Genomic DNA, 54,260 nt, shown 5'->3' on the forward strand with positions numbered 1-54,260 from the left:
AAATGGCAAGAGTTAAGAGAGCGGTAAATGCTCGTAAAAATCATAAAAAAGTTTTAAAACTTGCAAAAGGATACTATGGTGGAAAAAGCAAGTTATTCAAAACTGCTAACGAATCAGTAATAAGAGCGTTAAGAAATGCTTATGTTGGAAGAAGATTAAAGAAAAGAGATTACAGAAGATTATGGATAGCTAGAATAAACGCAGCTACAAGAATGAATGGTCTTTCATATTCAAGATTCATGAACGGAATGAAATTAGCTGGTGTTGATATAAACAGAAAAATGCTTTCAGAGATAGCTATCAATGATCCAAAAGCATTTGCTGATTTAGTTGAATTAGCTAAAAAGCAAATAAACGCTTAATATATCAGATGCGAGTTTATCTCGCATTTTTTTTATACAAAATTATAAGTTTAATTTTGATTAGAGGTTTTTAAAATCTGGTTAAAATTAAGCTTATTTGTGATTTGAAATAAAATTTAATTTTTGACTTATAAAAATTAAATTATTTACATATGTAGATTTAAAATAAGATATAATAATAAATAGCAAACCAAAATATAATATTTAGTTTAAGTTGGGGGTTTAATTATGTATATTAAACTGACAAATAAAATAAAATTTAGCGCTGTACAAATATTAGCTTTAGGATTTTTCATGGTTATATTTGTAGGTGCATCCATATTAAGTCTTCCAATATCATCTAGAAGTGGAGAATATACAGCCTTTTTAGATAGTTTATTTACATCTACATCTGCTGTTTGTGTTACAGGACTTATAACATTAAATACTGCAGAACATTGGAATTATTTTGGAAAGACAGTTATAATAATTTTAATACAAATAGGTGGATTAGGATTTATGTCTTTTACTACCTTATTTGCCTTAATGCTTAAAAGAAAAATTACATTAAGACAGAGGCTTATTTTACAAGAAGCTATGAATACTTTTGGTATTCAGGGACTTGTTAGAATGATGAAGTATATTTTAGCTTTCACATTCTCAGTTGAAATGTTAGGTGCACTTTTACTTTCGACACAATTTATACCTAAATTAGGGTTTGCAAAAGGTGTATATTACAGTATTTGGCACTCAATTTCAGCTTTCTGTAATGCTGGATTTGATTTATTTGGAGATAGTTTAGTTAGCTTTGCTAATAATAAGACAGTAATATTAACAATTGCATTCTTAATAATAATTGGTGGATTAGGATTTACTGTTTGGTCAGAGTTATATAATTTCAAAGGATATAAGAAATTATCTTTACATTCAAAAGTTGTAATAATGGTAACTGCTATTCTTTTAATAGGGGGAACAATTCTTATGTTCATATTTGAATATAATAACCCTAATACTCTTCAAAATATGAGTTTGGGAGATAAGATAACCAATGCATTCTTTGCTTCAGCTACAACTAGAACAGCAGGATTTAACTCGGTTTCAACAACTGATATGACATTAGCAGGTAAGTTTTTAACAATATTACTAATGTTTGTAGGTGGATCACCAGGATCAACAGCAGGTGGTATCAAAACTGCTACATTTGGTATAGTTGTTCTTACTTTAATTTCTATAATTAGAGGAAGAGAAGATACTGAAGTATTTAAGAAGAGAATATCTAAAGAATTAGTTTATAAGGCCTTTGCAGTATTATTTATAGGATTTGGTATTGTTGTTTTAGGAACCTTAATACTAGCTGTAACAGAGCCAGGGTTTTCTTTAGAATATATTTTATATGAAGTTACATCAGCCTTCGCAACTGTTGGTTTAACATTAGGATTAACACCATATCTTTCAGTTGTAGGAAAAATTGTAATAATAATTACTATGTATTTGGGAAGAGTTGGCCCAATGACTGTGGTTTTAGCACTAGCTAATAGAAAGAAACCTAGTGCATATAAGTTCCCAGAGGATAAAATATTAATAGGATAAGTTAGGAGTGTATGGCTTATGTCAAGTAAACAATTCGTTATTATAGGATTAGGAAGATTTGGAGCATCAGTAGCTAAGACTTTATATGCTTTAGGTCATGATGTCCTAGCAATAGATTCAAATGAAGATTTAGTTCAGGAAATATCAGATAGCGTAACACATGCTGTTCAAATGGATGCAACAGATGAAAATGCATTAAGAACTTTAGGAATAAGAAATTTTGATGTGGCAGTTGTCACAATAGGTGCCAATATACAAGCAAGTGTTATGGCAACATTACTTGTTAAAGATATGGGAATAAAATATATAATAGCTAAAGGTAATAGTGACTTGCATGCCAAAGTTTTATATAAAATAGGAGCAGACAGAGTAATTTTACCAGAGAAAGATATGGGAGTTAGGGTTGCTCATAACTTAGTTTCATCAAGTATCTTAGATTATATAGAACTATCACCAGATTATTCAATTATAGAAATTGAAAGTCCAAAAGAGTGGCATGGTAAGAATATGAAAGAGTTAAGTTTAAGAAGTAAGTATGGAATAAACGTAATGGCTATAAAAAGACATAATGAAGTTAACATATCACCAGATGCTAGCGATATAATAGAAAAAGACGACATAGTTGTAGCTATAGGTTCTGCTGAAGATTTAACAAAATTAGAAGGAAAGATATTCAAACATTAGTATCTTTCTAGAAAGGATTATTTGCTTTGTTAGAAATAGAAAGTAAAAATAATAATTTATTTAAAGAGATAAAAAAGTTAAAAGAGAAGAAACATAGAGTAAAGAATAATAAATATATTATTGAAGGATTAAGATTTTTAGATGAAGCTTTAAAAAGTGGAGTTTCTATAGACTCAATAATATTTACTGAGAATTTTAAAGAGAAGAATGAAGAGTTTTTTTCTAATATTCCAGAAAATATAAGACTTATTCAAATGAATGAAGTCTTATTAAAACAGCTTTGTTCAACGGAAAATCCACAGGGAGTTTTAGGTGTTGTAAATATGCAAAACAAAGAACTAAAAGGTGGAGAATTGGTTATTTTAGTTGACAAGGTTCAAGACCCAGGAAATATGGGGACAATAATAAGAACTGCTCACGCAGCAGGTGCCTCAGGTATTATTATGACTAAGGGAACTGTTGATATATATAATGATAAAACATTAAGATCAACTATGGGATCAATATTTTATATACCTGTTGTTGAAGATGACTCTTTAGAATATGTAAAATCATTAAAAGAAGAAGGATACAAGTTAGTTGTAAGTTCTCTTCAAGGGAAAAATAATTTCTTTGAGGAAAATCTACAAGGAAAAGTAATCATTGCCGTAGGTAATGAAGGAAATGGTGTTAGTGATGAGGTTTATGGAATTTCTGATATTAAGGTTAAGATTCCTATGCCAGGAAATGCAGAATCTTTAAATGTAGCTGTAGCAACTTCTGTAATGATATACGAAAAAATAAGACAGTCATTTAAATAAGAGATTTATATATTGTCTTATTAATAAGGGAATTTAGTAAGTAAAAAAAATTTAAAATCTCGTGTTTAAGGATTAAGTTAAAATAATTAATATAAGAAATTAATAAGCATAAAAGGTCTTTGTAAAATTTGGGTTTTACAAAGGCCTTTTTATTAGGTTATTTTTAATAATGTGTTGATTTTAGTTATCATTTCAGAAATACTTAATTGCGCAGAGAATCCCTATTAAATATTTGAGAATAATGTCTAGAGCTAAGAAATTTCCTTTGGTAAAACAACCACGCTTCTTAAGGTTACTATTATTCCATATTCAATTAAATTTTAAACTTTTTATTAAGAAGGTTATAAAGCTCCTTCTAAAATTAATACTAGTTTAAAACAAAACTTTTTATTTAAGAGAATTCTTGGGTTTTTATATTATAAAGTTTTAAGTTTGAAAAGCTTTGTTTTATTTAGTAATAGTTAGTTTAAAAGGACAAAAAAGAATAATACTCTTGATTATGCCTATTATTATATGTATAATATATTTTGAATTAAATAGATAAAAACATTGAAAGAGAGAGTAGGTATAGAAGTTTCTTTTCAGGGAAAAGATGTCATAGACTGAGAGCATTTTAAGAAAAGCTATATTGAAGTTCACTCTGGAGTTCTAACTATGAAAAATAAAAGTAGTAGTTAGCGGCAAGGTCGTTAATTTAAAGTAAGTGAATGCTAAATTTTGTTTTAGTGTTAATTAGGGTGGTACCACGGATATAAATACCCCGTCCCTTATGTTTATAGGGATGGGGTTTATTTTATTTTCTGAAAATATGGAAATAATTAAAAAGATTAATTAAATATTTAGTTATATAATGAGCTAGATTAAAATTATAAAGTTTTATTAAATAGGTCTTATAAGATAAATTTTATGATTTAATGAATTCTTAAATAAATAGTGAGTTTTATAACATAAATTTTATACTTGTATCTTTATTAACTTACTTTTTATTACTACTTTTTATGATTTAAGTAAGATTTTTATATTAAGATAAAATCTAGTATATTAAGTTATACTACCTACAAAGAAAGGAGAATGGAAATGCAAGATAAGTTAAATCAAATTAAAGAATTAGCTTTAGTTGAAATTAAAGATGCTAAAGATAGTACTACTATTGATACAATCAGAGTTAAATATCTTGGTAAAAAAGGAGAGCTTACAACTATATTAAGAGGAATGGGAGCTCTATCAAAGGAAGAGAGACCAGTAGTTGGTAAATTAGCTAACGAGGTAAGAGAGGTTTTAGAAGCTGAATTAGAAGCTATAACAAAGTCTATTAAAGAAGCTGAAAAACAAGAAAAATTAAAAAATGAAGTTATAGATATTTCAATGCCTGGAAAGAAACAAACAATAGGTAAGAAACATCCACTAGAACAAACTTTAGATGAAATGAAAAAAATATTTATTTCAATGGGATTTGCCATAGAGGATGGTCCAGAGGTTGAGAAAGATTACTACAACTTCGAGGCTTTAAATATTCCTAAAAACCATCCAGCTAGAAGTGAGCAAGATACTTTCTACATAAATGATAATGTAGTTTTAAGAACTCAGACTTCTCCAGTTCAAGCTAGAGTAATGGAAAAACAACAACCACCAATAAAAATGATATCACCAGGTAAGGTATTTAGATCAGATGCAGTGGATGCCACTCACTCACCAATATTTTACCAAATGGAAGGTCTTGTTATAGATAAAAATGTAACATTTGCAGATCTTAAAGGAACTTTAGAATTATTTGCTAAGAAAATGTTTGGTGATAAGGTTAAAACTAAGTTCAGACCTCACCATTTCCCATTTACTGAGCCATCAGCTGAAATGGATGCTACATGCTTTGTATGTAACGGAAAAGGATGTAAAGTATGTAAGGGAGAAGGATTCATAGAAATACTAGGTTGTGGTATGGTTCACCCTCAAGTTTTAAGAAATTGTGGAATAGATCCAGAAGTTTATAGTGGATTTGCTTTCGGTTTCGGAGTAGATAGAATGGTTATGCTTAAGTATGGAATAGATGATATAAGATTATTATACGAAAGTGATATGAGATTCTTAAATCAATTCTAAGTTTTAAAATAGGAGGTAAAAAAGATGAAAGTACCATTTAATTGGCTTAAAGATTACGTTGATATAGATATGACAGCAGTAGAATTAGGAGATGCCTTAACTTTATCAGGTTCAAAGTTAGAAGAGGTTATAACTGCTGGGGCAGAGATAGAAAATATAGTTACTTGTCAAATAGACAAGATAGAACAGCATCCAGATGCTGAAAAACTTAAAATATGTCAAGTGAATATAGGTTCAGAAGTTATTCAAATAGTAACAGCTGCTGATAATATGAAAGAGCAGGATAAAGTTCCTGTAGCTTTACATGGGGCAGTATTAGCAGATGGAAGTAAGATTAAAAAAGGTAAATTAAGAGGAGTAGTTTCTAATGGAATGTTCTGCTCAGAGGAAGAAATAGGCATAGCTGATGGAAAAGAAATAATAGGCCTTATGATTTTACCTGAAGATGCTCCAATTGGTGTTTGTATAAAAGAATATTTAGGACTTAATAAAGAAGTTTTAGATTTTGAAATAACTTCAAACAGACCAGATTGTTTAAGTATTCTTGGAATGGCTAGAGAAACAGCTGCTACAACAGGAAAAACTTACAAAATGCCAAATACTAAATTTGAAGTTAAATGTGATAAAAACATAAATGATGAAATAAAAGTTTCTGTTAATGACAAACTTTGCAATAGATATATGGCTAGAGGAGTTAAAAATGTAAAAGTTTCTCATTCACCAGCTTGGATGCAAGAAAGATTATTAGATGCAGGAGTAAGGCCTATAAACAATATAGTTGATATTACTAACTTTGTTATGTTAGAGCTTGGTCAACCAATGCATGCTTTTGATAGAAGCGAATTAAAATCTTCTAATATAGTAGTAGAAAGAGCTAAAGAGGGTGAAAAGTTCACTACTTTAGATGAAGTTGAAAGAGAATTAAATTCAGATGTTCTTTGTATAAAAGATGGAGAAGAAATTGTTGCTTTAGCTGGAATCATGGGTGGATTAAACTCAGGTGTTACAGAAAAAACTACTGAAATAGTATTTGAATCAGCTAATTTTGATGGAACTAATATAAGAGTTAATTCTAAAAATTTAGGATTAAGAACTGAAAGTTCATCAAGATTTGAAAAAGACATAGATCCAAACTTAGCTGCCTTAGCAATAGACAGAGCTTGTGCTTTAGTTGAAGAATTAGGATGCGGGGAAGTTATGGAAGGAACAATAGATGTTTATAACAAGGTTAAAGAAGAAAAAAATCTTGAAGTAAGCCTTAGTTGGGTAAATAAATTTTTAGGAATTTCATTAGAAGCTGAAGAAATGAAAAAATGCTTAGATAGTTTAGATTTAAAAACAACTATAAATGGAGATACTTTAGAAATATTAGTTCCTACATTTAGAATAGATGTTGATATAAGAGAAGATGTTGCAGAAGAGATTGCAAGAATATACGGATATAATAATATCCCTGCTACATTAATTTCAACTAGCACAGAAAAAGAAGCTAAAGATAAGAAGCAATTATTAGATGAAAAAGTTATAGATGCAATGTTAGCTTCAGGATTAAACCAATCAATAAGTTATTCATTTGTAAGTCCAAAGGTATTTGATAAAATATGTTTAAAAGATGATAGTGAACTTAGAAATGTAGTTAAAATAAAGAACCCATTAGGAGAAGATTATAGTGTGATGAGAACTTCAACACTTCCTTCAATGATGGAATCTTTAGCAAGAAACTATTCAAGAAGTAACGATGTTGTAAGATTATTTGAATTAGGAAAGACTTATACTAAAAATTCAGATGAAAATGAATTACCAACAGAAACAAACATCTTAACAATAGGTATTTATGGACAATGTGATTATTTTGACTTAAAGGGAATAGTTGAAAACTTATTAAATACATTAGGACTTAAGAGTGCTTCATTTAAGAGAATGAGTGAAAATCCAAGCTATCATCCAGGAAAAACAGCTGAGTTAGTTTTAGGAAAAACTTCATTAGGAGTTTTAGGAGAAATTCACCCAGATGTTAATGAAAACTACGATATAGATGTTCCTTGTTATGTAGCTGAGCTAAACTTAGATGCAATGTATAAATTCTCAAAAACTGAGAAAGCGTATAAGGCATTACCTAAGTATCCAGCAATAACTAGAGATATAGCTTTACTTGTTGACGACGCTATATTAGTACAAGAAATTGAAGAGTCAATAAGAAAATCAGGTGGTCAAATAGTAGAGAAGGTTGAATTATTTGACGTTTATAAGGGAGCTCAAATACCAGAAGGTAAGAAGAGTATTGCCTATGCTATAGCTTATAGAGATCCAAGCAAGACTTTAAAAGATAAAGATATAAACAAAGTTCATGATAAAATCTTAAGAGGTTTAGAATATAAGTTAGGAGCTCAATTAAGAGAACAATAATAGCTTAAATTATTTAAAATATGTTATGTATATGTTAGAATATACATAACATATTTTTATTATGGAGCTTTTTATTAGATATTAATTTCTATATATAAAATTTGGGTTAAATAAGTTTCATTTTTTGAGATTTATTTTTTCTTTTATTTATAGAGATTACTTAAAATTTAAAGCATAATCTACAATTTATATAAGTAAGAGGTGTTTAAGAGAGTATGGCGACTGTTACGGTAACAATAAACGGCGTTGAATATAATTTAAAAGGTCAAGAAGATGGAGAATATCTAAAAAAAGTAGCTGCTTATGTGGAAGAAAGAATTCAAGAAATGGTGAATAAGAATAATAAGCTAAGCGCTTTAGGTGTTTTATCTTTAACATCTTTAAATATAGCAGATGAACTTTTAAAAGGAAATGAAGAATACAATCAACTAATAGATTATTATGAAAAAGTTAAAAATGAGCTAGAAAAATCTAAAAAAGAGGTAGAAGACCTTAAAGCTTTAGAAGGTGAGAGTCTTACTTTAAAAGAAGAGCTTGAAAAAATAACATCAGAAAAAACTGAATTAGAAGATAAGATAAAAGATTTAGAGTTAGAAAAGGAAAATCTTGAAAAAACTATTAAAGAGTTAAAAGATAAATGTGATAATTTAAATTCTAATCTTACAAAATCTAGAGAAGATTTGAAATTAGCACAAGCTGATTTTAATAGTTCAAAAAATGAAATTTCTAAATTAAATCATGAAATAGAAAAATTAAAACTTGAAAATTCTAATTTAAAGTCTTCTGATGAAAGATTAAGAAGCGAAAATAATAAGATAAATAAAGAAATTAAAGAATTGAAAAATAAAAATAATGAATTAAACAAGGCATTAAATGATTCTAAGAATAAAGAAAAGAATTTAAATAATGAGCTTAATTCTGTGAAAAGTAAGAACTTAAACTTAGAAAAAGAATTAAGAGATTCAAAAGAAAAGAATAATGGATTAAGTGCCATAGTCAATGAATCAAAGAAAAAAGTAGAGGATTTAAATAAGGAAATTAATATACTAAAAGAAAAAAATAAATCTCAAAAAGAAGAAAATGAAAAATTAGCATTAGAAGGTAAAACTTTAAAAACTGATTTAAATAAATCTAAAAATGAGATTTCTAATTTAGAAGAGAAAAATAAAAATATATGCAAAGATGCTGAGGCTTTAAAGATTGAGTTTGCTGAATCTAGAATTGATAATAAAAAATTAAGAGAAGAAAATTTAAAGGCTTTAAATGAAATGCGTTCTTTGAGTAAATCTTGCAAAGAATTTAAAAATGAAATTCAAGAATTAAAGGATTTAAATAAAAAGTTATCAGTTAATAATGAAGTTTTAAAGGCTAATAATAAAGAATTTGAAGTTAAAATTAAAGCTTTAAATGAGGAAAATGAATTTATATCTTCATCAAGTGAAAAGTTAAAAATAAATTTCAAAGAAATAGAAGAAAAAGCTACTTCTTTAGATAAAGAAATTGAAATGCTTAAAGAAAAGAATGTAGATTTAGAAGATAAAAATACTAAGATTCAGAATGAGAATGAAAAACTTGAAGAGGATGTAAAGTTTTTAAGTGAAGAAAAAGAACTTATTAAGGATCAGTGTAATAATTTTAAAGAACAAATAACTAGTTTAGAAAAGGATATTGAACTTGCTTTAGAAGAAAAGGAAGCTTTAGGTAAGAAAGTTTCTGAAGAGATGGAAGTTGAAATTAAATCTTTAAAAGAAGAATTAGAGAGCAAAAAAGCTGAATTTGAAATTCTTATAGAAGATGCTAAGAAACTAAAAAAAGATAAAGGTCTTCTTTTAGATAAAAATAAAGAATTAGCAGCTGAATTCCGTACAGCTAGATATAAAGTTTTAGACTTAGAGAAAAAATATAATGATGTTCAATTTGAATTAGCAACTTCTAAGAAAAAAGAGAATGTATTATTAAGAAAAAAATAAAGAAAAAGGTATGAATATTTAATATTCATACCTTTTAAAATAATATTATTTATGGGTCTTGAAGTGTAGTTGGAATAGTTTTAGAATTTCCTATATTTATATTAGAAGTAACTGTTATCATTAAAATGCTATAAAAATCTAAAGTATCGCTAGGAATTGTATAAACTAATTTAATATATATACTTGTATTTTTAGAAATATTACTTAATTGGGGTGGAGAAATTGATAATGAAGTATATGCTGGAACGTTTGTTATGAAATCTGATCCAATATACAAATCATATGTGTAATCTATTGGCATTATATTTAAAGAATATTCATCAATTCCTTGACCAGTATTAGTTAATATATATTCTATAGAAGTTTCTTCGCCAGGTTTAGATAAATTTATTGCAGAATCACTTCCTGTAAGCGAATAAAAAGATAAAGGTGTAAAGGTGAATAGGCTATTTACAAATACCTCATTAGTATAAATATTTGGAGAATTATAAATTTTAGTTTCAGATAAAGAGTTATAATAATGAGAAATTTTTGAAGTTATCAATAGCACAGTTTCTGCTAGAACTATATCATTAATTTGTGATTCAATTATAATAAATTTTTCACTAAGCTTATCTAAAGTATCAATTCTAAAAGTTAACTCTTTTGTTAAGTCATCAAAAGAATAAGTCATATCGAAATCATTAAAATCTATTGTTTTGAAAATTAAGTTATCTGGAAGAGTAGTTACTAATTCAATATTTTTAGATAATACATTACCAAGATTGTTTAAAGAAATTTTTGTATAAACAAAATTATAAATATCAGTTGAGTATGGCTCAATGAATCCATTTTTTATGCCGTAAGATCCTATATCCAAAGAAATATAAGGATGATTTATTTTTAATGTTGAACTTAAACCCATATTTTTATTTTCATTGGTTAAGGTCAAATAGTTTAGATTCCCATAATAAGTTTCTAAAGTATAGATTGGATTTGAAGTTGAAACTATGGAGTTATTTATTTTACATTTAATTTCATAACTAAAAAATAGAGAACTACTAGTTGTATCAATATCGTTAATTATAGGAAATACTATTGTGTTATTTTCAAAATTAGCAGTTATAATTTCTCCATTTAAAGTAGCTTCATTCAAGTACTCTTGATTATTTGGAAGTAATATTAATGCATAAAAATTAGATAAACGTTGTCCAATAGGAATATTAATATTAAAAGTATAAGATACTATATCACCTATGATTTTATTAACTTCATCAGTATTTAGACTTAAATTAATATTTTGAGATTTAAGTTTTATAGTCTTATTTATATTATTGTTATCATATTGAAAATTTTCCAAGTTAGGATCATAATTTTGAGAATATGGATTAGTTGTTTCAGTTTTAAGATTGAATTTTTGATTAGGACCTAATGTTTGAGGAATTTTTACAACATAAGAAAATATGAGTTGTTCAGAAATTCCTAGTTTATCAATTGTTAATGTTATTATATTATTAGATAAATTAGTTATTAAAGAATTTTCATTAATTGATGCATTTATGGATTCTGGAATGATTATTAAGTTTTCATCAATGGTTTCTGTTAGATTTATATTAAATGCATCTGTAATACCAATATTATTTTCTTTGTTTTCAATTACTATATTTACAGTATAAGTTTCATCAATTTTTATACGATTAGGGTTATTACCAAAAACAGATTTGTTTATCACGATATTTGGGCTTCCTATTTTGAAATTAACTTGACTTCTATTTGAAAAAGCAACCCCATTTGAGTTTAGGAGTTGTATTTTAAATAAGTTTGATGTGAAAACATTATTAAAACTTTGATAATCTAACTGAGTTTTATAGTTTAACGTTATTATATTTTCATCATTTAATTCTGGATAAAACCAAAAAACACCATAAGGATCTAGAGCTGTTCCTGAAGTAGTAAGATAATTAATAGAAGATGAATTGTAGTTTATATTTAAGATATCTTTAGTTACATAAGGATAAAAGTCATAAAATTTTATTCTTCCAATAGTTGCCTCAATATTTGAACTATCATATATAGTCTGATATTCAATGAAATCACCAGGGGCTAATATAGAATGGGATTTAGGAGTATTATCTCTATAGTAATAGTTAATTATTGTTTTATTAACTTCTGGTATTCTTGAATTTAAGGTTAAAGAATCATATGCAGAAATAGTTTTATTTGTTGCAAGACTAACTGCATTACATTCAGCAATGGTTGTAAAGGTATCACCAGCTAGTATATCTAAATTTGTGCCTATATATTGATTTGATATATTAGAATCGATTGTAATAGTAGTACTAGAAGAAACATCGATATTTCCAATATTCCAAGTTGCTTTAGTTATTCCTGCAGCAGAAATATCTTTTGAGGTAAACATTATAGGAGAACTTTCATCAGCTAAAATTTGGCCATCACTTGTTGTTAAAAAACCGGTTAAATTTAATAGTCCATGATATAAATTGCAATAAAACATTATTTTATAAGTTATTAGTGAATAAACATCTACCAAATAGCTAGATGACTCTATTTTTATTAAAATTTCTAATGCAGTAATTATATATTGTAATAGAAAGGATTCATTATTTATGCTCCAACTAAGCTCATTTAAAATAGAAGTGTTATTTTCAATATATAAACCATCTATCAAACCATTTTTATAAAATTTTTCATTAGCTTTAAATTTGAATGATATCTCTACAATACTATTTTCAGGTATTTCAACATTGTTCCAAGTTAGTATATAACTATTTGTATCATTAGTTGGATTCGTAATAATAACATTAATTAAAGCATTAGAATTAAATCCTTCTATTATCATATTACCAAGGTACTGTATTCCATTACCTAGAAAATCATAAAGTGTATCAAAAGTTATTCCAGAATTAAAGGCAGTTTTAATTATGATTTTACTAGTATAAGTTTCTCCAAGTAAAATTACAGGAGGGATTTCTTTAGTTATTATATATTTACTAACCTTTATAGAAAAATTTGTTGTATTTTCTATAATTTCATTACCAATATCATAATTTCCACGTGGCATTGTATCTGCAAAAGCTTTAAATGAACATGAGATTAATGAATCAAAATCGAGTTCTTCGCCAGAAGTATTAGTAGGGTTAAGTTTTATCTCTATAGAAAATGAAAAATTAAGCTCATTTGGGGCTAAGTCTTTAATATTAGTAAAAGTAAAAGTATTATTATTTAGCGAACTAGAATAGTCTATACTTGAATTAAGTAACTCTATACCATCACCCAAAGTAATTTCAAAGGATAGGTTAAATAATTGGTTATCTAGATCTTTATTTTCTATTTTAAATATTAAATCAGTTGTATCATTAGTGATTAAATTTATTAATGAATTTTGATTGAGATTTACAACAAAATTAGATAGATTATACATAATATACCTCCTAATTAAATTACATTATATTATATTAAAAAAATTTGTTTTTGATATATCAAAAAGTAATAAATATGCATATAATATATAGAATTAAATAAAAAGAAGAGGTAAGGTTTTATGGCTATTATTAAACAAGATATTTATATTTTGGGACAATCGGATAAAAAAACTATTCAATCTGTTGGCGAAGAGATAAGATTAGACTTACAATTGCAACCTCAACCATTAAATAATACTGGAAAAGTTACAGGAACAGTAATAGACGAATCTGGAAATCCTATTACTGGTTCATTAATAAAATTGATGGATGCTAATTATGAACCTTTATTACATGCTATAACAGGAAGTGATGGAACTTATACTTTAGACAATGTTCCAGCTGGAACTGGATATAATATTTTTGCTACGGCAACAGGTAAAGCCTTAAATCAAGGAACATCATTTAGTATAGTGGTTGGACAAGTAGTTAATAAAAACTTTACCTTATTAGATGAACCATCAGCTCAATTAGGATTAATAGCAGGTGACTTATATGATAACACAACAGGTTTACCTATAAATGGTGCAGTAATTTCTTTATATCAAGTTAATCCAGATGACACTGAAGTATTAAAAGCTATAACTTATACAAATGAGTATGGACAGTTTGTATTTAGAGAACTTGATCAAGGTAATTATTCAATAAGAGTTTCAGCTTTAGGATATATAGGGACTACAAGTACGGTTAATATTACGCAATCAGGACAAATAGTTCCTTCATTAATTACAATAGCTCAAAATCCTAATGCCTCTAGAGGAACAGTTTCTGGTATTATTACAGATAATCTTAATCAGCCAATTGTTGCAGCTGACGTTGTACTTTATGAAGTTAATCCAGATGAATCACTTACTGCTATTGCATTTACTAAAACTAATACAGCGGGAGTTTATCTATTTATTAATGTTCCTCAAGGTAATTACAAAGTTAAATCTAACCAAACAGAAAATGTTAATATGCCTTAAAATAATAAATTCATTTTTAATTATAAATAAAGGATTGATTAAAATTCAGTCCTTTTTCTTAATCTCTTTAGAATATCTTAAGTGAGGTTTTTATGGTTATAGATTTAAAATTATTATTTATTTTAATGCTTTTAAATAATCTAAAGAGAATAAGTATAAAGATTAACATAGTAGATGAAAATAAAATGCCATTAAAAAATGTTACTGTTTACGGAAAATCAACTGTTTCAAATGAATGGATTTTATTGAATTCATGTTTAGGTTCTTGGGTCTTTATTACAAATGTTCCAAAAGGAAATATTAATTTTATAATTTATAAGGAAGATTATTATATAAAATCATTTGATATTTGTATATTTAGTGATTATGAGTTTACAATATGCTTATGCAAAAAAAAGAAGAGTAGAATTTATGGAGTTATAACTAATGTATGTAATGAAGTAATATCTAATGCCATAGTGGTTTTATATAAAGTTATTGGTGAAAATCATTATTTGCCATTAAGATCGACAAGAACAGACTTTTTTGGAGAATATAATTTTATTGATGTACAAGAAGGTACATATATAATAAAAGCTATAAAATAAATATTTAGAAAATAAAGAATTTTAAGAAGCTAGTTTGATTTTTATATTTTTACTTATTTGAGGAGTTGTATATTATAAAGCCTTAAAAAGTTAAATTTAAGGATTTAATATTCATAAGAAAAATAATTAATTCTACGGCAGAGAGAGGATATATGGAATTATGGGCTTCAATTGTGTATAATACAAAGTATTGAGTAAATTAACTAAGGAAAACCTAGTTATTGTAGGAGAGATGAAATTTTATGGAAAAAATAGAATTACTAGCACCAGCAGGAAGTATGGAAAGTTTAATTGCTGCTATAAATAGAGGTGCTGATGCTATATATTTAGGAGGAAGTAAATTCTCAGCAAGAGCTTATGCTTCTAACTTTGATAATGAAAAGATGGAAAAAGCTGTTGACTATGCCCATACATATGGAGTTAAGGTGTATGTTACTGTAAACACTTTAATTAAGGAAAATGAGTTTCAAGAGGCTATAGATTACATAGGTGTTTTATATAAAATAGGGGTAGATGCTTTAATTATTCAAGATGTAGGATTAGCTAAAAGAATAAAAGAAGTTTATCCAGACTTTGAACTCCATGCTTCAACTCAGATGAGCATACATAATGGAGAGGGTGCATTATTTTTTAGAGAAAATGGATTCTTTAGAATAGTTTTATCAAGAGAGCTTACATTAGAAGAAATAAAACACATATCAAAGGATTTAGGAATTGAAACTGAGATATTTGTTCATGGGGCCTTATGTGTTTGTTATTCAGGCCAATGTTTAATGAGTAGTTTAATTGGTGGAAGAAGTGGAAATAGAGGAAGATGTGCTCAAAGTTGTAGGCTTCCATATACCTTAATTAGAGAAAAAGATAATAAAGAAACTAAGGGATTTTTATTAAGTCCAAAGGATATTTGTACAATTGAAAATGTTGAGGATTTAATAAAAACAGGAACAAGTTCTCTAAAGGTTGAAGGAAGAATGAAAAGACCTGAATATGTGGCTGGAGTTATAGAGTCATATAGAGAAGCTATTGAGAATTCATATAGAAATATTAAAAAATCTCAAGAAGGAAATAAACTAAAACTTAAAAAGTTATTTAATAGAGAAGGTTTTTCCACAGCTTATATGTATAAGAACGTAGGAAAAGATATGATGGCATTTAAAACTCCAAGAAATACAGGAGTTTTATTAGGAGAAGTTTTAAAGTCAGGAGAAGTTCTTCTAGTTGATGATTTATCATTAAAGGATGGAATAAGAACTAATGATGATGGATTTACTGTAAGTAAAATACTTATGGGTAATAAAGAGGTTACAGAAGCTAAAAAGGGAGATAAGGTTAAGATATTTCCTAAGAAATATAAGGCTAATGATAAGCTTTATAAAACTTCAGATAATAAACTTTTAAATGAATTAAAGGTTTCTTATGAAAATCCATATGAAAGAAAAATCAATTTAAAAGCTTATATGAAGTTTAAAGTTAATGAGCCTATGGAACTTACAGTTGAATATAATGGGAATTATTTCACGAAAACTGGTGATGTGGTTCAAGTTGCAGTAAATAGACCTATGGATAAGGAAAAGGTTGAAAAGAACTTAAGAAAGTCAGGAGATATTCCTTATCAAATAGATTCTATTGAATATGTAACTTTTGAAGATGGATTCTCAGCAATTTCCTCAATAAATAATTTAAGAAGAGAAGTTTTAGAAGAGATAAGAAATTCTGAAATACAAAAGTATAAGAGGGTTTTAAAAAAGCATAATGATATAGAATTAAATGAAAAAGTTGGAGAAATGCCAGAGGTTTTAGTTACTGTAAACACTATGGAACAGTTAAGAGCTTGTATAAATAGTGGAATAAAAGATATTGCCTTAGATATCTTTGGAAAAAATCAAGGGCAGCTTAATAAAAATGCGATTAAAGAAGTTTTAGATGAAGAGATTAATTTATATATAAAGGTTCCAACAATAATTAAAGAGGAGTTTAATGTTGTTTGCAAAATAATAGATGAGAACTTAGGTTTAATTAAGGGATTAGTTACTGCTAATACTGGAATAATAAATGTATATAAAGATAAAACAAATATAATAGGTGATTATAAGCTTAATATATTCAATGCTTATGGAATGAAATTCTACAATGAGCATATGATTGGAAGTTGTTTAAGTTTAGAACTAAATAAAAAAGAATTAAATAAAATGCTTAAGAAATATTCTAAAGGGGCTCAAATGTTTGTATATGGTAGACCAGAGGTTATGGTTAGTGAATACTGTCCAATAGGAAGTACCTTTGGTGGAAAATCTACTACAAGAAATTGTGATAACCAATGTGTAAGTAGTTTATTTACATTAAGAGACAGAATGAATCAAGATTTTATTATAAGAACTGATATATTTTGTAGATCACACATATATAACACCGTGCCTGTAAACTTAATTCAAGAGATTGATGAAATTAAGTCATTAGGAATAAATTCATTTAGATTAGATTTCATAGATGAAAGTTATGATGAAGTTATTAAGGTTATTGAAGCTTTAAATAATGAAGAAGCTTTAAGATTAAAAGACTATACTAAGGGTCACTTTAAAAGAGGCGTTGAGTAAAGGGGATTAAAGTATGAACGACAGAGTTTTAGAAGTTTTAGAATTTGATAAAATAAAAGAAATTTTAAAAGGCTATACAATTACTAGTTCAGCCAAAGAGATGGTTTTAGATTTAAAGCCATACTCTTCAATATATGATGTTAAGGAACATTTAGAGGAAACAAATGAAGCTTTAGATATTCTAATGAGAAAAGGTAATCCTCCCTTTGAAGGGCTTTATGATGTTAAAGAAAATTTAACTAGAGCAGAAAAAGGTGGAGTTTTAAGTATAGAAGCCTTACTTAGAATAGGAAATATGCTTAGAGTAACAAGAAGACTTTCTGAATTCTTAGATAGAAAAGAAGAGGAAGAAGAACATAGAATATTAGAAGGTATGAGAGAAGGACTTACAGTTTTAAGAGGAGTAGAAAATGCTATTTCAAAGGCTATAGTAAGTGAGGATGAGATTGCAGACTCAGCCAGTGATAAGCTATATAGTATAAGAAGATCATTAAAAGATAAAAACTCATCTGTGAGAGATAAGGTTAATGCCATAGTAAGAAGTAATGCACAATATCTTCAAGATTCTTTATACACAGTTAGAGGGGATAGATATGTTATTCCTGTAAAAGCTGAGTATAAATCACAGGTTCCAGGGCTTGTTCATGATCAAAGTTCAACTGGTGCCACAGTTTTTATAGAACCAACAGCTTTAGTTAATTTAAATAATGAAATAAAAGAATTAATGTTAAAAGAGAGAGCTGAAATTGAAAGAATTTTAGCAGAGTTGTCATCATTAATCTTTAAAAATATAACTGTTATAAAAATAAACTTTAATATAATAGCTGAGTTAGATTTTATATTTGCAAAGGCTAAGTATGGAAGTGATTTAGGTGGAACAATGCCTATAGTAAATGATGAGGGTGTAATAGACTTAATGGATGCTAGACACCCATTAATATCAAGAGATGAAGTTATTTCCTCAGATATTTATTTAGGAAGAGAATTTACAACACTTCTTATAACAGGTCCTAATACTGGGGGTAAAACAGTAACAACTAAAACAGCAGGTCTTATAGAATTAATGGGATTAAGTGGGCTTTTAATACCAGCTTCTGAAAATTCAAGCATAAGTTTCTTTGATGAGATTTTTGCTGATATTGGAGATAAGCAAAGTATAGAACAGAGTTTATCAACATTCTCATCTCGTATGACAAATATAGTTAAGATTATGGAAGTTGCAGATAATAGAAGTTTTGTATTATTTGACGAACTTGGAGCAGGTACAGATCCAACAGAAGGGGCAGCACTTGCAATTTCAATTTTAGAGGAATTAAGAAAGAGAAATTGCAAAGTAATTTGTACTACTCACTATAGTGAATTAAAAGGATATGCTTTAAAAACAGAGAATGTTGAAAATGCATCAGTTGAATTTAATGTTGAAACATTAAGACCAACTTATAGACTTTTAATTGGGGTTCCAGGTAAATCAAATGCCTTTGAAATTTCAAGAAGATTAGGATTAAGTGATAGCATAATAGAAAATGCAAAAAAATCTATATCAAGTGAATCTCTTCAATTTGAAGATTTAATACAATCTCTTCAAGAAAAGAGTATAAAGGCAGAAAATGATGCAAGAGAAGCTGCCATCTTAAAAAATGATGCAGAGAAATATAAAAATAGATATAAAGAAAAATTTGAGAGAATAGAAAGTGTAAGAGATAATGTTTATGCTGACGCAAGAAGAGATGCCAAACAAATTTTAGATGCTGCAAAAGAAGAGGCAGATGCTATTCTTAAGAATATGAGAGAGATAGAAAGATTAGGTATTTCTAGTGATGCAAGAAGAAAGCTAGAACTAGAAAGAGGAAAGCTTAGAGATAAAATAAATGATGCTGAGGCTAGACTTCAAAAGAAAAAAGAAGAGAAAAAAGGGGAAGAACTTAAAAAGATTGAGGTTGGTATGGAAGCTTTATTACCTTCAATAAATCAAAAGGTTATAGTTCTTTCTAAACCTGATAACAAAGGGGAAGTCCAAGTTCAAGCTGGTATTATGAAAATAAATGTTAAGGCCAAGGACTTAAGAGTAGCTAAAGAAACTAAAGAAGAAAAGAAAATTAAGAAGAGAGAGGCAAGACTTAACTTAAAACATGTTGCATCTTCAATAGATTTAAGAGGAATGGATTCAGAGGAAGCTTGTTATACTGCTGATAAGTATTTAGATGATGCATATGTAGCAGGTAGAGGGGAAGTTACACTAGTTCATGGTAAAGGAACTGGAATACTAAGAAAAGCTATAAACGAAATGCTTAGAAAACATCCTCATGTTAAAAGTCATAGACTTGGAGAGTATGGAGAAGGTGGAACAGGAGTTACTGTAGTAGTTTTAAAATAATTTTTTTAATATGATTAAGAATTTTTTATAGAGTTTTTAGAAATTTTATTTAAATATATTTTGATTTTTCATTGAAAACTTATTACTTTTATAAAATTTTTATGGAGTTTACTAGAAATAGTAGGCTCCTTTTTTATATACAATTTATTAAAATTTAAATTTAAGTATTTATGTTATAATCAATTTAAAATTGAAAATTATGTAAGTTGGAATTTTAGGGGGAAATTAGGTGAAAAAAAACAAGAGTAGCAAGAAAAATAATATGCTAAAAGAGGCTAGGGTACTTTTACTTATATGTCTTTTATTTATAATATTTTTATTTTTGGTAGCACGAATTATGTATATAACTTTCTTTAATTCAAAGCAATATAAGGCGATGGCTGAGGAACAATGGACTAATGAAGTTAAAATTGAGGCTAAAAGAGGAAGGATATTAGACAGAAATGATAGGGAGTTCGCAGTTTCAGCCAATGTTTTTAGAGTAGACTTAGATTTAGTTACATTAAGGGAGTATGTTGAAGATAAAGATTTAACTATGCTAGATATTTCAAAACCTATTTCAGAAGTTTTAGAAATGGATGAAGAGGCGGTTCTGGAAAAATTAGAATACACTTATCCTTCTGGAAATCCTGCAAACTCAGCAACTTTAGTTAGAAGAATTGAAAAGGATAAGGCTGATAAGATTAAGGAACTAAAAATAAGAGGAGTTATTGTTTCAGAGGATAATAAAAGGTATTATCCAAATGGAGATTTTTTATCTCATACACTTGGAACAACTAATTCAGATGGAATTGGATTGAGTGGATTAGAATTATTTTATGATGAAGAATTAAGTGGAATTCCTGGGGTGAGAGTAAGTGAAGTTTCAGGAAATAGTGCTGAAAACCCATACTCTGAATCAAATTTTACTCCGCCAGTTCATGGAAAAGATGTAACACTTACTATAGAAGAAAATATCCAGTATTTTGCTGAGAGGGTAGCTCAGAAAGCCTTAGAAGAACATAAGGCAGATTCAGTTAGTATAGCTATAATGAATCCTAATAATGGTGAAATTCTTGCTTTAGTTAATAAACCAGGATTTAATCCTAATAAGCCATATGATGGAAGTGATAAGTTTAGTGGAGAAAGCGAATTTGATAGGCTTCAGAATATGTGGAGAAATACAATTGTTTCTGATGCTTTTGAACCTGGATCTATATTTAAAATAATAACTTCCATAGCCTCTGTTGAAGAAGGAATTGCTGGGAAAGATGAGGTTTATTATTGTGATGGAAGTTTAAATGTTTCAGGTAAAAAAATAAAATGTTGGAAATCTGGAGGACATGGTATTCAAAACTTTAATCAAACACTAGAGAATTCATGTAATGTTGCTTTTATGGAGATGGGAAAGAAATTGGGAGCAGAAAAATTAAATTCTTATATTAAGAAATTTGGATTTGGAAAAAAATCAGGAATTGATTTATCTGGGGAAGCAACTGGAATTATAAAGAAAACAGAGGATATAAGCTCAGTTGATTTAGCTACAATATCTTTTGGACAAACTAATACTATGAATGCAATTCAGTTTATGGCAGCTTTAAATGCAGTTGCTAATGGTGGGGATTTAATTCAACCTCATCTTATGAAGGAGTTAAGTTATCTTAATGAAAATGGAACAAAAATAATAGATAAAATTTTTACTCCTAAAATAGAAGAAAATATAGTTAGTGAAGAAAGTACTAAGAGAATAAAAGAAGCTTTAGAATCTACTGTATCTAATGGTTCTTCAAAGGATGCAGCTATTGAAGGGATAAAAGTAGCTGGTAAAACAGGGACAGCAGAAAAAGTAGATTCTTCAACTGGAACATATGGGGCAGGTTATATTTCTTCTTTTGCAGGTTTTGCACCCTATGATAATCCTCAAATTTCTTTAATAATAGCAATTGATAATCCTAAAAATGGAGAGCATTTTGGAGGGATAGTTGCAGCTCCTTATGCTGGGGAGTTGTTTTATAATATATTTAACTATATAGCATTAAATGAAGGAGATTTAGACAAAAAAACAGAGGGGGTAATTATTCCAGATTTAAGAGGAGATAAGCTAAGTAGTGGAGAGAAAAAATTAAATGATTTTGGAATAAATTATGTTGTAGAAGGGGATGGAACTTTTATTACTTCAATAAAACCATTGCCTGGATACAAGGTGAAAAAAGGGGATACTATAACCATTTATGCTGGAGATAGATTTGATAGAAGTGAAAAAGAAATAGTTACTCCAGATTTTAAAGGAAAAAGTAAAGAGGAAGCTTTAGATATTATTAAAGAGCTAGGGATAAAAGGAGTTTTTTCTGGAGAAGGATTAATAAAAGAACAAGATATAAGTGTTGGAGAAGTAATAAAGTCTGGAAAGAAAATAAAGTTTAAACTTGGAGAATAAGAACATAGTTTATTTTGTGAATTAATTTAATAAGTTAAAATTTGATTAGTTTATAAGAATTTTTAAATTTAAAAGTATTATAAAAGATTATATTAATGTGATGCATAATTTTAAAAAGGTCATATTAGTGTAATCTTTTATTTTTCGTTCTGTTTTAAGAGAGTGTTGATTTTAGCTATCAAATAAGACATGTTTAATTATAAGTGAAAATCAAAATTTTGAATTTTGTATTTTGAACTTATACCTTGGAATTAATATGAGAAGGTGCTTTCTATTTAAGTTTGAATATTAATTTAAATATGTTTTAAAGAATAGTTATGTGAGATTATAGTATTATTTGTTTGTAGTATGGCTAGAATACTTTTTTTGTTACAATATAAGGATTATAATAAAATGAGTTAATAATTAGGAGGTATTTTTATGATTTTAATTAGTGCATGTTTGTGTGGTGTTAACTGTAAATACAGCGGTGGAAATAATTTAAATGAGAATATAGCAAAGATTTTTAAAGAAGGAAAGGCTGTATTAGCTTGTCCAGAAGTACTTGGAGGTTTAAGTACACCTAGAATTTCTTGTGAAATAGTTGGTGGTACAGGAAAAGATGTTCTTGAAGGAAAAGCTAAGGTTATTAGTAAAGATGGGGATGATTTAACGGAAAGCTTTATAAAAGGTGCTTATAAAACTTTGAGTATGGCTAAGAAAATAAATGCAGAGTATGTTATTTTAAAAACTAAAAGTCCATCATGTGGATTAGGGGTTATATGTTCTGGGAAGTTTAATGGGGAGAAAAAAGAAGGAAATGGAATAACTTCTGAATTATTACTTCAAAATGGATTTAAGGTTAAAACAGAAAATGACTTTTAGTTTAATTAAATATATTTTAATAGGAGGATTTTTATTATGAATAAAGAAATCAAAAGTAAGGCAAGAGAATTATATAAAGGGACTTGTAGAGTGTGTAAGGTGTGTAATGGAGTAGCTTGTGCTGGGGAAGTTCCTGGTATGGGAGGAAAAGGTACAGGGGAAGCTTTTATTAGTAATGTGGAAGCTTTAAATGAAGTAAAACTTAATATGAGAACTATACACAATGCTAAAAATCCTTCAACAGAGGTTGAATTATTTGGTAAGAAGATGGATATACCTGTATTTGCAGCACCTATAACAGGAACTATGTTAAATATGGGTGGAGAAGTTTCAGAGAGAGAATATATAGAAGGGGTAGTTAAAGGATGTATAGATGGAAATATATATCCTATGGTAGGAGATACTGCCGTTGATTTATGCTTAACTACTAACTTAGAAGTTATGAAGGAATATGATGGACAAGGGATTGTATTTATAAAACCTTGGAAAAATGAAGTTGTAATAGAGAAAATTAAAATGGCTGAGAAGGCTGGAGTATATGCTGTGGGTGTAGATGTAGATGCAGCAGGTCTTATTACTTTGGCTATGCATGGAAAACCAGTTGAACCTAAAAATTTAGAAGAAATAAAAGAATTGGTAAGTTCAACAAAACTTCCATTTATATTAAAGGGAATAATGACTCCAGATGAGGCTGAATTGGCTGTGGAAGCAGGGGTATCAGCAATTGTTGTATCTAATCATGGAGGAAGAGTTTTAGATCAAACACCAGGGGTGGCAGAAGTTTTACCTAAAATAGTAGAGAAGGTTAAAGGAAAAATAAAAATATTAGCTGATGGTGGGGTTAGAAATGGAGTTGATGTCTTAAAATTATTGGCTTTAGGGGCTGATGGTGTTTTGATTGGTAGACCTTTTGTAACAGCTACTTTTGGTGGAGGATCAGAGGGTGTTAAGGAATATGTTAATGGATTAAAAGGTGAGTTAAAGTCAGCAATGGTTTTAACAGGTTGTAATTCAATAGAAGATATAGATGAAAGAATAATATATAAAAAATAAATTAGTGTTTTTAGAAAGGGGTATTGGGGAGAATTTTATGGAAAAGGTGAATTTTTTAGAGGTTAAAAGCTTTGGAGTGGTTCCAAGTAAAAATCAAGTTGAGTATCAAAGGGAAGAACTTACAGCATTTATTCATTTTGGAATAAATACATTTACAGGAATGGAGTGGGGAGATGGAGGTGAAAATCCAAATATTTTTAATCCTACTGAACTTGATACAAAGCAGTGGGTTAGTATATTAAGTGAAGCAGGATTTAAAAGGATTATATTAACATGTAAACATCATGATGGTTTTTGCCTTTGGAATAGTAAATATACAAAGCATAGTGTAGCTAATAGTCCTTGGAAAGATGGAAAGGGCGATGTTGTAAAGGAATTTTCAGATGCTTGTCATAATTATGGAGTAAAAATAGGCTTTTATTTATCACCCTGGGATCAACATTCAGAGTATTATGGAACAGGAGATAGGTATAATCAATATTATATTAATCAATTAGAAGAGCTTCTTACTAACTATGGAGAAGTATCAGAAATTTGGATGGATGGGGCTAAAGGTTCTAATGTAAAACAAGATTATAAATTTAATGAATGGTTTGAGTTTATAAAAAAAATTCAACCAAATTGTTTGATATTTAGTCCCATAGGTCCAGATATTAGATGGATAGGAAATGAAAAAGGGTATGCTGGAGAAATGTGCTTTAGCACTATAAGCATATCAAATATGAAAAAAGGTGAAGATGTTGAATACTTAAATAAAGGGGAAATAGGAGGGGAAGATTGGGTTGTAGGAGAATGTGATGTTTCTATAAGACCAGGTTGGTTTTATCATGAAAATCAAGACAATGAAGTTAAGTCCTTAGAGAAACTTTTAGATATTTACTATAAATCTGTTGGTAGAAATGGAGTTTTGTTACTTAATGTGCCTCCAAATAAAGAGGGAAAGTTTCATAAAAATGATGTTAGTAGAATAAAAGAGTTTGGAAAAGCAATAAGAGATACCTTTTCAGAAAATTTAAGTTTAAATACAAGTTTAAAAGTTTCAAGTAGTTTTTCAGAGGGAAAATATAATAAGAACAATATAGTTGATGGAAATTATGATACTTATTGGGTTGGAAATTCTTGTGAAAATGAAATCATAGAAATTGATTTTGAAAAAGAGGTTGAGTTTGATGTTATTATGATACAAGAATATATTCCTTTAGGTCAGAGAGTTTTAGAATTTGATGTAGAAGTTTTAAAAAATGGTCTTTGGGAATTAGTATTTAGTGGTAAAAGTATAGGGTATAAAAGGTGTTTAAAGGTTGGAAAGAATAAAAGTAAAAGAATAAGAGTTAATATTAAAAAGTCTTTGGAAGTTCCTATTATAAATAATATTGGAGTTTACAAGGAACCTTATTATATAAAAGAAAAGATAGATTTTAAAAATAGCAAAGATAAAAAAGTGTCATTTATAGAATTTGAAAAAGAGAGCTATATTATAAATAGGCATAAAAAGAAAGCAGTTTTTAAAGTTATAAGAAGTGGAAATACTAAAAATGAAGTTGAGATTAATTATGACACTTTACAAGGAACAGCCTTAAGTGGAATTGATTATCAAACTTGGTCAGGTACATTAAAATTTAATAAAGAAGAGGTAGAGAAAACTTTTGAAATAAATATTATAGAAAATAATAATAGTGAAGAAAGAGAATTTTATTTGAATTTAAGTGATTGTATAGGTGGAGAAGTAGGGAGAAAAGGAAAGGTTTCAGTTTTAATAAAATAATGCTTTTTTGAATAGATTTAAATTTTTTTATTTAACTTACTTTTTGTATTTGTATTGTTTGTAAAAATAGAGAAGATTTATGAATAATAATATTTCTTTGGGAAATAATACGAAAAGGAGGGATGATAATGGAAAATTTAAATGTTAATCAAAGAGAAAAAAAGACTAGACATTCAAGTAGACAATGTAGAAGAAAAGGACTTATTCCTGGAGTTTTATATGGAAAGGGAATAAATAATTTCTTATTTGAAATCGGAGAGTTAGAGCTTAACCATGCACTTTCTGTAAGTGGGGAGCATGGGCTTTTAGAGATAAATTCACCAGAAGGTTCTGTAAACACTTTAATTAAAGAAGTACAAAGAGATCCTGTAAGTAGAAAAGTAATCCATATAGATTTAGAAAAGGTAGAAGAAAATGAAGAGATAGTAACTAGTATTCCTGTAAACTTTGTTGGAGAAGGATTTATAAATAAAATTGGTGCTGTTCTTCAAAAGGATAGAGATAGCATAAAGGTTAAATGTTCACCTTCAAATATACCAAAGAGTGTAGAAATTAATGTTGGAGATGCAAAACCAGGAGATCAATTTAAGGTTTCTGATGTTGAGTTTGGAAGTGAAATTTCAATCGTTGATGATTTAAATTCAGTTTTAGCATCTGTAAGTTATGAACAAAAAATAGTTACCCAAGAGGATGTTAACGAAGAAGTAGAAGAAAATAAAGTTAAAAAAGAATAAGGAAAATTAGCTTAAGAAAGTTTAAATGTGAATTAAGAATGGATTTTTAATTAAAAATTTCCATTCTTAATTTTTTGTTTTGATATTGGATAATTATGTAGTATAATATGTGTGGAAATATAATACATATTTCTTAATTAAAAATACAAAAGGGGAGATAGTAAAGTGTATAAAAAAAGATATGAAGAATGGTTAAACTCTACTATTATTTCAGAAGAAATAAAATCAGAATTAAGAGAAATAAAAGATAAAAAAGATATAGAAGATAGATTTTACAAAGAATTAGATTTTGGTACAGGTGGATTAAGAGGGGTTATAGGTGCTGGAACTAATAGAATGAACATATATACAGTTGGAAAAGCTACTCAAGGATTTGCTGATTATTTAAATGATAATTATGCTGGGGAAAAATCAGTTGCAATAGCTTATGATTCAAGAAATATGTCTAAAGAATTTGCAAAGGCAGCTGCTTTAACTCTTTGTGCAAACGGTGTAAAAGTTAATCTTTTTGAATCTTTAAGACCAACTCCAATGCTTTCATTCGCTGTTAGAGAGTTAAATTGTCAAGGTGGTATTGTTATAACAGCATCACACAATCCAAAACAATATAATGGATATAAGGTATATGGTGATGATGGATGTCAGTTAACTGATATTCCAGCAAAGGCTGTTATTGGATACGTTAATAAAGTTACAGATTATGCAAACATAAAAACTATGACTGAAGAGAAAGCTTTAGAAGAAGGTCTTTTAGTTTATATAGGAAAAGATATAGATGATAAATATATGGAGTGTTTAAAAACTTTAACAATCAGAGAAGATTTAGTTAAAGAACATGCTAAAGATTTAAAAATAATATATACTCCAATCCATGGTACAGGAAATCTTCCAGTAAGAAGAATATTAAATGAATTAGGATATGAAAATGTTACTGTTGTTAAGGAGCAAGAATTACCAAATGGAAACTTCCCAACAGCTCCATATCCAAATCCAGAAGATCCAAGAGTATTTGCTTTAGCTTTAGATATGGCTAAAGAAATTCAACCTGATATAATTTTTGGAACAGACCCAGACTGCGATAGAATAGGTGTTGTTGTTAAGGATAATAAAGGTGAATATCAAGTATTAACTGGAAATCAAACAGGAATGTTATTAACTAACTATATTTTAAGTTCATTAAAAGAAATGAATAAATTACCTGAAAATGGTGCTGTTATAAAAACAATAGTTACTACTGAGTCAGTAAGAAAAATGGCTGATGAATATGGAGTAACATTAATAGACACATTAACAGGTTTCAAATATATTGGAGAAAAAATAAAAGAGTTTGAAAAATCAGGTTCAAATCAATACCTATTTGGATTTGAAGAAAGTTATGGATATTTAGCAGGAACATTTGCTAGAGATAAGGATGCTGTTGTAGCTTCAATGTTAATAGCTGAAATGACTTTATATTATAAATCTAAAGGAAAAACTCTTTATGATGGATTAATAGAACTTTATAATAAGTATGGATACTTTAAAGAGAGCTTAGTTTCAATAGAATTAGCTGGAAAAGAAGGACAAGAGAAAATTGCTAAATGTATAGATGCTTTAAGAAATGAAGCTTTAAAAGAAATTAATGGTGCTAAGGTTGTTACATCTTTTGACTATAAATTAAGCAAAGAATTAAACAATTTAACTTTAGAAGAAAAAGAAATAAAACTTCCAAAATCAAATGTTTTAAAATACATTTTAGAAGATGATTCATGGTTTGTTGTTAGACCTTCAGGAACTGAACCAAAAATGAAAATTTACTTATCAGTAAAAGGGTCAAGTTTAGAAGATTCAGCAGAAAAAACTGAAACATTCAAAAATTCTATAATGGAAGTAATAAACGAAAAATTAAAATAGTTATATTTAAAGAGTTGTATTTTAGATACAACTCTTTTTATTTTTTTATAAATTTTAGATGAGACAAGGGAGCAATAGGTATTAAAAATAAATTTCATACCAAAAATAAAATTAAGTGTTATAATATATAACTATGTGAGATGAAGAATTTTTTGTTTTATGGTAGAATATACTTCGATTTTAAATTTGGAAAATTGTTTTTATAAAGATCAAAAATTTAGGTTCTGTTTTAAGAGAGTGTTTATTTTAGAGGGAACTGAATTAAGTAGGTTTTAAAGGATAGCTAAAATCAACACTAGTTTAAAACAAATCCCAAATTTAAAATGGTATTTAAAATGAAATAAAAATTATTTTAGAGAATAATATATTTTATATAAGGAGAGTTTTAATATGAGTTTTAATACATTTGCAAAAGAAAAGTTATCACAATTGCTATTTTTAGAGATTGATGGAAATGGACTTGTAAAGAGTTTAGGTAAAAGTGTTAAGGATTTAAATCTTAAGGAATTATATGTTCCTGTTGACCCAAGACATTTATCAAATGATATAAAAAGTGGGTATAAATTAGAATCATTACCTATAAATTACTTAGTGGAGGGTATGTTCTTTGCTTTAGGTGGAGATAAGGATTTTAGATTTAATAAGGATTATAAAAATTTAATTGGGTTAATTGATGATGCAATTCCTTGTGTAAAAACAATAATTGCTGAAAAAGTTAAAGAAGAGAATATGGTTGAATCATTTATGCTTTTAAAAGGATTAAATGAAATTTCAGATGAAACAGAAGTTTATGAAAATTTATTGCTTATATGCGAATCATTAAGAGAGAGAAATAAATCTTATAATGATGTTCAACTTGAAATTTGTGATAAGTGCAAAGCTAATAGAAGCGATTTAGCCCTTCCATATCTTTATTCTGCAATAGCTTATAATGATATGGGGCAGTTTGATAAGGCTTATGTTGATATAAATGAGTACCTAAATAAGGGTGGAGAAAGAAATGATATAGTTGAGGTTTTATTTAATGAAATAAAAGATTCAGCTAACTATGAAGAAGGAAAAGAAGAGTTAATTGAAGAGCCAGAACAAGCTTTAGCAAGACTTCTTCCTTTAGCAGATAAGTTTGAGGATAATGCAATTTTAAGATACTATATAGCAACAGCATATAGAAGATTAGGAAACTTTGAAAAAGCTGTTTACTATTTAAACGAGTGCTTAGCTATAGATAGTAGTATAGTTGAAGCTGTAAATGAGATGGGTATAAACTATGCTTCACTTGGAGTATATGATGAGGCTGTTAAATATTTAAGAAAAGCATTTGAAAGTACAAGGGATATAGAGGTTTGTACCAATTTAATAGTTTGTTATTTAAATGCAGGTATGATTGATGAAGCAAAACAACATTTAGACATAGCAAAGGCCTTAAATAAAGATGATGAAATAGTAAAAGAGATTGAAACATTTATGAAAAGTAATAAACTAATATAATCTATATTTATTGAGTAGAAACTTTAAACTGCTTATTAAGATAGTCTTAAAGTTATATCTAAAATTAACATTTACTTAAAAAAGAGTGGAAATTAAAATTACTTTACATTAAAAATAATTTAATAGAAAATATGTATGTATAGCTTAGTAAATGGCAAGTATAAGAAATAAAACAATAGGTTTTATGGTGATAAAATGTACAGAGATTTACTAGGCTATATGCTTTTTATTGGAACAAAAGAAGAACTATTAAAAGAAATTTTAAGTAAGGATAGAGTTAATATAATATCAGGGAATCCTGAAGTTTTATATAATGGATTAATTGATGAAAAACTTAGAAAAAGTTTTTTAGAAGAAGATGCATTAATAATTCCAGATGGGGTTGGAAGTTTGCTTGCAAGTGGAGTAAGTATTAAAGAAAAAATTGCAGGAATAGAAGTTATGGATATGCTTTTAGAATATGCAGAAAAAAGTGGGTTAAAGGTTTATTTGCTTGGGGCTAAATATGAAAGTCTTTTTAAGTGCAAGAAAAATATTGAAAAAAAATTTAGAGGAATTAATATAGCTGGAATAAATGACGGTTTTTTTGATATTAAAAACTGTGAAAATATAATAAATAAAATTAATTATTCTAAGGCAGATATAATTTTTGTGGCAATGGGCTCTCCAAGACAGGAATTTTTTATTGAAACTTATAAAGATAAATTGTGCTGTAAAATTTTAATGGGAGTTGGAGGAAGCTTTGACGTTATATCAGGAAATATAAAAAGAGCTCCTAATTTTATGATTAATATGGGAATGGAGTGGCTTTATAGATTTTTCAAGGAACCATGGAGAATTAAAAAACTTTTGGTTATTTTTAAGTTTTTATATATTTCCTCAAGAGATAAGGTGAGAAAAATATGAAGATACTTTTTATTGCTTGTTATTCGCCTTTAATAAATAATTCTGCATCAATAGAGACTTTAATGTATTTGAATAATTTATGTAATAAAGATAATAATGAAGTACATCTTTTAACTGTTGATTTTCCTAAAAACTCTATTTATTATGATGAAGAAATCTTAGCTTTATTAGATAAAAAAGTTCGTATTCATAAAATTAGTGGAGGGAAAATATTTAATAAGATAATGCCAAAGAAACTTTCTAAAATCAGTGAGGAAGTTCCTTTTAAAGATAAAAAATATTATAAGAAGAAACTAGAAATTCTTAGAGCTTTTAAGAAGAAATTTATATTTCCAGATATGTATTATAAGTGGAGTTTTAAAGCTTCAAGATATGGGATAAATCTTACTAAGAGAGAAAAGTTTGATGTTATATTTTCTATGCATGAACCTCCATCAAGTCATCTTTGTGCATTTAGAATAAAGAAAGCTTTTAAAGAAATTCCTTGGGTTCTTTATTGGAGTGATCCTTGGACTAAGGATTTAAGTAGGGAGAAAACTGGAGCTTTAAGGAAGTGGGTAGAAAAAAGAAAGGAAAAAGAAGTTGTTTCTAATGGAGATAGACACATATTTGTTACAGAGGAAAACAGAGAGGATTTTATTAAGGAATACGGTATTTTAAAAGAAAAATGTTTTATAATAACTAGAGGGTATGATGGAAATTTATATAATGAAATAGAAAAGGAAAAAATCCCAGAGTTATTAAATAAGAAAAAAATAAATTTAGTTTATACAGGAGAAATTTTTTCTAAGCTTAGAGATTTAAATCCTTTTTTTGAAGCTTTAGAGAAGCTTCAAAGAGAAGAATACGAGTTTTTAAATAGATTTAACATACTTTTCTTTGGAAATATAGACAATAAAGAATTACAAGAAAAGTTAAATAGATTTTCAAGTGTTAGCTTTAATCCTAGAGTTGATTATAAAACTGCACTTAAATATATGATACATAGTGATGGACTTCTTATTTGGGGAAATAGGAAATCAAAACAAATACCAGCTAAAATATATGATTATTTTGGAACTAAGAACCCTATTATTTCAATACTAGGAGATGAGGAAGATCCTCTTAAATCAAAGGTTTGTGATTCAGAAAAATGTATTGTTGTAAATAATAATAAAGATGAAATTATTGATTCATTTAAAAAATTAGAAGTTTTAATTAGAGAAAATAAATGTTTCTATGAAGAAAAAGAGTATGAGTGGAAAAATATATGTAATAGGCTTAATAGTATTTTGAAGTTTTAATTATTCATTAACTTAAATTAAGTCTTTGTATAAAGATATATTGAGAAATAAAATAGAGAGATGATAAAAAGAGTTATATAGACATAAGTTATTTATTTCTTTAAAAGTTTATTTGATATAAATATTTTATTTTGGTAAAGTTTATAAATAAAATAAGCAATATGATATTAGGAGGGCTAGTATGAAAAATGAAAAGATAAAAGATTTTATAGAAGACTTAGGCTCAAATTCACCAGCACCAGGTGGTGGTGCTGCAGCTGGGCTAGTTGGAGCAGTGGGGTGTGCCTTAACCTCAATGGTTTATAGTTTGACTGTAGGTAAAAAAAGCTATGAAATATTAGATGAAGAACATAAGGAATTAATGAATAAAAATTTTGAGGAAGCAAAGAAAACTTATGATGAAATGATGGATTTCATGAATAGAGATGAAGAGGCTTTTACTTCATTGATGGATTCTTATAAGCTTCCTAAGGAAAATGAGGAAGAAAAGAAAGTAAGAAGTGAAAAAATAAAAGAATGTACTATAGGGGCTATGATGGTTCCTTTAGAATTAAGTAGAAAAGCAGTTAAGTTTTTTGAAAATATTAAGTTTGCAATTAAGTATGGAAATAAAAACTTACTTTCAGATGGAGTTATAAGTGCAATAATGATTAATTCTTGTATAGAAGCATCCTTAGTTAATGTTGAAGTGAATTTAGCTTTCTTAAAAGATGAAGAACTTGCCAAAAAAGTGAAAGAAGAAATTTCTAATATAAGAAGAGAGAGCAATAGATTAAAAGAGGATATCTTAAGAGAAAGCAACTTCTTACAAGAATAATAATTTTTGAAGTTCTTTTAAAGAATATATAATAATAAAAGAAAATAATGAAAACCACCTTTTATTAAGGTGGTTTTTATAAATTATACTTCGATTATCATACCATCATATGCGAATTTTATTCCATCATAACTATTTTCAAGTTCTAAGTAATCATTAAAGGATTTACCCCAATCTTCTTCCAAATGAGTAATGATAACATTTTTAATTGTGTATTTTTCTTTTAGTTCTTCTATTTCAGCCATTGTAAACAGTTCGTTTCTAAGTGGATTATTATTTTCTAATATGAAACCATCTTTTAATTTTTCACCAACAATTGTATTTCCTATTATTAGATAATCAGCGTTTTTAAATATTTCATTTTCAGGAAAAGGTTTCACGTCACAAGGAGCATATAAGACCTTTTTCTTATTATTTTCAAATACAAAAACAGTAGCTTTACTAGCTTGTACAAGACTTACTTTAATATTATTTATTATTATATGACTATTTACAACTTTTCTTTTGATTAAATTTCTAACATTTTCGTAGTAATCTAAAAAAGAACCATATTCAAAACCTATGGAATTTATGCTATTCATAACCTGTTCTATAGCAAATACATTTATTGGTTTAGAACATTCATTTCCTTTAGATATTTCAAGCCAATTTAATCTAAGTTGTTCAAAAACTCTCATTCCAAGAGTATGGTCTGGATCAACATGGCTAAATAATACATTATCTATTTTTTCTACATTTGAATAATTAAGAGCTTCTACTATGTTTTCTGGTGTATCCACAAGTAGGTTTGCATCTTCTAAATATAGGCTACATCCAAACCTTGCAAAAGGATGTCCTTTGATTCTAGCTTCCTTACAAATTTTACACATACATAAAGGTTTAGGTAGAGAAACACACCCACCACTACCAATAATATTAAATCTCATAATCTTCTCCCCTTTTATTGATAATTCGTTTGATATAATTGTATTCTGAAATATTTATGTATAACTCCTTGTTTTATTTGCTGTGTGAGAACTCAATTATAACAAGGAGTTTGCATAAATGTTTTTTTATTTTATTCAGTTGCAAAATTATTCAAGTATTTTTACAATATTATATATAATTATATAATATTTAAGTTGTTTTCATAAGGTTTATATTTAGAGAATATGGTGTTTTAAAGTTTTTAAATTATTTAAGAGTTTAAGGCATAAAAAATTAAATTAATAAATATATAAATCAACTTTTATATAATATAGATTAATTATTAGATGAAATTGGAGTTATATCGTTTAAAGATTTAAACTCATATCCATCTTTTTTTAATTCTTTTATAAGTTCATCTAAAATAGCTGTATTTGTGTCTGAAACAGCATGAAGAAGTGCTATTTCTCCATTATGGAGTTTATCCATAATCTTTTTCTTTGCAACTTCCTTTGCAGGCTGCTCATCAATTAACCAATCTCTGTATGCAAAACTCCAAAATACTGTGGTATATCCAAGTTCTTCAGTTGAAATTATTGATTGTTCACTATACTTACCCATAGGAGGTCTAAAAAATTTAGGCATTTCTTTGCCAGTTATTTTTGTATATTCTTCTTCAACCTCTGTAAATTCTTTTTTAAACTTTTCTTTATCAAGTATTTTTGCCATAGAAGGGTGGTGAGAACTATGATTGCAAACTAAATGACCTTCTTCATCCATTCTTTTAATAAGGTCTGGATAATCTTTAACATATGGCTTAGTTACAAAAAAAGCAGCAGGAACATTATTATCTTTTAAAATATCAAGTATTTTAGCTGTATTTCCATTTTCATATCCTTCATCAAAGGTTAAAAATATTTCTTTTTTTGAAGTATCTCCACAGTAAAGAACTTTATGTTTATGTATATAAGAAGTTTCTTTTGGAGCATGTGGAATTCCTTCGTCCTTATTGTATGAATAATACCATCCATATTCTTTATTGCATGGATTATTAGTTTCTTTTCCTAATACTTTTGTTGTAAGTGGAAAAGATAAAAATATCATTAAAGAAAAAGTTAATGATAGTAATTTTTTTATCATAAAATATCACCTCAAAATTAGTATGTGTTAAGAAATATGATTAATTTGTATTTTTATATGGATAATTAGGAAAGATAATACAGTTGTTGAAATATATATTAAGCTAGAGTATAATCATTAAGTATGAATTTAAATAATAGAGAAAGGGAAGGTGTACATAATGAAATTAGGAATGGTTGGATTACCAAACGTAGGTAAAAGTACATTATTCAATGCCATAACAAAGGCAGGTGCTGAATCAGCAAACTATCCTTTCTGTACAATAGAACCAAATGTTGGTGTTGTAAGTGTACCAGATAAGAGATTAGATGTTTTAGAAAAAATATATAATACAAAAAGGAAAGTATATACTGCAATAGAATTTTATGATATAGCAGGATTAGTTAAAGGAGCTAGTAAGGGAGAAGGATTAGGAAATAAATTCTTATCACATATAAGAGAAGTTGCTGCCATAGTTCACGTTGTAAGATGCTTCGATAATGAAAATGTTGTTCACGTAGAAGGTTCAGTAGATCCAATAAGAGATATAGAAACTATAAACCTAGAGCTTATCTTCGCAGATTTAGATGTTCTTGAAAGAAGAATGGAAAAAACTATGAAGTTAGTAAGATCTGGTGATAAAACTGCTAAGTTTGAATATGAAGTAATGGAAAAATTAAAAGCACACTTAGAAGATAATAAACCAGCTAGAACATTAGAAACTACTGAAGATGAAGAAGCTTTCATTAAGACTTTATTCTTAATAACTTCAAAACCAGTTTTATATGCTTGTAACATATCAGAAGATGATATGATGGAAGGAAACCTAGACAACGAATATGTTCAAAAGGTTAGAGCATATGCTGAGGCTGAAAATTCAGGAATAATGGTTGTTTGTGCAAAACTTGAAGAAGAATTATCAGGATTAGATGATGAAGAAAAAGCTGAAATGTTAGCTGAGTATGGATTAGATGAGGCTGGTCTAGATAAACTTATAGAAGCAAGTTACAAATTATTAGGTTTAATGAGTTATTTAACTGCCGGTGTACAGGAAGTTAGAGCTTGGACTATAAAACAAGGAACAAAAGCACCACAAGCTGCTGGTAAAATCCACTCAGATATAGAAAGAGGATTTATAAGAGCTGAGGTTGTTTCATACGATGATTTAGTAGAGTGTGGATCAGAAGCTGTTGCTAAAGAAAAAGGTGTTTACAGATTAGAAGGTAAAGAGTACGTAATGAAAGATGGAGACATAGTTAACTTCAGATTTAACGTGTAATTAAGTTATAACTGTATTGAATACTTAATATTATTTATAAGTTTTATAATATTAAGTAATTTAATACAGTTTTTTGTTTTTAGAAAATGTTAGATAAAAGTTTTTATCATCAAATTATAACAGTATATTTAGACAAAAAAAACTATTTGAAGCGTTACTTCAAATAGCTTTTTGTATGTATGGCGGGAGTATGTGGGAATCGAACCCACCCATGATGGTATTAGCACCATAACTAGGTGTTGAAGACCTGTAGAGACACCAGCCCCTATCTACTCCCGTATTATTTTTAAATTTTACACTAAAAATGAGAAAATGTCAAATTTTTTGGAAAAGTACATTGTTAATTACTAAATATATTAAATTTTTTTAAAAAGGAAATTTAAATTTTCTATAGAATAATGTATAATAATATATTATAGAATGAGAAAATGGTTGTACTAGACCAAATTTTTAGTGTAACTTATTGAAAGTATGTAAGTTTACATATTTTTGTCCAATAATTAATAATTTTTCGAAAGAATATTTATTGTTGAAATTTAAAAAGATAAGTTTAGTTATATTACTGATATATAATATGATGAGATTAAACAAATGATGATAATTAATTGAAAAAATAAGGAGTATTTATATGGAATTTAAACATGTTTCGGTTTTGCTTGATGAATGCATAGATGCCTTAGCAATTAAAGAAGATGGTATATATGTGGATTGTACCTTAGGTGGTGCAGGTCATTCAAGTGAGATAGTTAAGAAGCTTTCAGAAGATGGAAGATTAATAGGATTTGATCAAGATAAAGATGCTTTAAAGGCAGCAGGAGAAAGATTAAAAGAGTACAATAACGTAACATATGTACATAGTAATTTCTATGCCATATATGACGTTTTTACAGATTTAGGAATAGATGGTGTAGATGGTATTCTTATGGATTTAGGAGTTTCTTCTTATCAGTTAGATAATGGAGAAAGAGGATTTAGTTATATGCAAGATGCTCCTTTAGATATGAGAATGAATAGAGAAAATAGTTTCTCAGCATATGAAGTTGTAAACACATATTCAGAAGATGAGTTATTTAGAATAATAAAAGAGTACGGTGAAGAAAAATTTGCTAAAAGAATTGCAAGTTTTATAGTTAGAAACAGAGAAGAAAAAAATATTGAAACTACATTGGAGTTGGTTGAAATAATAAAGGCGGCTATTCCAGCAAAAGCAAGAAGAGAAGGACCACATCCTGCTAAGAGAACATTTCAGGCTATAAGAATAGAAGTTAACAAAGAACTTGAAATTATAAAAAGAACAATATTAGATGGTGTTAAGAAACTTAATAAAGGTGGAAGAATGGCAATAATAACTTTCCACTCTTTAGAAGATAGAATTGTAAAAAATACATTTAAAGAATTAGCAAATCCATGCACATGTCCTAGCGAATTTCCAGTGTGTGTATGTAACAAGAAAGCAGAAGTTAAGCTTATAACTAGAAAACCAATAGAAGCTAGTAAAGAAGAATTAGAATTTAATCCAAGAAGTAGAAGTGCTAAATTAAGAATAATAGAGAAATTATAATAAGGTTTTAATAAAGGCTATAATTTGTATAACAGTAAGTAGAGTTTTTAGAGTAAGGGGAATATAAATAAAATTTTGGAGAGGGATTGGAAATGATAGTAAAAGAGTTTGATTACAATGGAAGTTCTGCACTTAAACCACAAAGAAAAAAGCAAACTACGCCAAGTAGAAAAAACTATGATAGAAAAATAAAAAAAATCGAACAACAAAGAAAAAGAAAACAAAGAGAAAAGAATCTAAAGAAAAACGTAATACAAGTGGTGCTTTTAATATTAGTAGTGGGGGGAATAACTATAACTAGAGATATTAAGGTATATAAAACTCAGCAACAATTAGATTCTATAAATAAGCAAATAAATACTGTTATAACAGAAAATGAAGCTTTAAAGGTTGAAATTTTAAAAGCTGGTTCTTTAGATAAAATAGAAGAAACTGCTAAGAATAAATTGAAAATGATATTGCCAACTAAGGACGATATGATTAAGTTAGGGGGAAACTAGCTAGCTACTAGTAACAAGATATAAATTAGGATGCACTTTTATGTTTATTTTAAAGGTGCATCCATAATTTTTATTCAACTTAATATGGAGGGCTGATGGTGAAGAAAAATAAGAAGAACAAAAGATTTAACTTTAACCTTAAATTTGATTCAGGTGATTATAAACTAACTAAAAATTTAAAAGATAAAAGAATATTTCTAACTATGATTGTTGTTTGGTCATTATTAATAATTCTTGTTTTAAGATTATCATATATAATGATTTTTAAGCATAAAGAATATGGTTCAATGGCTGAAGAACAATGGAAAAATGAAGTTAAAATAAGTGCAAAAAGAGGAGATATCTTAGATAGGAATGGAGCACAGTTAGCTGTAAGTGCTAATGTTTATAGAGTAGACTTAGATCTTAAGACAATAAGAGAAACTTATATTAAGAAAGATTTTACAGAGGATGATAAAAAAGAAAAATTAAATGAATTAGCAGAAAAATTAGCATATGCTTTAAATATGCAAAAAGAAGATGTTTATGATAAATTAAATCTAAAACTTCCATCAGGAACGCCAGCTAATTCAGCTACACTAACTAGAAAGATAGAGAAAGCTCAGGCTGATAAGGTTAAAGCTTTAAAAATAAGAGGAGTAATAGTTTCTCAAGATACTAAGAGATATTATCCAGATAATAATTTTTTAGCTCAGGTTTTAGGAAGAGTTGATTCAGATGGAAAGGGACAAGCGGGAGTAGAACTTGAATATAATTCTCAACTTTCAGGATTACCAGGTATGAGGATAGCAGAAATTGCAGGTAAAAATAGTGGGGCAATTCCATATTCAAGTTCTGAATTTGCAAATCCTGTTGAAGGAAAAGATGTAACTTTGACAATTGATGAAACTATTCAATATTTTGCAGAAAAAGTTGCAGAAAAAGGTATAAAGGAATATAAAGCAAAAGGAATTAGTATAGTTGTTATGAATCCTCAAAATGGAGAGATTCTTGCCATGGCAGATAAACCAGATTATAATCCTAATAACCCTTATGAGGGATATGAAAAATTTCCCGGAAAGACAAAGGTTGAAAAGTTAGAAAATATGTGGAAAAATCATTCGGTTGCAGATACTTTTGAACCTGGATCTATATTTAAAATGGTTACAGCCTCAGCAGCTGTTCAAGAGGGGATTGCTGGTAAAGATGAAACATATTTTTGTCCTGGTGGAAAACATGTGGCAGATAGATATATAAAATGTTGGAAACCTGGAGGTCATGGAATAGAGAACTTCGACCAAATATTAGAAAATTCTTGCAATGTTGGATTCATGGATATTGGTGGAAAGCTTGGAAAAGAGAAATTAAATGAGTATATAAACAAATTTGGTTTTGGAGAAAAAACAGGAGTTGATTTACCTGGAGAAACTAAAGGTATAATACTTCCAAATGATAAAATAGGACCGGTTGAACTTGCTACTATATCTTTTGGACAAACGGATAGTGCAAGTTCTATGCAAATGATGGCTGCTATGAATACTATAGCTAATGGTGGAACATGGATACAACCACATGTTATGAAAAATATAAGTCATGAAACTAGTGATGGAACAAGAGTTATAGATGAAACTTTTGAGCCTAAAAAAGTTTATGATGTAATAAGTCAAAAAACAGCGAAAAGAGTATCAGAAGCCTTAGAAAGAACTGTACATTATGGTTCTCCAAAGAGAGCTTATATAAAAGGATACGGAATAGCCGGTAAAACAGGAACTGCAGAAAAGGTTAAAGCAACAGGAGGATATGGTGGTGGATATGTGGCATCATTTGCAGGATTTGCACCATATGATAATCCACAAATTTCTATGCTTATAGTTGTTGATAATCCTCAAGGTTCATATTTTGGAGGATTGGTGGCTGCACCATTAGCTCATGATTTATTTAGTGATATATTTAATTATATTGAATTAGATAATTCAAATATAGATAAAGATAAACAATCAGAAGTTGTTATTCCGGAAGTTAGAGGAATGAGCCTTGATAAAGCAAAAGAGGTTTTAGAGCAAAATAACATAAAATATTCTATAGATGGTGATGGAAGTTCAGTAGTAGGCATGAATCCAAATCCAGGATATTCAATAAAAAGTGGTAGTGAAATTAAACTTTACACTAAATCTACTTCAAACTATAATAAAGATGTTATAGTACCAGATTTTAATGGATTATCAATGGAAGAATCTAAGGAACTTCTTAAAAAGATTGGATTGAAAGGAAGTTTCTCAGGAGAAGGAAATGTTGTAAAGCAAAGTATTTCTCAAGGGGATGTTGTTAAAAGTGGTGCTACAATATATTTTAATTTAGCTAAGAAATAAAAAGATTTAAATCACTAGCATGTGAGTAAATTCACATGCTAGTATTTTGTGAATTTAACGCTTGTTTAGTGCATAGTATTTAAGGAGTGAAAAAAATGATTCTTAAAAGTTTATTAGAAGGATTAGATTATGAACTTATAAAGGGTAATAAAGAGTTAGAAATAAAAAATATAAGATATGACAATAGAAAAGTAGATAAAGGTGATATCTTTGTTTGTGTAAAAGGATTTAAGGTTGATGGACATTCTTTTATAGGAGATGCCATAAAAAGAGGTGCTAGTGTAATAATAGTACAAGATCATGTTAATTGTTTAGAAGATGTAACAATAATAAAAGTTCAAGATACAAGAAAAGCGTTAGCTTTAATGTCTTCAAATTATTTTGGAAATCCTAAAGATAAGCTTAAGATAATAGGTATAACAGGTACTAATGGAAAAACTACTTCTGCATTTATGATTAAGTCAATTTTAGAAAAAGCAGGTCATAAAACAGGATTAATAGGTACTATAGCAAACTATATAGGAAATAAAAAGGTTGATGCAGTAAGAACTACACCAGAATCATATGAACTTCATGAATTATTTAAGAATATGGTTGATGAGGGAGTTGAATTTTGTGTTATGGAAGTTTCATCTCACTCATTAGATTTAGATAGAGTTTATGGAGTTAGATTCGAGGAAGGTATATTTACTAATTTAACTAGAGATCATCTAGATTTTCATAAAACTTTTGAAAATTATTATAATGCTAAGTTTAAGCTTTTTGAAAGAAGTAATCACAGCATAATAAACTTAGATGATGAATATGGTGTTAATATAGTTAAAGATATTGAGAAAAGAAAGGTAGACACTAAAACTTTTACTTTCTCAGTTGAAAAAGAATCAGATTTTAAAGCTTTTGAGATTAAAAGTCACTCAAATGGTTCAGAATTTAAGGTGAGTTTAAAGAATATTGAAGAATTTTCTATAAATATTCCAGGAGAATACAATATATATAATTCATTAGGATGCATAATATGTGCATATAACTTAGGAATTCCAGTTAAAAAAATTAAAGAAGGACTAAGTGATATATTAATACCTGGTAGATGTGAGCTTGTGGCTAAAGAAAAGAATTTACCTTACAGCATAATAATAGATTATGCACATACACCTGACGGCTTAGAAAATATTTTAAGTACAGTTAAAGCCTTTACTAAAAATAGAATGATTTCTGTTTTTGGATGTGGAGGGGATAGAGATAAGGTTAAGCGTCCTCAAATGGGTGAAATAGGATGTAAGTTATCAGATGTTGCAATTATAACTTCTGATAATCCAAGAAGTGAGGAACCTATGGATATAATAAATGACATAATAAAATCACTTAACTATGATAACTTTCAGGTTGAGGTTAATAGAAAAGATGCTATAAGAAAGGCTATTGAAATGGCTGAAGAAGGAGATGTCATTGTTATAGCAGGAAAAGGTCATGAAACATATCAAATACTAAAAGATGAAACAATACACTTTGATGAAAGAGAAGTAGTATATGATATTTTAGAAAATAAGTAGAGGTGTTAAGAGATGCTAGAATTAAATTTACAAGAAATTGTAAAAGCTACTACAGGAACTTTACTAAAAGAGTCTGATGTAAAAGAGATAAAAGGAGTATCAACTGATACAAGAAAAATAGATGAGGGAACTTTGTTTATTGCATTAAAAGGAGAAAATTTCAATGGAAATGATTATGTTTTAGATGCTTTCAATAAAGGAGCTAAAATTGCAATAGTTAGTGAAGTTAAATGTGATTTAGAAAAATTAAGAGAAGATGTTTCTTTAATAAAAGTTTCTGACACAGGAAGAGCCTTAATGGATTTAGCTAAGTTTTATAGAAAAAAGCTTGGATTAAAGGTTGTTGGAATAACTGGATCTGCAGGAAAAACTTCAACTAAGGATTTAGTTGCTGCTGTTTTAAGTGATAAATATAAAGTTTTTAAAACTAAAGGAAATTTCAATAATGAAATAGGGTTACCTCTTATGATTTTGGAGTTAGATAGCACATATGATGTTGCAATCTTAGAAATGGGTATGAGAGGTCTTGGACAAATTAAGGAACTTGCAGAAATTGCATCACCTGATTTAGGTATTATAACTAATATAGGAATTTCTCATATAGAAATATTAAAGACTAGAGAAAATATATTAAAAGCAAAAATGGAAATTGCTACTTTCTTTGATAAAAACAATACTCTTGTAGTTTGTGGAAATGATGATTTTCTGGGTGCATTACCAAAGGCTGAATATAAAATAGTAAAAACTGGGGTTTGTGAAGACTTTGAAATAGGTGCTAAAGATATAGAGCTACAAGAACTTTCATCTACTTTTAAAATATATGATGGAGAAAATGAAATTGAGTTTTCTTTAGATATGCCAGGAAAACATAATATAAGTAATCTTATGTTAGGAGTTGCCGTTGCAAAAGAATTAGGAGTTTCTTATGAAGAGATGAAAAAAGGATTAAACAATATAGATGCAACATCAATGAGATTAGAGCTTATAAAAAAAGAAGGATTTTCAATCTTAAATGATTGCTATAATTCAAGTCCAGTAGCTGTTATGTCTGCTATTGATGTTATGAAAAACTTAGATGGAAAAAGAAGAATAGCTGTTTTAGGGACAATGAGAGAACTAGGACATAAGTCTGAAGAAGCTCATGAGGAAGTTGGTAAATGTGCAAAGGAAAATGGAATAGATAAAGTTCTTTGCTTTGGAGATTTTTCAGAGTATATTAAAAAGGGATATGGAGAAGGATGTACTGTATATAAAAATAAGGAATCCTTAATTAATGACTTATTAAATATGATTGAAGAAGGGGACATCATATTAGTAAAAGCTTCAAGAAGTTTAAAGTTCGAAGAAATAACTAAGGCATTATTAGAGAAGTAATTGAAACTAAGGAGGTGAAGCTACTTAGTTTTATAGGTAGCAAAATTTTATGGAATTTTTAAAGACGGCAATAGACCCTAAAATAATAATGGCAATAGTAATAAGTTTTATAATAGCATCAATATTAGGTCCTATTATAATTCCTATGTTACATAAGCTTAAATTTGGACAAAATATTAGAGAAGATGGACCAAAAAGTCACTTAAAAAAATCAGGAACACCAACAATAGGTGGATTAATATTTATTTTTGCAACTATTATAACAATGTTTATTATGGTTAAAAATCCAACAGATGAGGCTATGATAGCTTTATATGCCTTTGTAGGGTTTGGATTTGTAGGATTTTTAGATGATTTACTAAAGATAATAAAAAAGAAAAATGAGGGTTTAACATCAGGTCAAAAGATGATTCTACTTTTAATAGTAGCAGGATTTTTAACTTGGTATGCTTATAAATATATAGGAACAAGTATAAATATACCATTTGCAGATTTTCAATTTGATTTAGGAATATTTTATATACCATTTGTATTATTCTATTTTGCAGGGGTAACAAATGCAGTTAACTTAACAGATGGATTAGATGGTTTAGCAACATCAATTACAGTATTAGTAATGACATTCTTAGCAATACTTAGTTATAATTTAGGACATATGAGTTTAGCAATATTCTGTGTTGCTTTAGCAGGGGGATTACTTGCATTCTTAAGATTTAATGCATTCCCAGCCAGAGTGTTCATGGGAGATACAGGTTCTCTTGCATTGGGAGGAGCTGTAGCAATGGTGGCTTTAATATTAAAAATGCCATTAATACTAGTGTTTATAGGAATAATTTATTTAACAGAGACAGTTTCTGTTATATTACAGGTTGCTTCATTTAAGCTTACAGGAAAAAGAATTTTTAAAATGGCACCTATACACCATCATTTTGAACAATTAGGATGGAGTGAAACTAAAATAGTTTCAATATTTTCTATAATAACAGTAGTATTTTGTTTCATTGCCTTTGCTTCACTTTAGAAAATCCTAAGCAGGAGGTTTTAAAATGCAGAGTAAAAAGACTACTACTAAAAAGAGAAAAATTAAACAATTAGACTATGGTCTTTTATATACAATAGTTATATTACTGGCTATTGGAGTAGTTATGGTTTATAGTGCAAGTTCATATTTTGCCATGGTTAACTATGGTGATAGTATGGAATTTTTAAAAAAACAAGCTTTATTTGCTGTTTTGGGATTCATATCTATGATGTTAATATCAAGGTGTGATTATCATAAATTAAAGAAATTAACAGGAATATTAATAGTATTCACACCTATATTATTAGTTGCAGTTAAGCTATTCCCAGCAGTAAAAGGAGCTCAGAGATGGATAAGACTTGGACCATTGTCTTTCCAACCATCAGAGCTTGCAAAATATGCAGTGGTTATAATATTAGCTCATATGATTACAAATAAAGGTGAAAAGATTAAGGACTTTTGGAAAGGAATAGTTCCTTGTTTTATGATTGGAGGAATATTTGCAGGGCTTATACTAGCTCAGAAAAACCTTAGTATAGCCTCTGTAACTATATTTGTTACTTTTATAATGGTTTTTGTTGCAGGAGCCAGAAAAAAATATATGTTTGGAGTAATAACTCCGCTTATGCTATTAGCAGGTTCAGGATTTGCATTTTTTGAACCATATAGAAGGGCAAGACTTATGAATTTTATAAATCCTTGGCAAGATCCAGCTGGAAATGGATATCAGCTTATACAATCTTTTTATGCCTTAGGTGCTGGTGGAATCACTGGACTTGGTATAGGTCAATCAAGACAAAAGACTTTGTATATGCCAGAACCACATAATGACTTTATATTCTCAATAATAGGTGAAGAGCTAGGTTTAATAGGTTGTACTGTTATAATAATATTATTTATTATATTTGTTTATAGAGGAATTAAGATAGCAATGAAGGCTAAGGATGAATATGGAACATTATTAGCAGTTGGTATAACTTCAATAATAGGAATACAAGCTATAATAAATATTGCAGTTGTAACTGGATCAATGCCAGTTACTGGGGTTCCTCTTCCATTTATAAGTTATGGGGGAACAGCTTTGGTATTTAACCTTATGGCTATGGGAATACTTCTAAATATATCAAGGCAAGGAAATAAAAAAGATGATTAAAGGCGTTTAATACGCCTTTATTTTTTTCTCTATTAAAATAATATTAAATACTTTGAAGTGTTAATAAATTTAAGTAGGTTTAGTAAGATTTTCTTAAAAAAATAATGAAAAAACTTTAGTAAAATGATATTATGGATATTGAAATGTAAAATAAAGTGTTGGGGAGTAATATGGAAAAAAATATAAGTGAATACATATCAAAAAAGAAAAAAAAGAAGACAAGAAAAAAGGTTATTTTACTTAGTATAATACTTGTTGTAGTATTAGGTTTGATTCTAATAAAAACACCTTATTTTAACATAAAAAAGGTTGTTGTAAATAACAATAATATTATAACTAAAGATAAGATAATAGAAGAAAATTCAATACTAGATCAGAATATATTTTTATTTAATACATCTGCTTTAAAGAGAAAAATATTAAGTAATCCATATATTAAAAATGTAAAAATATCAAGGAAACTTCCAAATGAATTAGATATTAATGTTTTAGAAAGAGATGCAACTTTTGTTGTTAAGGATGGAACTGATTTTTATGTTTTAAATGAAAATTTAGTTATTATGGAAAAGAAAAAAACAGTTGAGGGTTTAAATTTACCACTTTTAAATGGTCTTAAGATTGAAAATAGATTTTTAGGAGAAGCTATGAGTAAGGATAGCGAAAGAGGTAAAGTTTTAAAGCAAATAGGTGAAGCTTTAAATAAAAATAAGATAAAGGTTAATTCAGTTGATATTACTGATATTAATAATATTGTTATAAACAAAGGAGATGTTAAAATACTTCTTGGTGATGATGAAAATTTAGATAAAAAATTAGTTGAGATGGTTAATATATTAAAAAATCCTGTAGGAAATTTTGAAAAAGGATATATAAACATAAGTTTTAATGGTAATCCTGTAATATATAATGAAAGTCAGGATAAGAAATAAGGAGGAGTGCTTTTTGAAAAAGTTGTCTTCACAAATTATTATAGGGATAGTTTGTGCTATGTTAGGCTTTTTATTAACTTATCAATTTAAGATTATAAATAATAAAGAGAAAAACATAATAGAAAGTTATAATCAAAATGACATAATGGCTGAGATAGATGGACTTAAAAAAGAAAAAGAAGAACTTCAAAAAAATAATGATTCTTTAAATAAAAGACTTAAAGAGATGGAGGATGCTGCAGCATCTAAGGGGGATGTAAACACTCAGATTAAAACCCAATTAGATAAGAGTAGAATGATACTTGGAACAGAGGAAGTAAAAGGACCTGGCATAATTTTGTCAATAACGCCAAAATCACCTTTGCTTACTTCAAAGGATCCACAATATATAACTGAAAATGAAATAATTCATATGTTAAATTTATTGAGATTTTCAGGGGCTGAGGCTATATCAGTTAATGATATAAGAATAACTCCTCAAACAGGAATAAAAAATGCTAGTAATTTTATATGGATAGGAAATAATGAAAGAATTTCTCCAAGAGAAAATTTAACAATAAAGGTTATTGGAAATCAAGATAATTTAATAAAAGGGATTGATTTCCCAGGAGAAATGGATTATGGAGTATTAGGTGGAAATTATGATTATAAATATGAAAAGAAAGATAATGTTATAATACCTAAGACTACTCAAAACTTATCATCAGAATATCTGAAAAAGGTTGATTAGGGAAGGTGATTAAATGATAGTATTTATTGGATTATTGGTTGGTATAATTGTTGGAGTTATATTCCCAGGAACAATACCAGATAAATTTTCACCATATTTATCTATAGCGATAGTTGCTTGTTTAGATTCTGTTTTTGGTGCTATAAAAGCTAGTTTAAAGAATGAATTTCAAGCTGATGTTTTTATATCAGGATTTTTTGGGAATGCGGCTTTAGCAGCCTTATTAGCTTATCTTGGTGATAAATTAGGAATACCACTATATTTTGCTGCTGTTATTGTTTTTGGTAGTAGGATATTTAATAACTTTGCTGCAATAAGAAGGATTTTACTAGAAAAGAGCAAAGAGAAATAAAGAGGTGGGGCTTTGAAAAATAGGGAATTTACTATTTTTATATTTATAGCTTCTGTTATAGTTGGTATATTAATATCTATGAATATAAGTTTGGATGGAAATGAAACTCCTAAGATATTAAATGCTAAGGAATATCAGGATGCTTACAATAAGAGAAATAATCTTTATAATGAAATATCTAAATTGAAAGAAAATAATAGAGAGTTACAAAAAAAAATAAATAATTATACTAGAAGTGATGAAACTACAGATAAGGTCTCTAAGGATATGACAGATGAACTTAAGAAAAATTTAATGATTACAGGTATGACAGAAGTTCAAGGTCCAGGGCTTAAAATTGTCTTAGAAGATGGTGGAGAATCCTTTGATGGAGAAGTGATTGATAATTTAATGAGACTTTTAAGAACTATCCATGATGATGATATGATTAAGGTTATAAATGAATTAAAAGTAGCAGGAGCAGAGGCCATATCAATAAACAATCAAAGAATTATATATAATACAGAGATATATTGTGGTGGACAGTTCTTAAGAATGAATGGAGTTAAAATACCAGCTCCTTTTTATGTTAATGTAATTGGAGATCCTGATAAAATAGAAAATCAAATAATGAGAGATGGTAGTTATATAAAAACTCTTATGAATAGAGGAATTAAGGTAGAGATAACAAAAAGTGACGATATTATAATGCCGGCATATATAAGTGATATGAAACCTAAATATATGACTCCTAATGAGAAATAATAAAAAGTTTTGTAAAATTTTTGTACAAAAAAGAGGATTTTCTATTCCTATAGAGAATAATATAATGTAATATATAATTATATGGTAAAGGAGACAGTAAAAGTGGAAATTAAAGAAAACTTACTAAGAGTAACAGAAAAGATTCCAGATAATGTTCAACTTATTGCTGTATCTAAAACAAAGACTATTGAAGAGATGGAAGAAGCCTATGATTTTGGCATAAGAAAATTTGGCGAAAACAAGGTTCAAGAAATACTAAGGAAGTTTGATGAGTTTCATAAGGATGTAAAATGGCATTTAATTGGGCATCTTCAGACTAATAAGGTAAAATATATAGTTGATAAAGTCCATCTTATACAATCCTTAGATAGTATTAAATTATTAAAAGAAATAGAGAAGGTTTATGGTAAACATAATAAAATTGCTGAAACCTTAATTCAAGTTAACATAGGAAGAGAAGAACAAAAATATGGTATCTTGGAAGAAGAGTTAGAGGAACTTATAGAGGCTATAGAAGATTGTAATAATATAAATGTTTTAGGTATTATGACTATAATTCCAAAAGGAACAGAGGATGAAAATAGAGCTTATTTTAAAAAGGCCCACAATCTATTTTGTGAGCTTAAAAAAAGAAGCTTTAAAAATATAAAGATGGATATACTTTCAATGGGTATGTCTAATGATTTTGAAATAGCTATTGAAGAAGGTAGCAATATGGTTAGAGTAGGCCAAGGCATATTTGGTGAAAGAATATATAAATAAATATTAGGAGGGTTTAACTATGTCTAAAATGGTTAGTAAAGTAAAGAGTTTTTTAGGATTTGATGAGTTTGAAGATGAAGAAGAAGTAATGATGGAAGAAGAAGAGGTAATGGAAGAAGAAGATTTTGCTCCAGTATTATCTTCTAAAAAAAGTGGTAAGGTTGTAAATATCCATACTGCAAACACTGCAAAATTAATGATAACTAAACCTTTAGTATATGATGATGCTACTGAAATATGTACTGCATTAAAAAATAGAAAGATTGTTGTTATAAACACAACTTCATTAGAGCTTAGAACAGCTCAAAGATTAATAGACTTCGTTGGTGGAGCTTGTTACGCTTTATGTGGAGAACTTCAAGAGGTTGAAAAGGGTGTATTTATAGTATCACCATCAAATGTTGAAGTAACAAATGAATTAAAAAATGAATTAAGCAATAAAGGAATGTTTAACTGGGCTTCAAAATAATATGGATAAAAAAGAGTTTTTAAATTTATTAAATTTAGAAGAATATGAAGCATTAAAACTTTATGAAAGATTTAATTTAGCAAGAACAAGGAATATAACAATATTTACTGATGAATTTTATACTCCTGATGTATGGAGCACTTTAGAAGAAATAAATTTTTTGGGTGTTACTGTAGAAAGTTTTGGAGTTTTTAAAGAAGGAGAGAGAAGAGTCATAGCTTTTAATAAGGAAGAATATGATGAGTATCCAATAAGCCTTCTTAAAATTCAGTGCAATACTAAGTTTTCTAAATTAGAGCACAAGGATTATTTAGGATCTATTATGGCACTTGGCATAAATAGAAATAAGATAGGTGATTTAATATTAAAAGAGGATGGATGTTATGTTGCAGTTCATCATAGCATAATAGACTTTTTATTTATTAACCTAAATAAAATTAAAAATTTAAATTGTAAGTGTGAATTGATATATAATTTAGAGGATATACCAAAGCCAAGTTACGAAGAAAAAAATATTATAGTAACTTCAAAAAGATTAGACTGCATAGTTGCAGCTTTAGGAAACATGTCAAGAAGCAAGTCTTTAGACATTATAACCTCTGGAAGTGTTCTTCTAGATTATAGAGTAACAAAAGATAAAAGCAAAGAAATTTGTGAAAAATCAAGACTTACAATAAGAGGCTTAGGAAAATTTAAAATAAGTAATATTTTTGGGACAACTAAAAGTGGTAGATTAAAATTGACAGTATTTAAGTATACATAGGAGTGTGATTATATGAAATTGACCCCAATGGATATTAACAATAAGGAGTTCAAAAGGGTTTTAAGAGGTTATTGTCCAGAGGAAGTAGATGAGTTCTTAGACCAAATAGTCGAAGAATATGAAACTCTTTTTAAAGAAAACACTTCATTAAAAGAGAAATTAGAAAATTCTAACGATAAAATAGAACATTATACAAAAATTGAAAATACAATTCAAAATACATTACTTCTAGCTCAAAACACAGCTGAGCAAGCAAAAGCTAATGCGCAAAAAGAAGCAGATGTAATAATTAAGAGTGCCAATGATACAGCTCAAAGAATTTTAGATAAAGCTCATAATGATGTTATACAAATAAATGATGAGTATGATAGTGTAAAACAAGAGTTTATAAAATTTAGAGCTAAGTTTAGAAGTTTTATGAACTTCCAAATAGATACTTTTGATGATTTAGAGAAGGATTTCGTAAAGAATTTTAATATAAGTAAGCCAGAAGAAGAGGTTGAACAACAAGGAATAAAGGTTGAATTCAATGATGAAGAAGATAAAACTGAGCTTAAGGAAATATACGAAGAAGAAACACATTTTGATGATGTAAATGAAATAAAGAGCTTCTTTGCTGAGGAGTAATTCATTTAAAAAATCTCACTTTATAAAGGTGAGATTTTTCTTTTTCTTATAATTAATTGTTGAAATTTAATATGTTATTATATAATATTTAAGATATAGCTTTAAATATTTACTTTAGAATGGAGCAAATGAAACTATGAGTTTAAATAAAGAAGTGATAAAAGTAACTGAAGAAGAAAAAGGAATAAGAGCAGATAAATTTTTAGCTCTTAAAATAGATGGAGTTTCAAGAAACTTTATTCAAGGCCTTTTTGATGAAGGTAAGATTTTAATAAATGGAAAAGCACAGAAGGGGAAATATAAGCTTTCAGCTTATGATGAGGTTCAGGTTGAAATTCCAGAGCCTGAGGAATTAAAAGTTGAGGCTGAGGATATCCCGTTAAATATAATTTATGAAGATGAAGATGTTATTGTGGTTAATAAACCAAAAGGAATGGTTGTTCACCCAGCTCCTGGTAATTATACTGGAACATTAGTTAATGCTCTTCTTCATCATTGTGATGATTTATCAGGTATTAACGGGGTTATAAGACCAGGAATAGTACATAGAATAGATAAGGATACTTCAGGAATCTTAGTTGTTGCTAAAAATGATAATGCACATCAAAAATTAGCGGAGCAATTTAAAGATCACAGCATAAAAAGAGAATATTATGCCGTTGTTGAGGGAAGATTCAGTAAAGAAGGTGGTACAATAGATGCGCCTTTAGGAAGACACCATAGAGATAGACTTAAGTATGCTGTTGTTAAAGAAGGAAAGAGAGCAGTAACTCATTATGAGGTTCTTAAGGTGTTTAATTCATGTTCACTTGTTAAATGTACTTTAGAAACAGGAAGAACTCATCAGATAAGAGTACATATGGCTTTTATAGGACATCCTTTACTTGGAGATACTGTTTATGGATTAAAAAAACAAAAGAAATTAAGTCAAAATGGGCAAGTTCTTCATGCCAAAACATTAGGATTTATTCATCCTACAACAGGGAAATATGTTGAATTTGACTCAGAGTTACCAGAGGATTTTGAAGAGATTTTAAATAAATTAGGAGGTTTATAAAATATGCATCTTAAGGCAAGTTTATTAGATGAAAATTCAATAAGAAGAGCACTTACAAGAGTTTCTCATGAAATAATAGAGAAAAATAAAGGGGTAGAAAATATTGTTCTTGTTGGAATAAAAAGAAGAGGATACCCATTAGCAGAGAGAATTTCAAAGTTAATAGAGAAATTTGAGGGAGTTAAGGTTCCAGTTGCTAGTGTTGACATAACATTATATAGAGATGATTTAACTAATGTTAGTGATACGCCAAACTTAAATGATCCTAAAATTGATGTTGATGTAAAAGGAAAAAAAGTTATAATAGTTGATGATGTTTTATATACTTGTAGAACAGTGAGAGCGGCAATTGATGCTATTATGGATCAAGGAAGACCAGAATTCATACAATTGGCAGTTTTAGTTGATAGAGGGCATAAAGAACTACCAATAAGAGCTGATTATGTTGGAAAGAATATTCCTACATCAAAGGATGAGATAATAAAGGTTCAGATTAAAGAAATAGATGGAAATGATTCTGTTGAAATATACGAAAATGAAAACTAAGGAGTAAAGTTTTATGGATTATAATTTAATAGCCACTGCAACATTTGGTTTAGAATCTATTGTTGCAAAGGAATTAAAAGCATTAGGATATGAAGACTTAAAAACTGAAAATGGAAGAGTTCACTTTGAAGGAGATGAAATGGATATTGCTATTTCAAATCTTTGGCTTAGAACTGCTGATAGAGTTTTAATAAAGGTAGCTGAATTTAAGGCTGAAAGTTTTGAAGAATTATTTAATAATACTGTTGAGATTGATTGGAGTCAATATATACCTGTGGATGGTAAAATGCATGTTATAGGAAAGTCTGTTAAATCAACACTTCATAGTGTACCAGACTGTCAGTCAATAGTTAAAAAGGCTGTAGTTAAGAGTATGAGTAGAAGCTATGGAAAAGAGTGGTTTACAGAGGATGGTCCAGTTTATAAAATAGAAGTTGGAATATTAAAAGATGTTGTTACTTTAACAATAGATACATCAGGAGAAGGGCTTCATAAAAGAGGGTATAGAGAGAATTCTGGTAAAGCTCCTCTTAAGGAAACATTAGCAGCAGCCATGGTTTTATTATCTAAGTGGAGAGGAGAAACTCCTTTAATAGACCCATGTTGTGGTTCAGCAACTATATTAATAGAGGGGGCTATGATAGCTAGAAATATAGCACCAGGCTTACATAGAAAATTTGTTTCTGAAACATGGCCTTCAATAGATAAGGAAATATGGGACCAAGTTAGAGAGGGAGCAGAAAAATCAATAAAGAAAATTCCTTTAGATATAACTGGTTATGACATAGATGGATGGGTATTAAGTACAGCTAAAAATAACGTAAGAAAAGCAGGATTAACTGACTGTATAACTTTAGAAAAAAGAAATTTCTTTGATTTCTCAACTAAAAAGAAATATGGATATATGATTTCAAACCCTCCATATGGTGAAAGAATAGGGGAAAAAGATGTAGTTTCTAAACTTAATAAACATTTTGGAGAAGTAAAAGAAAAGTTAGATACTTGGGATTTTAATATCTTAACTGCTTGTCCAGATTTCCAAAAAGAGTTTGGTAGAAAAGCTACTAAAAATAGAAAGCTTTATAATGGTAGACTTTTATGCTACTACTATCAATACCTAGATAATAACCTTAAAAAATAAGTTTTATAAAGTATATATTAAGTCCTATAAATAGACTCATAATCTGTTTATAGGACTTTTATAATTAAAAAAATAGGTTCTGTTTAATAAAGTGTTGATTTTAGATAGCCCTTCAGACCTACTTAATTGCGCAGAGAGTTTCTATTGAATATTCCAGAATAATAGCTAAAGCGAAGAAACTCCCGTTGGTCAAACAACTTCGCTTCTTAACGCTATTATTCTTCCATATTCAATGAAACTC

The 54,260-nt window shown here is 28.2% G+C and carries 43 protein-coding genes, 1 tRNA gene and 1 other annotated feature; of the genes, 40 read left to right on the forward strand and 4 right to left on the reverse strand.

Annotated elements, in window-relative coordinates:
* Nucleotides 1–2: 2 nt before the first annotated feature.
* The 7 genes from rplT (at nt 3) to zapA (ending at nt 9,888) form a co-directional block, all read left to right on the forward strand.
* A complete protein-coding gene (gene rplT / locus Q1K13_RS06635; RefSeq protein WP_300348683.1) occupies nt 3–362 on the forward strand; it encodes a 50S ribosomal protein L20 in 360 nt (119 codons plus the stop codon).
* 228 nt (nt 363–590) lie between these two features.
* The gene (locus Q1K13_RS06640; protein WP_300348686.1) at nt 591–1,931 is read left to right on the forward strand and encodes a TrkH family potassium uptake protein; all 1,341 of its coding nucleotides are present in this window, start codon (nt 591–593) and stop codon (nt 1,929–1,931) included.
* An 18-nt stretch (nt 1,932–1,949) separates the two neighbouring features.
* Nucleotides 1,950–2,615: a potassium channel family protein gene (locus Q1K13_RS06645; RefSeq protein WP_300348687.1), complete on the forward strand. Its 666-nt coding sequence runs from the start codon at nt 1,950–1,952 to the stop codon at nt 2,613–2,615.
* A gap of 26 nt (nt 2,616–2,641) precedes the next feature.
* A complete protein-coding gene (locus tag Q1K13_RS06650; protein ID WP_300348689.1) occupies nt 2,642–3,415 on the forward strand; it encodes a TrmH family RNA methyltransferase in 774 nt (257 codons plus the stop codon).
* A 540-nt stretch (nt 3,416–3,955) separates the two neighbouring features.
* Nucleotides 3,956–4,186 (forward strand) — a binding site (T-box leader).
* 306 nt (nt 4,187–4,492) lie between these two features.
* Nucleotides 4,493–5,512, forward strand: a complete 1,020-nt coding sequence (gene pheS, locus Q1K13_RS06655) for a phenylalanine--tRNA ligase subunit alpha (RefSeq protein WP_300348690.1) — start codon at nt 4,493–4,495, stop codon at nt 5,510–5,512.
* A 24-nt stretch (nt 5,513–5,536) separates the two neighbouring features.
* The gene (gene pheT / locus Q1K13_RS06660) at nt 5,537–7,918 is read left to right on the forward strand and encodes a phenylalanine--tRNA ligase subunit beta (RefSeq protein WP_300348692.1); all 2,382 of its coding nucleotides are present in this window, start codon (nt 5,537–5,539) and stop codon (nt 7,916–7,918) included.
* A 215-nt stretch (nt 7,919–8,133) separates the two neighbouring features.
* Nucleotides 8,134–9,888, forward strand: coding sequence for a cell division protein ZapA (gene zapA, locus Q1K13_RS06665; protein ID WP_300348693.1), 1,755 nt, complete (start codon nt 8,134–8,136; stop codon nt 9,886–9,888).
* A gap of 49 nt (nt 9,889–9,937) precedes the next feature.
* On the opposite strand, the gene Q1K13_RS06670 is transcribed toward zapA, so the two are convergent.
* Nucleotides 9,938–13,309, reverse strand: a complete 3,372-nt coding sequence (locus Q1K13_RS06670) for a hypothetical protein (protein WP_300348695.1) — start codon at nt 13,307–13,309, stop codon at nt 9,938–9,940.
* Nucleotides 13,310–13,429: 120 nt separating this feature from the next.
* On the opposite strand from Q1K13_RS06670, the gene Q1K13_RS06675 reads away from it, so the two are divergent.
* The 14 genes from Q1K13_RS06675 (at nt 13,430) to Q1K13_RS06740 (ending at nt 33,088) form a co-directional block, all read left to right on the forward strand.
* On the forward strand, nt 13,430–14,314 hold the full coding sequence (locus tag Q1K13_RS06675; protein WP_300348696.1) for an MSCRAMM family protein: 885 nt from the start codon (nt 13,430–13,432) through the stop codon (nt 14,312–14,314).
* A 92-nt stretch (nt 14,315–14,406) separates the two neighbouring features.
* On the forward strand, nt 14,407–14,901 hold the full coding sequence (locus Q1K13_RS06680) for a carboxypeptidase-like regulatory domain-containing protein (RefSeq protein ID WP_300348697.1): 495 nt from the start codon (nt 14,407–14,409) through the stop codon (nt 14,899–14,901).
* 242 nt (nt 14,902–15,143) lie between these two features.
* Nucleotides 15,144–17,495, forward strand: a complete 2,352-nt coding sequence (locus Q1K13_RS06685) for a U32 family peptidase (protein ID WP_300348699.1) — start codon at nt 15,144–15,146, stop codon at nt 17,493–17,495.
* A 13-nt stretch (nt 17,496–17,508) separates the two neighbouring features.
* Nucleotides 17,509–19,869 (forward strand): endonuclease MutS2, encoded by a 2,361-nt coding sequence (locus Q1K13_RS06690; protein WP_300348701.1) that lies wholly within the window; start codon nt 17,509–17,511, stop codon nt 19,867–19,869.
* A gap of 262 nt (nt 19,870–20,131) precedes the next feature.
* Nucleotides 20,132–22,285, forward strand: a complete 2,154-nt coding sequence (locus Q1K13_RS06695; RefSeq protein WP_366522620.1) for a stage V sporulation protein D — start codon at nt 20,132–20,134, stop codon at nt 22,283–22,285.
* 420 nt (nt 22,286–22,705) lie between these two features.
* On the forward strand, nt 22,706–23,149 hold the full coding sequence (locus Q1K13_RS06700) for a 2-thiouracil desulfurase family protein (RefSeq protein WP_300348704.1): 444 nt from the start codon (nt 22,706–22,708) through the stop codon (nt 23,147–23,149).
* A 36-nt stretch (nt 23,150–23,185) separates the two neighbouring features.
* The gene (locus Q1K13_RS06705) at nt 23,186–24,202 is read left to right on the forward strand and encodes an alpha-hydroxy-acid oxidizing protein (RefSeq protein WP_300348706.1); all 1,017 of its coding nucleotides are present in this window, start codon (nt 23,186–23,188) and stop codon (nt 24,200–24,202) included.
* A gap of 37 nt (nt 24,203–24,239) precedes the next feature.
* Nucleotides 24,240–25,967, forward strand: a complete 1,728-nt coding sequence (locus tag Q1K13_RS06710) for an alpha-L-fucosidase (protein WP_300348708.1) — start codon at nt 24,240–24,242, stop codon at nt 25,965–25,967.
* 128 nt (nt 25,968–26,095) lie between these two features.
* The gene (locus Q1K13_RS06715) at nt 26,096–26,701 is read left to right on the forward strand and encodes a 50S ribosomal protein L25 (RefSeq protein ID WP_300348709.1); all 606 of its coding nucleotides are present in this window, start codon (nt 26,096–26,098) and stop codon (nt 26,699–26,701) included.
* Between the two features lie 165 nt (nt 26,702–26,866).
* Nucleotides 26,867–28,594 (forward strand): phospho-sugar mutase, encoded by a 1,728-nt coding sequence (locus Q1K13_RS06720; RefSeq protein WP_300348710.1) that lies wholly within the window; start codon nt 26,867–26,869, stop codon nt 28,592–28,594.
* A 390-nt stretch (nt 28,595–28,984) separates the two neighbouring features.
* Nucleotides 28,985–30,082 carry a tetratricopeptide repeat protein gene (locus Q1K13_RS06725; protein WP_300348711.1) on the forward strand — a complete coding sequence of 366 codons (1,098 nt, stop codon included), beginning with the start codon at nt 28,985–28,987 and terminating at the stop codon, nt 30,080–30,082.
* A 195-nt stretch (nt 30,083–30,277) separates the two neighbouring features.
* Complete coding sequence (locus Q1K13_RS06730; protein ID WP_300348713.1) at nt 30,278–30,988, forward strand: WecB/TagA/CpsF family glycosyltransferase; 711 nt, start codon at nt 30,278–30,280, stop codon at nt 30,986–30,988.
* Nucleotides 30,985–32,271, forward strand: coding sequence for a glycosyltransferase (locus tag Q1K13_RS06735; RefSeq protein WP_300348715.1), 1,287 nt, complete (start codon nt 30,985–30,987; stop codon nt 32,269–32,271). Before Q1K13_RS06730 ends, Q1K13_RS06735 begins: the two co-directional genes overlap by 4 nt.
* Before the next feature lie 181 nt (nt 32,272–32,452).
* Nucleotides 32,453–33,088 (forward strand): cyclodeaminase/cyclohydrolase family protein, encoded by a 636-nt coding sequence (locus Q1K13_RS06740; RefSeq protein WP_300348716.1) that lies wholly within the window; start codon nt 32,453–32,455, stop codon nt 33,086–33,088.
* Nucleotides 33,089–33,171: 83 nt separating this feature from the next.
* On the opposite strand, the gene Q1K13_RS06745 is transcribed toward Q1K13_RS06740, so the two are convergent.
* Entirely contained in the window at nt 33,172–34,014 is an 843-nt protein-coding gene (locus tag Q1K13_RS06745; RefSeq protein WP_300348717.1) for an MBL fold metallo-hydrolase, read from the reverse strand.
* Nucleotides 34,015–34,330: 316 nt separating this feature from the next.
* Entirely contained in the window at nt 34,331–35,134 is an 804-nt protein-coding gene (pdaA, locus tag Q1K13_RS06750) for a delta-lactam-biosynthetic de-N-acetylase (protein ID WP_300348718.1), read from the reverse strand.
* Between the two features lie 160 nt (nt 35,135–35,294).
* Here pdaA and ychF point away from each other — a divergent pair, with 160 nt between their 5' ends.
* The gene (gene ychF, locus Q1K13_RS06755) at nt 35,295–36,392 is read left to right on the forward strand and encodes a redox-regulated ATPase YchF (protein ID WP_300348720.1); all 1,098 of its coding nucleotides are present in this window, start codon (nt 35,295–35,297) and stop codon (nt 36,390–36,392) included.
* Between the two features lie 180 nt (nt 36,393–36,572).
* On the opposite strand, the gene Q1K13_RS06760 is transcribed toward ychF, so the two are convergent.
* Nucleotides 36,573–36,669, reverse strand: a tRNA-Sec gene (locus Q1K13_RS06760).
* Nucleotides 36,670–37,020: 351 nt separating this feature from the next.
* Between Q1K13_RS06760 and rsmH the strand changes: the two genes are divergently transcribed.
* The 18 genes from rsmH (at nt 37,021) to Q1K13_RS06850 (ending at nt 54,019) form a co-directional block, all read left to right on the forward strand.
* Nucleotides 37,021–37,953: a 16S rRNA (cytosine(1402)-N(4))-methyltransferase RsmH gene (rsmH, locus tag Q1K13_RS06765; protein WP_300348721.1), complete on the forward strand. Its 933-nt coding sequence runs from the start codon at nt 37,021–37,023 to the stop codon at nt 37,951–37,953.
* 92 nt (nt 37,954–38,045) lie between these two features.
* Nucleotides 38,046–38,453: a septum formation initiator family protein gene (locus tag Q1K13_RS06770; RefSeq protein WP_300348723.1), complete on the forward strand. Its 408-nt coding sequence runs from the start codon at nt 38,046–38,048 to the stop codon at nt 38,451–38,453.
* Between the two features lie 98 nt (nt 38,454–38,551).
* Nucleotides 38,552–40,801 (forward strand): stage V sporulation protein D, encoded by a 2,250-nt coding sequence (locus Q1K13_RS06775; RefSeq protein ID WP_300348726.1) that lies wholly within the window; start codon nt 38,552–38,554, stop codon nt 40,799–40,801.
* Between the two features lie 95 nt (nt 40,802–40,896).
* Nucleotides 40,897–42,351, forward strand: coding sequence for a UDP-N-acetylmuramoyl-L-alanyl-D-glutamate--2,6-diaminopimelate ligase (locus Q1K13_RS06780; RefSeq protein WP_300348729.1), 1,455 nt, complete (start codon nt 40,897–40,899; stop codon nt 42,349–42,351).
* Nucleotides 42,352–42,363: 12 nt separating this feature from the next.
* Entirely contained in the window at nt 42,364–43,725 is a 1,362-nt protein-coding gene (locus Q1K13_RS06785) for a UDP-N-acetylmuramoyl-tripeptide--D-alanyl-D-alanine ligase (protein WP_300348732.1), read from the forward strand.
* A 49-nt stretch (nt 43,726–43,774) separates the two neighbouring features.
* Nucleotides 43,775–44,746 (forward strand): phospho-N-acetylmuramoyl-pentapeptide-transferase, encoded by a 972-nt coding sequence (gene mraY, locus Q1K13_RS06790; protein WP_300348734.1) that lies wholly within the window; start codon nt 43,775–43,777, stop codon nt 44,744–44,746.
* Nucleotides 44,747–44,771: 25 nt separating this feature from the next.
* A complete protein-coding gene (gene spoVE / locus Q1K13_RS06795; protein ID WP_300348736.1) occupies nt 44,772–45,899 on the forward strand; it encodes a stage V sporulation protein E in 1,128 nt (375 codons plus the stop codon).
* A gap of 170 nt (nt 45,900–46,069) precedes the next feature.
* Nucleotides 46,070–46,828, forward strand: coding sequence for a cell division protein FtsQ/DivIB (locus tag Q1K13_RS06800; protein WP_300348738.1), 759 nt, complete (start codon nt 46,070–46,072; stop codon nt 46,826–46,828).
* A 13-nt stretch (nt 46,829–46,841) separates the two neighbouring features.
* On the forward strand, nt 46,842–47,558 hold the full coding sequence (locus Q1K13_RS06805) for a DUF881 domain-containing protein (protein WP_300348740.1): 717 nt from the start codon (nt 46,842–46,844) through the stop codon (nt 47,556–47,558).
* A 13-nt stretch (nt 47,559–47,571) separates the two neighbouring features.
* Nucleotides 47,572–47,910 (forward strand): small basic family protein, encoded by a 339-nt coding sequence (locus tag Q1K13_RS06810; protein ID WP_300348743.1) that lies wholly within the window; start codon nt 47,572–47,574, stop codon nt 47,908–47,910.
* Nucleotides 47,911–47,922: 12 nt separating this feature from the next.
* On the forward strand, nt 47,923–48,654 hold the full coding sequence (locus Q1K13_RS06815; RefSeq protein WP_300348745.1) for a DUF881 domain-containing protein: 732 nt from the start codon (nt 47,923–47,925) through the stop codon (nt 48,652–48,654).
* A gap of 102 nt (nt 48,655–48,756) precedes the next feature.
* On the forward strand, nt 48,757–49,416 hold the full coding sequence (locus Q1K13_RS06820) for a YggS family pyridoxal phosphate-dependent enzyme (protein WP_300348747.1): 660 nt from the start codon (nt 48,757–48,759) through the stop codon (nt 49,414–49,416).
* Between the two features lie 19 nt (nt 49,417–49,435).
* Nucleotides 49,436–49,885, forward strand: a complete 450-nt coding sequence (locus Q1K13_RS06825; RefSeq protein ID WP_300348749.1) for a cell division protein SepF — start codon at nt 49,436–49,438, stop codon at nt 49,883–49,885.
* Between the two features lies 1 nt (nt 49,886).
* A complete protein-coding gene (locus Q1K13_RS06830; protein ID WP_300348751.1) occupies nt 49,887–50,648 on the forward strand; it encodes a YlmH family RNA-binding protein in 762 nt (253 codons plus the stop codon).
* A 12-nt stretch (nt 50,649–50,660) separates the two neighbouring features.
* The gene (locus Q1K13_RS06835) at nt 50,661–51,275 is read left to right on the forward strand and encodes a DivIVA domain-containing protein (RefSeq protein WP_300348752.1); all 615 of its coding nucleotides are present in this window, start codon (nt 50,661–50,663) and stop codon (nt 51,273–51,275) included.
* Nucleotides 51,276–51,411: 136 nt separating this feature from the next.
* Nucleotides 51,412–52,332 carry an RluA family pseudouridine synthase gene (locus Q1K13_RS06840; protein WP_300348754.1) on the forward strand — a complete coding sequence of 307 codons (921 nt, stop codon included), beginning with the start codon at nt 51,412–51,414 and terminating at the stop codon, nt 52,330–52,332.
* 3 nt (nt 52,333–52,335) lie between these two features.
* The gene (pyrR, locus tag Q1K13_RS06845; RefSeq protein WP_300348755.1) at nt 52,336–52,878 is read left to right on the forward strand and encodes a bifunctional pyr operon transcriptional regulator/uracil phosphoribosyltransferase PyrR; all 543 of its coding nucleotides are present in this window, start codon (nt 52,336–52,338) and stop codon (nt 52,876–52,878) included.
* Nucleotides 52,879–52,891: 13 nt separating this feature from the next.
* Nucleotides 52,892–54,019, forward strand: coding sequence for a THUMP domain-containing class I SAM-dependent RNA methyltransferase (locus tag Q1K13_RS06850; protein WP_300348757.1), 1,128 nt, complete (start codon nt 52,892–52,894; stop codon nt 54,017–54,019).
* Nucleotides 54,020–54,260: the final 241 nt, after the last annotated feature.

This window comes from Clostridium sp., from assembly GCF_029267215.1.
Classification (GTDB): domain Bacteria; phylum Bacillota; class Clostridia; order Clostridiales; family Clostridiaceae; genus Sarcina.

Coding starts and splice junctions, on each gene's coding strand:
- rplT (WP_300348683.1), top strand. CDS start 3: ATGGCAAGAGTTAAGAGAGCGGTAAATGCTCGTAAAAATCATAAAAAA.
- Q1K13_RS06640 (WP_300348686.1), top strand. CDS start 591: ATGTATATTAAACTGACAAATAAAATAAAATTTAGCGCTGTACAAATA.
- Q1K13_RS06645 (WP_300348687.1), top strand. CDS start 1,950: ATGTCAAGTAAACAATTCGTTATTATAGGATTAGGAAGATTTGGAGCA.
- pheS (WP_300348690.1), top strand. CDS start 4,493: ATGCAAGATAAGTTAAATCAAATTAAAGAATTAGCTTTAGTTGAAATT.
- pheT (WP_300348692.1), top strand. CDS start 5,537: ATGAAAGTACCATTTAATTGGCTTAAAGATTACGTTGATATAGATATG.
- zapA (WP_300348693.1), top strand. CDS start 8,134: ATGGCGACTGTTACGGTAACAATAAACGGCGTTGAATATAATTTAAAA.
- Q1K13_RS06670 (WP_300348695.1), bottom strand. CDS start 13,309: ATGTATAATCTATCTAATTTTGTTGTAAATCTCAATCAAAATTCATTA.
- Q1K13_RS06675 (WP_300348696.1), top strand. CDS start 13,430: ATGGCTATTATTAAACAAGATATTTATATTTTGGGACAATCGGATAAA.
- Q1K13_RS06680 (WP_300348697.1), top strand. CDS start 14,407: ATGGTTATAGATTTAAAATTATTATTTATTTTAATGCTTTTAAATAAT.
- Q1K13_RS06685 (WP_300348699.1), top strand. CDS start 15,144: ATGGAAAAAATAGAATTACTAGCACCAGCAGGAAGTATGGAAAGTTTA.
- Q1K13_RS06690 (WP_300348701.1), top strand. CDS start 17,509: ATGAACGACAGAGTTTTAGAAGTTTTAGAATTTGATAAAATAAAAGAA.
- Q1K13_RS06695 (WP_366522620.1), top strand. CDS start 20,132: ATGCTAAAAGAGGCTAGGGTACTTTTACTTATATGTCTTTTATTTATA.
- Q1K13_RS06700 (WP_300348704.1), top strand. CDS start 22,706: ATGATTTTAATTAGTGCATGTTTGTGTGGTGTTAACTGTAAATACAGC.
- Q1K13_RS06705 (WP_300348706.1), top strand. CDS start 23,186: ATGAATAAAGAAATCAAAAGTAAGGCAAGAGAATTATATAAAGGGACT.
- Q1K13_RS06710 (WP_300348708.1), top strand. CDS start 24,240: ATGGAAAAGGTGAATTTTTTAGAGGTTAAAAGCTTTGGAGTGGTTCCA.
- Q1K13_RS06715 (WP_300348709.1), top strand. CDS start 26,096: ATGGAAAATTTAAATGTTAATCAAAGAGAAAAAAAGACTAGACATTCA.
- Q1K13_RS06725 (WP_300348711.1), top strand. CDS start 28,985: ATGAGTTTTAATACATTTGCAAAAGAAAAGTTATCACAATTGCTATTT.
- Q1K13_RS06730 (WP_300348713.1), top strand. CDS start 30,278: ATGTACAGAGATTTACTAGGCTATATGCTTTTTATTGGAACAAAAGAA.
- Q1K13_RS06735 (WP_300348715.1), top strand. CDS start 30,985: ATGAAGATACTTTTTATTGCTTGTTATTCGCCTTTAATAAATAATTCT.
- Q1K13_RS06740 (WP_300348716.1), top strand. CDS start 32,453: ATGAAAAATGAAAAGATAAAAGATTTTATAGAAGACTTAGGCTCAAAT.
- Q1K13_RS06745 (WP_300348717.1), bottom strand. CDS start 34,014: ATGAGATTTAATATTATTGGTAGTGGTGGGTGTGTTTCTCTACCTAAA.
- pdaA (WP_300348718.1), bottom strand. CDS start 35,134: ATGATAAAAAAATTACTATCATTAACTTTTTCTTTAATGATATTTTTA.
- ychF (WP_300348720.1), top strand. CDS start 35,295: ATGAAATTAGGAATGGTTGGATTACCAAACGTAGGTAAAAGTACATTA.
- rsmH (WP_300348721.1), top strand. CDS start 37,021: ATGGAATTTAAACATGTTTCGGTTTTGCTTGATGAATGCATAGATGCC.
- Q1K13_RS06770 (WP_300348723.1), top strand. CDS start 38,046: ATGATAGTAAAAGAGTTTGATTACAATGGAAGTTCTGCACTTAAACCA.
- Q1K13_RS06780 (WP_300348729.1), top strand. CDS start 40,897: ATGATTCTTAAAAGTTTATTAGAAGGATTAGATTATGAACTTATAAAG.
- Q1K13_RS06785 (WP_300348732.1), top strand. CDS start 42,364: ATGCTAGAATTAAATTTACAAGAAATTGTAAAAGCTACTACAGGAACT.
- mraY (WP_300348734.1), top strand. CDS start 43,775: ATGGAATTTTTAAAGACGGCAATAGACCCTAAAATAATAATGGCAATA.
- spoVE (WP_300348736.1), top strand. CDS start 44,772: ATGCAGAGTAAAAAGACTACTACTAAAAAGAGAAAAATTAAACAATTA.
- Q1K13_RS06800 (WP_300348738.1), top strand. CDS start 46,070: ATGGAAAAAAATATAAGTGAATACATATCAAAAAAGAAAAAAAAGAAG.
- Q1K13_RS06810 (WP_300348743.1), top strand. CDS start 47,572: ATGATAGTATTTATTGGATTATTGGTTGGTATAATTGTTGGAGTTATA.
- Q1K13_RS06825 (WP_300348749.1), top strand. CDS start 49,436: ATGTCTAAAATGGTTAGTAAAGTAAAGAGTTTTTTAGGATTTGATGAG.
- Q1K13_RS06830 (WP_300348751.1), top strand. CDS start 49,887: ATGGATAAAAAAGAGTTTTTAAATTTATTAAATTTAGAAGAATATGAA.
- Q1K13_RS06835 (WP_300348752.1), top strand. CDS start 50,661: ATGAAATTGACCCCAATGGATATTAACAATAAGGAGTTCAAAAGGGTT.
- Q1K13_RS06840 (WP_300348754.1), top strand. CDS start 51,412: ATGAGTTTAAATAAAGAAGTGATAAAAGTAACTGAAGAAGAAAAAGGA.
- pyrR (WP_300348755.1), top strand. CDS start 52,336: ATGCATCTTAAGGCAAGTTTATTAGATGAAAATTCAATAAGAAGAGCA.
- Q1K13_RS06850 (WP_300348757.1), top strand. CDS start 52,892: ATGGATTATAATTTAATAGCCACTGCAACATTTGGTTTAGAATCTATT.